Consider the following 56,282-nt stretch of genomic DNA (forward strand, 5'->3'; position numbering starts at 1 on the left):
AATCGTATCTTGGCAGAAACGGGTATATTGGCAGGAACGGCCTGACGTACAGCGCTAATAATCTGATACAGCACTTCAGGCTCATCTAACAGTACTGAGCCACCACGATGGCTATTGACCGTCTTAGCAGGGCAGCCGAAATTAATATCGATAGCTGGCGCGCCAAGCTCACAAGCATAAGCGGCATTTTCTGCCATTAGCTGGGCTTCGCTACCGAGTAGCTGGATATGAATAGGGGTACCCGATGCGGTCTTGGCATCATGGTGCAGTTCTGGCACATATTTATAAAACACATGAGCGGGCAAGACGTGCTGAGTGACTCGTATAAACTCACTGACTGACCAATCATAAGGCCGGCCTAAATCCACGGCAATTTGAGTTAAAATTTGGCGCATTAGAGGGTCAGTCAAGCCGTCCATTGGCGCGAGAAGGCGGACAGGGCTGGCAAAGAATTTGTTTTGAAAAGACATTGAGCTCATAGGGTATAGTCTAAAAAATACATGATAGCTTATCGGTATTTTTCTATGTTGGTTTGAGTTGATATTTTAAAAGGTAGTGGCTATTGGATTAAACATTATCGTGCTAAGAGTTTTAAAGTGTAGCGGAATTAAGTCCTATAGCTAGCGTAGGCTAAGTTTTTCAGTCAGCTTCAATATTTTGTAAAATTAAGATGCTGGGTTAAAAACCCAGCCTACAAACAATCAAGCTCAGTTTAAAGAATTGTGAATATATCCAACCAAACTTAAGACCCATAAATCACCTTTTTACCTGTCTGCAAACCTGATATTAACGGTTGAATATTATGGATATCTAAATTGCTTTGTGCGCGGGTACAAGCCACATAAAGCAAGCGTAACTCCTCAGGGCTAATCTTAATACCATTAGTAGTGACATCATAATAAAAGTCATCATCGAGCTGGACACGACCCCACTCTAAGCCTTTGGCTTTATGCGCGGTTGAAATCACATAGTCAGCATTTTCGATACGGGTGAGACTATTCACGGCTTGCGTCAATACTTTGGTGCCATGGTCATCGACTAGCTTGACCAAAGTCTTTAGGTCACTGCCTTCATTGGTTTCAGAGTATTCCTGTACATCTGACCAATTATAAAAGTATGCTAACTCAGGAACCCCATAAGCCGACTTACCATTCTTCAGATTTTCAGCAGCTTGGCAGAACTTAAGCATGCGCTCAGTATCCGCTTGTAATGCTACTCGATGACCTAGTTTTAATCCCGTTAATAACTGTGACATAGCTGCGGCATTCGTACGACAGAGGATGGCATCTTTTTTGCTATGTACTAGCCCTTTTTCAGTAGAGGAATTTTTATTAGGGTTGCCCACTAACGGCACGTCTTCTTGCAATGCTTTTAGCAAAGTATTAGCAATCTCAGCGATAGGATCGCCGAAACGGAAAGACTGAGTCAATAAAGTTTGCGGTAGCGGTAGTTTTTTCATCGCATTAACAGCACCACGCCACTCATAAATCTGCTGATGCGCATCACCGACATAGATAACTTGCTTCGACTGCTGGGTTAATATGCCCATCATTAGTGGATCAGCATCTTGCGCTTCATCGAACAAAATGAAGTCAGCAGGAATGCTAGGTTTAGATAGCGCCCATAATTTCAGATAAATATCATGACCGATACCCGCCGGATGGCGAGGGTCTATGGACTGCAACCAACGCTGTTCAACAGCAGGATACAGCATCTCACGCAGTTGCTCGGCATCAGAATCATCGAGCCATTTAGGAAATTCGATATGTCTTGGCGCCGGATAGCTGGCATGAGTACTACAAAAACCACTTACCGCATCACTGACAAAACGTGCCAAGCGTGCTGGTGTTAAAGTAATATATTTATTAACCCCATCCATCTGTCGACGCACTTGTACTGGCTGCAAGCCTAGATCATCCCCTAAGCGTTTGGGTGAAAATCTCGGTAGTGATAACTTAGCGGTAATATCTCGTGGCACGTGACGGTAAGCCAGCGAATGAAAAGTGCGACAATCTACATGACCGGGAAACTTGGAGCGGGCATCATTAGCGATGGCTTTATTAAAGGCTAAATATAAGCCGCGGCCACGTAAGCGCTCACCAATTAGTTTTAGGGTAGTGGTTTTACCAGCTCCGGCATACGCCACCACTTTGAATGACTTATGGTCCATCGCCATATTGAGCGCATTTAGCTGCTCATCGGTAGGACTACTCATATAAGCGGGCATAGATGCGGACATAAACAAGTTACCTGATAATAGGATAAAGATTGAACTATAAAAATGAATAAAACTACAATCAACAAAAGCAGTAGTGCTAAAAAAAGCCAAGGTATAAACGATGGCCCGTAGACGTTAGCGAATATCAAAACTCTAAGCGTTATAAAATAATGAGAGCCATAAGTATTTGAAAAATATTGAAATATTGGAATTTATAACGCAATTAATATTAACAGTATAAAGGATATTGGCATTAGATAAGTAAGGCAATAATCAACGCTTCGGTTACTAGTTTTTTACTTATCCTCAATCAAAATAACTGTCCTAAGTGCTTAGCTCGAACCTTGTTCTAAATCTGTATTAAGCTGTTTTTGGTTATCTTTCTTAATTAAAATTTTAGCCAGTAATAAGCCTAACTCAAACAATAACCACATAGGGATAGCTAACATCAACATTGATATGCCATCAGGCGGCGTGACTATTGCTGCTACACCAAAACAACCAACGATGATATAACGACGTTTATCCTCTAAGCTCTGAATGGAGACTATACCGACCAATATCAATAAAAAGGTCACTACTGGAATCTCAAAAGTCAGGCCAAATACCATAAACAACTTTAGCGCAAAGCTGAGATAGCTGTCGATATCAGTCATTGGTAGGACGTTTTGTGGAGCAAACATAATAAAGAATTTCAGTACGCCCTTGAGCACGATAAAGTAGGCAAAGGCGACCCCAGCGTAGAACAGCACTATAGAAGATAACAATACTGGAACGGCGACCTTCTTTTCTTTCTTATATAAACCAGGCGCTACAAATGACCATATTTGATACAAGATAAAAGGCATAGCAAAAAAAGCAGCGACAAAGATCGTCAATCGAATCGGTGCCATAAAGTTAGAGGTAATATCAGTAGCAATCATCGTCGAATTAGCAGGCAGCTGAGCAACTAACGGGTCTGACAAAAAGTCATACAGCTCGCGTGAAAACCCTACTAAAGCCAAAAATATTACTAACACTGCCACGCATATCTTGATCAGATGACCACGTAACTCAATGAGATGTTGGGTAATAGGCATGTCGCCTAAGCTATCTAACAACTCATCAGGCTCACTAGCGTAGCTATTTTTGTTTTCAATGCTTTCAGTAGCAATAGTGGCCTCTTCTGCCGCTGATATTTTCTGTTGGCGAGTCTTTTTGCGTTTAAATAAACTCATTAATTCGCCTGCTGTTTATCTAAAGCGCTATTATTCATTGAGCTATCTGCTTGCTTTAAGTTATCCAAGCTATCTGGTTTATCCAAGCGAACCGAGCTATTTACGCTATCTATGCTAATTACGCTATTTAAGGTAGTAGAAACTGCTGGAGCGGTATATAACAACATATCAGCCTGATAGTTGGGTAGATAAGGCGCTGCTGGCAAACGCCTTACTCGGTCATAATCGCCTAAGCGAAACCACATGTTTTCCCATGGCCGAGTAATTATCAGTGGCTTAGTAGTCTTCGCTACAGTTGCATTACTAGTGACTGTCTCACCCTCAATTGCTGGCGCTGACTTATCCCCTATTGAATCAGTTGCACTGCTCTCGTAAGCATAGGCAAACTCTGCCGGTAAATTTTTTCCAGACGGCTGTTGAGTGCTATCAGTTGCAGAAGAGGGCATTGGGCTTTGCTGCGACTTGAGACTATGATTCTGTGAGTTTTCGAACGCTTTTATGCTACCGCGCATCTCTGCCATTTCGCGGTCCATATCGGCTTTGGTCTTGCGGATGTTAGCCAGCTCATCTTGCATCTGTTGCCTAGTCTCTGCCAGATCAAGTTCGGCTTCTATTTCAGATTGGATAGTAGAGATGGTACGACGCAGTTTGGCATACCATTTCCCAGCAGTACGGGCAGCTTGTGGTAACTTCTCAGGACCCAAGACAATTAAGGCGATTACGCCAAACAAGAATAATTCAGAAAAGCCGATATCAAACATAATGGTCAAACATCACTATCTAAAACAGTTTAAAAATGACAGTGGCAAACTGCTTATGTTATACCTTGCGCTGATCATCGACAGGAGCAGGGCTAATTTCGATATCATCAACCTTAGTACCTAGCGGTCTATTTAAATCGTTATTTGCAGCATGCAAACTAGCATCATGATCAAGCACTCGATGTTTTTTGGCATTTTCAGCCTCTTCATCTTTCACTGCTTCTTTAAAGCCTTTTACCGCACCGCCTAAATCTTTGCCAGCATTTTTAAGCTTAGAAGTACCGAATATCACTACGACTACTACTAATAGAATTAACCAATGTGTAATGGAAAAACTGCCCATAACGTTGTCCTTATCTCTTGACTAGATCAGTATCTTTTTTGTCCAAAGCCATCTATCAGCACGGTTTAAATTTCACAATTAAATGCAATAGCCGTTAACTAAAAATAAAATCTTGTCAGCAGACAATACTTTAGGCAATAGCGCTATATTATAACGCTATTGCTATGGAAAAGGTAAAAACAACTTTATTTAGCCTAGTCACTTTGTTAGAGCTGTCAATAGCTAGCTATTGATAGCTCAAGATTGACGAGAGGCTTTTTCATCAATACCTGAAAGACCAAAGCGTCGTCCTAGCTCACTTAACACTACGTCTGACTCGATATCGAACCAAGCCAAAGCTACCAAAGTATGAAACCAAACGTCAGCTACTTCGTAGATAAGCTCATGCCGTGCGGCATCATATTGGTTTTTGTCAGTCAGCGCATTGCTATTGGCCAAATCTTTGGCAGCGATGATGCTTTCAATGGCTTCTTCACCTACTTTTTCTAGAATCTTATTCAGCCCGCGTGCATATAAGCTGGCGACATAAGAGCTATCAGCATCGGCTTGTTTGCGCTCGTTGAGCACTTTATCAAGCTGCTGTAGGATTGACTCACTAGTAGTATTGCTAGGTTGATTAGTGTCAGCACGATTTGCGCTATTTACTGTTGAGGTAGAGCTTAGGACTTTATTAGTGTCTTCTGTCTCAATACTATGGTCAACAAGATTTTTTTGTTCAGTAGCATTGTGTGCAGCGCCATATATGGCAGCAGGATCTTTTAAAATATCATCGACTGCTTGCCATTGAGGGCTGGCTCCAGAAGTATCTAAGCGCTGATAAAAGCAGGACTCTCGACCAGTATGGCAAGCAATACCGCCAATTTGAGTGACGCTGAGCACAATAACATCAGCATCACAATCTAGACGGATATCGTGAACTTGTTGAGTATGACCGGAGGTCTCGCCTTTATGCCAAAGTTTGGCACGCGAACGAGAAAAATATACCGCGGTCTGAGTCTGTGCCGTCAACTGCAAGGCTTCAGCATTCATCCAAGCCATCATAAGAATGCGGCCTGATTGATGATCCTGCGCAATAGCAGGAAGCAAACCGTCGTCATTGAATTTTACAGCAGTAAGCCAAGCAGGTAAGGGCTGGGTAGGGTCAGTCATAGTGGTCATCTTATAGAAATTAACTAAAAAACAAATAGGGTGCTATTTTCATATCGATGATACTGTGAATATGCCCTGAAAGCGATCTTAAATATCAAGTAATTGCTGATTTAGAGCTTGTTTGATACTGTTATTAATGGTGGTAACTTTGTTAAAACGATAGTCATAATTTACAAAGTGCTGTTGGGCTATTGCTATGGTAGAACCATCATACATTCGTGTCACTTTAGTGGTTATATTGCCACCATCACCAGTCAATAACGATACGCCCATTTCAAATAATAGCTCTTCGCGTGCTCGTACTAAGCTTACAATATTCAATTGCAGGTCATCAACAATCAAGCCCTGATAATCGGCATCAATCTCTTTGATTCCTTTAGAGTATAAAAACCGCACTCGAGTTTCAGATATTAGGGCAGTTAGCGCCTCTAAAGTCAAATGTTGACCAATATCGACCTCCGTATTACGCACCCGCATGACTGTCTCAAAAACGAATATCTGTTCATCAAGATCTAACACTTCATCTATCATCGTTTTCTCCTATAGGGTAACTGTATAGTCATTCTCATAGCCCGATAAGTAAAGATATAGCTATAAATACGGTCAGCTATGAATCCTATCAGCCATAAGCGATCAATAATTACATTAAAAATAAATACTCCTAGTGAACTAATTAAGGGTTTTACGGCCGTAAGGCAGCACTACATTAATAGGTATTGCTACTTTGCATTCTATATGGTGAATATAATGAATATAACAGTTTACTTAACCATAGCAAAGGCATGGTTGCAATAGTTTTGATGATGAACGGTAGAATTAGCTACTTTTCCGCAAATAATCCATAAATTTTTGCAGTAATAGAATAACAAATAAACTCAACTTTAGTGGGGTAATATTTATTTTATTAGAGGAGTAACGATTACTATGGGTTAGAGTGAATAAACAGCTTAGGCTCAGCTAATAATGATTAAACTAGCAGTGGCAAAATAGTAACGCTTCTGCTAAAATAGCGCCTCCCACCTCGAGGCAAATAGTTGACGTTAATAACTATAGCTATTTGACGACCAGGTTCTAACTAAGACAAAGAGGCAAATCATCATGAAAGTGAAGATGAAAACCAAACGTGGCGCCGCCAAACGCTTCAAGAAAACAGCGAACGGTTTTAAGCGCAAGCAAGCATTTAAGAGCCATATTTTGACCAAGAAATCAGCTAAGCGTATTCGCCAGTTGCGTGGTCTTAAGATGGTGGACAAGTCTGACGAAGCAGCTGTTCGTCGTATGTGCCCATACATCTAATTGACTTTGCAATCTGACAACAACGGCTATCTTAATAGTAAGCATTGTTGTTTCATTTGACTAATACCGCTAAAAATTCTTGGAGTAAATTATGGCCCGTGTAAAACGTGGTGTACAGGCGAATCGCCGTCACAAAAAAATCTTAAAACGCGCAAAAGGTTACTATGGTGCTCGTTCACGTGTTTATCGTGTAGCAGTACAAGCAGTAACTAAAGCTGGTCAATATGCATATCGTGACCGTCGCAACAAAAAGCGTACTTTCCGTCGCCTTTGGATTGCTCGTATCAATGCTGGTGCACGCTTAAACGGTTTGAGCTATAGCCGCTTTATCAATGGCATGAAAAAAGCTAACATCGCAATCGATCGTCGCGTACTTGCTGACATCGCTATGCATGATGCTGCTACTTTCACTGCTTTGGTCGAAAAAGCAAAAGCGGAACTGGCCTAAATATTAATGGTCCTATCGGTATCTAGATTAGATATTTGTATAGGCAACGTTGATATTGATTAATAGTACGATATTAATGAAAGCTACCGCTAGTCGGTAGCTTTTTTTATGCGTTTGCTGCTCAAGTAGGTTATATTGCTAAGCTATTAATGGTTAATATAAATAATAAGTTTGTTAATATAAATGCCAAGCAGCATAAAGTCTGCTGCGCCGATTAGTGACTATTTCGTCAACCCTTCAAAATTTTGTTCAACTCAGGAATAATGCGTCTTATGACTACCCCTGCTGCTACTACCGATTTGTCGGAATTACCGGTTCTATCTTCAGAGCTAAATGAGCTCAATGAAAGTCAACTGAATGAGCTTGCCAGTGCTGCCGAAATCTTTATTGCCAAAGCTACTAGTGTACCCGTGCTGCAAGAATTACGAGTTCAGCTTACTGGTAAAAAGAGCCAGCTAACCGGCTGGTCAAAGCAAATGGGTAAGCTAAGTAGTGATGACAAAAAGACTTATGGCGGATGGCTGCATCTAGTACGTAGTCGTATCCAAGAAGCATTAACTGTGCAACAGCAACAGCTAGAAATCGCCGCTCTAAATGCCAAGCTTGCTAGTGAAAGTATTGATATTACTTTACCTGCGCGTGGCAGTGAAAGAGGTCACTTGCATCCGGTGACTATGATTACCCAGCGCATGCAGCAGTTCTTTATTCAAGCGGGTTTTAATGTTGCGACAGGGCCAGAAGTTGAGAGTGACTATTACAACTTTGAGGCGCTAAATATTCCTTCGCATCATCCTGCACGTGCTATGCACGATACTTTCTATTTTGATGCGCACTATTTATTGCGTACTCATACTAGTCCAGTACAGATCCGTACTATGGAGAAGAGCGCACCGCCTATCCGTATTATCTGCCCCGGACGCGTCTACCGTAACGATTCAGACCAAACTCATTCGCCAATGTTCCATCAGTTAGAAGGGTTGATGGTCACTGAGTCCAGCTCTTTTGCAGAGTTAAAAGGCTTGATTAGTGAATTTTTACAGGCGTTTTTTGCCAAAGATCTAACGGTACGTTTTCGTCCTTCTTTTTTCCCTTTCACTGAGCCATCCGCTGAGGTCGACATCTTAGACGATAATGGCAAGTGGCTTGAAGTTATGGGCTGCGGTATGGTGCATCCACAAGTACTGACCAACTGTGGCATTGATGCTGAAAAGTACACTGGCTTTGCTTTTGGAATGGGTATTGAGCGTTTTGCGATGCTGTACTATGGCATTGATGATTTACGCTTGTTCTTCCAAAATGACGTACGCTTCTTAAAGCAATTCGGCTAAACAGTGGCTATGTAGAATAGGCTAACGACCCTAGCACTATGCGTTAGGGATAGACAAGCCGTATCAATACGCCGTTTTTTTATTTTGAAATTTTGATCTGAGATATCTATGAAAATTAGCGAACAGTGGTTACGTCAATGGGTAAACCCTACTAATACTAGCGAGCAATTGGCCGAACAACTCACTATGGCAGGACTGGAGATCGATGATCGTTATGCGGTCGCACGTCCATTTAATGGCGTAGTGGTTGGCGAAGTCATCAGTGTTGAGCCGCATCCTGATGCCGATAAGCTAAGAGTAACGCAAGTTAGTATTGGTGCTAAAGAAACGGTACAAATCGTTTGCGGTGCTCCTAATGTCCGTGTCGGTATGAAAGTCCCTGTGGCAACAGTCGGTGCTGTGCTTCCTGGCGATGGCGGTAAAGATAAACCAGGCTTTCATATCAAAGCCAGCGAACTACGTGGTGTAGCTTCTAACGGTATGCTATGCGGCGCCTCTGAGATTGACTTGACCGACGATATCGACGGTTTACTGGAACTTGCAGAAGATGCGCCTATCGGTACAGATATCCGCGATTATCTAGGGTTAGATCATCAGATATTCGACATCTCTATTACCCCCAATCGCGGTGACTGCTTTAGTGTGCGTGGTATAGCTCGTGAAATCGGTGTTATCAATGGCTTGGCAGTGCAGACCCCAGTGGTCAATCCGCCAGTGCTAGCTAGTGATAGCCAAACTACCCTTGAAGTGACAATTACTGCCCCTGCAGCTTGTCCTCGCTACTTAGTCCAGTCTATTAGTAGCATTGATCGTAGTGCTCAAACACCCAAATGGATGACTGATGCTTTAGTTCAGTCCGGTTTACGCTCGCACAATTTCTTAGTTGACGTCACTAACTATGTATTGATGGAGCTAGGTCAGCCTCTACATGCCTTTGATGCAGATACTATTGTTGGCAGTATAGTAGTACGTTTAGCTGAGCCTAAAGAGAGCCTTACTTTGCTCAATGAGCAAACTATAAGCTTAACTGGTGATGAGTTGGTTATTGCTGATGATAGTGGTATCTTAGCTCTGGCTGGTATCATGGGTGGCAAGCGCAGTAGTGTCACGGATGCTACTACTAATATCGTTCTTGAGAGTGCTTTTTTTAGTCCGCTAGCTATCGCAGCTCGTGCACGCCGCTTCGGTCTGCATACTGATGCTTCACAACGTTTTGAGCGTGGAGTAGACTTTGAGTTGCCGGCATTAGCATTAGCGCGTGCTGTTGATTTGATCACTACTATTACTAATGGCAAGGCGGGACCTATCATTACTGTTGAGCAGCAAGATCAGCTACCTGCTCGTACGGCTATCGTTTTACCCATTGCTAAAGTAAAAGACGTCCTTGGTATCGAAATTGCAGTAGATACTATGGTGCGTATTTTAACCCAGCTAGGGCTGGTAGTAGAGCAACAGCCTGATATGCTTATCTGTACACCACCATCGTATCGCTTTGACATGGTCATTAGAGAAGATCTGATCGAAGAAATAGCACGCATCTATGGCTATGATAATATTCCTAGCGTTTTGCCGCATCTACAAGTCAGTATGAACTATGATGACACTGCGGACTTGACTCACGAAATGAAACTGGCTTTGGTTGATATCGGCTATATGGAAGCCATTAGCTTTAGCTTTAGTGATGCTAAGCTAGAAGCCTTAATTAATGATGAAGCACTAGGTGAGGTACTAGCATTAGCTAACCCTATATCTAACGATCTAGCGGTTATGCGTCGTACGCTATTATCAAGTTTATTGCCTTGTGTCCAATACAACCTCAATCGTCAACAAGCGCGTATCCGTTTCTTTGAGACCGGCTTAAGCTTCGTTGGTCAAAACGTGAGCGCCTTAGTACAGACCCCTAGTATTGCCTTAGTCGCTGTCGGTAATCTATGGGATGAACAAGCTTATCAAAATCGTGCGCTAGACTTCTATGATCTTAAACACGATGTCGAGCAACTATTACCTGCGCAGCTTGCGTCAGGACGTATCCGTTATGAGCGTAGTGATTTGGACTTTCTGCATCCAGGACAAAGCGCTAAACTGTATATAGATGAGCATTATATCGGTTGGCTTGGACAGCTACATCCTAACACTGCAAAACAGCTTGATCTACCAGCTACTTGGGTTGCGCAGTTGGCTTTAGCACCATTACTGACACTGGCACGCGAACAACAACTGATCGCCACTCCAAGTAAATTTCCGCAAGTGCGCCGCGATATTGCTATCCTTGTTGACAGCGATATCAGTGTACAAACGCTACAAGCAACTATCCGTAATGCCGCTGGGCCATTATTGACCGATTTATGGTTGTTTGATGTCTATCAAGGCGACAAAGTGCCAGCGGGCCAGCGCTCTCTAGCTTTTGCTTTGACTTGGCAGGATCATAGCCAAACCTTAGCTGATGAAGTAGTTAAAACCGCTACGGATAAAGTAGTTAATGCTCTAACAGAGCAGCATAAAGCCCAATTACGTGATAGCTAATAGTAAATAATAGCGTTACTTTTTAATTTCTCAAACCCTATGACTTACAGGGTTTGGGAGATTGAATTAGTCGTCAACAGTGTTAACTAGTTATTAATAAAAGGTTTTATTGCAGACTCTATTAAAAGTTCGGTAGAAATCATTTATAATAGCTAATATTATTTGTCATAGTTATCCATAACATTAGACACTAGCCACGATATAGCAAAGGAGCACCATAGTGAGCACTTTAACTAAGTCTGATATGATCGAGCATCTAATGACTCGCCTCGATTTAACTCGTCAAGAAGGACGTTGTTTAGTAGAGAATTTCTTTGATGAGCTGTCAGAGAGTTTGATCGAAGGGAAAGAAGTAAAACTTTCAGGCTTTGGTAATTTTGAGCTTAAAGACAAAAATAGTCGTCCAGGTCGCAATCCAAAGACTGGGGAAGCAGTAGCAGTCTCTGCTCGCCGAGTAGTTACTTTTAAGACCGGTCAAAAGTTCCGTCAAAAGGTTGATGAGCGCTTATTTGATGTGTAATAGTTAGAAATGTTAGCTATAACGATTAACTAGATTATAACTACTTAGCACAGTAAGCCAATTAGTAAAGCAAGCAAATATACTGTAGATAAAGCGGCAAACTAAGCGACATATTAATGTTTCTTAGTTTGCCGCTTTATTTTTGCCATTATTAATATTATTTAGCATTACTTAGTAGGTTTAATACTATTAAACATCAATAATGCAAATAGGGACCTATCCTGCTGGCAAAACTTTATGACACTATTGAAACCGTGCTATATAGGAACTTGCAGACAGGAACTTGCAGACAGGAACTTGCAGACAGGAACTTGTAGACAGGAACTTGTAGATAGAAGCTTGCAGTGGTAGACAAACCGCTCATTGAGTTTATTAGCTGACCATGGAATTATATATTGGTATTAACCTCAGATAGGCTATGCAATAATATACAAAGCTCGATAATCAATTACTCCCTGCTATAAGTAAGCAATATAACTAAGATTTCACTACTACTTATAAAGTTACAGGTGAATGGCTTAACTGCTTAGATCACAAAATTATTCGGTTAGCATCATTTTGCTAAAATACTAGTCTGAATATCTGCGTTGGATTAAAAAAATGGATAGTAATGATGTGTATCAAAAAAGCAATTCAGGTCGAGAAGAAATTAGAAATCAAACTTTGGGTGTGTTGCCAAGAGAGGCTAGAACACTACTAATCACTATCGATGGTAAAAAAACTTATCAAAATTATCTGGACTCGCTTAATGACAATGATATGTTTGCTGAGTTTGGTGGTATAACACCGCTATTCGAATTACTTGTGGATTTTCAATGCATTGAGCTTAGCCCGCAGAGTAAGGCTAACGCTGCACAACTGCCCAGAAATGTTGTTAACCAACCGCAATCTACTACGTTTACACAGCCAGACGGTCTCTCTACTACCAGATCTGAAGTAAATACAGCGCTTAATAATAGACAGACAAGTGTTGATCATTATCAGGCTAGTCGATCTTCCGTTATAGCTTTTGACGCAGTGGCAACTCAAGTGCATGATGAAGCTGAGCTTGCTGCTGAGTTCAATAATGTTGCAAACCATAAGCTTGCTGCTAAAGAGGGCTATGTTAACAGTAAAGCTCCTAAAGTCAGCTATGAAACCATAAAGTCAGACTTGGCAACTTATATAGAAAAAAATCTGCCCGCCCAAGAGGCTTGGGGTTATCTATTAAGTCTAGAGCGATGTGAAAACGATTCGCAGTTATTGGCTCTAGTGCAACGAATTCAGCAGGCTATTAATGGCAATAATATGGCGTGGGATATGGATAATTATATGCAAGCGCTGAGAAAATAAGGGTTACAGTCTCTGTTACCGGACGTACTATAGTGCAAGTTAGTATTCTTATATTGGTTCTTATTTCAGTTTTTACTTGACCGGAGTCCGTTATGGCAATAGCTGAACCTTTAAAAAGTAGTCATGCAAAAATGATGAATGGCGAGCATATCATGGTGCGCCTAACTTATATTAGTCGTTATAACAGCTATAATTTAAAGGGCGAAGTATCTAGTATCCTTGCGCAAGCGCAACAGAATAATAGTCAAAATGGCATTACTGGCGCTTTAATATTTAATCATAATTACTTTTTGCAAAGTATTGAAGGCTCCAGACCTGTTATTAATGATCTGTTAAGAAAATTGGTCAAAGATGAGCGGCATTTTTCGTTACAGGTTATTGAATGTAGCGAGATTGAACAACGTCGCTGGGATAAATGGTCGATGAAATATCTGATTCCTAGCGTAGATAATAAAGAGCATTCGCTTAAGTTTTCAGCAGGTACTGAGTTCAATCCTTATTTAATGAGTACTAAGCAAATTATGCTGTTTATTGATGCTCTGTCGAAACAACAACAGCGACAAGAACAACAACACAAACAAGCAATAGAAAAGAAGAAATCTTGGTTTGGTAGGAGATAGTTGGCTTTTAGTAGGGTAGTTACCACCGTTAGCCCCTCTACATTGAATATTTTTTATATAAGAGATAACCGATGATCGAGAATAATACTGACGCCCATATTTTAGTTAGCATGACTTATGCCAGTCGTGCTAACTCTGATGTATCGGCTAATGATTTTAATGAGATTTTGCAACAAGCCCAACGTAACAATGCCGCCAATGGTATCACTGGTATGCTTATTTTTAATAAGGATTATTTTCTACAAACCATTGAAGGACCAAGAGCGCAGATCAATCGATTGCTGTATAGTTTGATTGCTGATCAGCGCCATCATGATCTGCAATTGATTGAGACTCGTGAATTAAAGCATAGATTATGGGCTAAATGGTCAATGAATTATGCTTCTCCAACTGAAGAAAACGCCGCCATTTATCTTAAATATTCTACTACTGTCAGCTTTAATCCCTACTTGCTAAATGCTGAATCGGCCAACGATTTGATGCGTGAACTTAGTGAGGTTTGATCGGAGCAGCTGCTAGCTTGATACTAAGAGTCTAGTGATCAATCAGGCATTATAAAGAGATATTGATGAGGGTTTTTAATAGTGCTAGATATTCCCTATAAGGCTTTATATAGCTGTAGATATGTGGACAACAATTATAGAAATACAGTCAGAACTCAAAATACTTGCGAGTAAGGATGAAATTACTAAATTTTTGCCATAAAAAAAGAGAGCTTAAGCTCTCTTTTTTTTGTACAAAATAACTATTATTTATATAATAATAATTATTTAGTAGCTGGCTCAACAACAACAACTTCGTCAGCAGCGATAACAGCTGGATCAGTTGCTACATCAGTAGTAGCAGTAGCAGTACCGTCTACTGGAACTTCAGCATCAACTTCGCTAGTTGCAGTTGCTTCAGCAGCATTGTCAACAGCTACAGCAGCGTCAGCTACAGCAGCATCAGCTACAGGAGTAGCTTCGTCAGCTTTGTTTAGCTCTTCAGTTGCATCAACAACGTCAGCTTTTGCATCAGCAATGTCTTCAGCAGCGTTTTCTTTGTTGCTATCACAAGCAGTTAAGCCCATAGTAGCGGCCATGATACCAGCTAGAGCAAGTAATTTAAGTTTCATACGATATTCTCCGGAAAATGAAATGAGCAATAGACATAACTAAAGGTTGAACTTCCAGTTTATTTTTGGAGATCAACTACTCTTGGTTACAGCTACTCAGCTTGCACGCATTCTATATCTTTTTTAAGTAAATGAAAAGAGTTTATACCATTAATTAACAATAAATATGTAAATAATATTTACAAGCTCGACTTTTATATAAGTTTAATACAAGTTAATAGCGTAATGGACGTATAATTTGCTAAATTGAAGCCAGTAAAAATAGTTAGTAGCTTAGACAAAGGTTATCGGCTCTTTGGCTATACATTAAATTAAATAGAGTTGCTATCAGTAGATTTTGATACTTTACCCACAAGAGTATGTATTGGCTTAAAGGGTTAAGTGTCGACAGCGCCTGATATATATTGTTGTGAATTGGAGAATATTATGAAATGGCAAGGTAGAAGGGGTAGCTCTAACGTCCGTACTAGTAGTGGCGGCGGCGGTAAGATAATGGGTGGCGGTATTGGCGGTATTATTATCGCTGGTATTTTATGGTTAGTGTTTGGAGTCAACCCAATGACTGCATTGCAAACTGGTCAAGTAGTAGCTGGTGGTGGCAGTAATAACTCAACTCAACCAGCTACTAGAGATGATCGAGATACCCAGTTTGTAAAAGTTGTGCTGGCGGATACTGAAGAGGTGTGGGGTCAAGTATTTAAAGAAGGTGGGCAGACTTATAAGGATCCCTCACTAGTGCTATTCAAAGGGCAGATCAATTCAGCTTGTGGTAGTGCTACTTCAGCGACGGGACCTTTTTATTGTCCTGGTGATCAGACAGTGTATCTAGATACTTCATTTTTTGTAGAAATGCGTCAAAACTTTGGTATTAGTGGTGATCAACAACAGTCAGGCGATGAAGAAAACCGTGATAAAGCTGGTGACTTTGCGCAGGCTTATGTCATTTCGCACGAAGTAGGTCATCATGTGCAGACCTTGCTGGGTATCTCCCAACAAGTCAGCGAAGCTAGTCGCCAAGTTACTCGTGCCCAAGCGAATAAACTTTCGGTATTACAAGAGCTACAAGCAGATTGCTTCGCTGGGGTATGGGCCAACCGTAATCAACAGCGTGTACAGTTCTTAGAAGCAGGCGATGTTGAGGAAGCTATCAATGCTGCCGGACAAATTGGTGATGATAGATTAGCGCGCGCTAGTGGCGGAGCAGTGGTTCCCGATAACTTCACTCATGGTACGAGTCAGCAACGTGTGCAATGGTTTACTCGTGGTTTGGAAAGCGGCAATATCCAAAGCTGTGATACTTTTAGCGGTGGATTATAGTCTCTAAGTATCGCCGTATTATCAGTAAATAGCTTAGGACTAAAGGTATAATTTTTTAGATTAAAGGACAGTTATTTAAGCCAAAAAAAGCCCACAACTTAGATTGTGGGCTTTTAACATCAATCTGACCAAAAACTATTTATTAGTTTTTAGTTTTGTCATAGATATAACCACCTGCACCACCGACAGCAGCACCCGCTAGAGCACCACGAGCGATATCTTTACTATCGCCTTTACTTTTAATAAGTGCGCCTGCAACTGCACCAGCAGTAGCTGCTTTAGTAGTGTTACTTACGCCACTGTTATAACCACCAGTAGAGTTACAACCAGTCATAATTAAAGCGGTACTAGTAATAGCGGTCATCGCGATAGTTTTAGCAAATTTCATATCATCACCTATTAAATGAAGCAAAATGATAATAAGTACTTTTAATAATTAATCAAAATAGCCATTTGGGCGCTATTTTTAGATAATTACTAGCTAGGATAACTAGCAAAGCACTTATTAACAATTTTTGATTGAGTGTATTAGTATCAATATTGATAATACCTTGTTACTAGTGTTGGAGTCGTAGTAGAAACGCTAAGCTTTGCACATGCAATGTAAGTGATGTTGCGCTTATATGTCGTGAGTAGGGCTTTGACTTAGTTTTCTTGTATTCATCATGATAATACGCTAACTAACTAGCACTGAAGTGTAAGCCAAAAAAAAGACCGCTATAAGCGATCTCCTTTTTATGACTGCAAGATAATAGCAACCCTATTAACTTTAGGTTGAATATTAATAACTCTAGCTAACAACTTCTAGTTTTGAGATTTACGTTTCATCTGGTCAAAGAACTCATCATTGGTTTTAGCTTCTTTGAGACGGTCCAATAAGAATTCAGTAGCTTGTACCCCATCCATCGGCTGTAACAATTTGCGTAGAATCCAAACTTTACGCAGCTTATCTTCATCGAGCAAGCGTTCTTCACGACGAGTACCAGACTTTTTGATATTAATAGCTGGGAAAACGCGTTTTTCTGCCAAATCACGTTCTAGAGTGATTTCTTGGTTACCAGTACCTTTGAATTCTTCAAAGATTACGCTGTCCATTTTACTACCAGTATCAATCAAAGCGGTGGCGATAATAGTCAAGCTACCCCCTTCTTCGATGTTACGAGCAGCACCGAAGAAGCGTTTTGGCCGTTCTAAAGCATTTGAATCAAGACCACCAGTCAGTACTTTACCCGATGACGGAATAACGGTGTTATAAGCACGGGCAAGACGAGTGATGGAGTCAAGTAAGATAACCACATCTTGCTTATGCTCTACTAAGCGCTTGGCTTTTTCGATAACCATATCAGCGACTTGTACATGGCGCTGTGGGGGTTCATCAAAAGTTGAGGCGACCACTTCACCACGTACAGTACGTACCATCTCTGTCACTTCTTCTGGGCGCTCATCAATCAGTAATACAATCAAATAGCATTCAGGATTGTTACGAGTGATCGCTTGAGCGATGGTTTGCAGCAGTACCGTTTTACCAGCCTTAGGTGGTGCTACGATAATTGAGCGCTGACCTTTACCAATAGGAGCAATCAGGTCAATAATACGACCCGTCAAGTCTTCGGTAGTACCATTACCTGATTCAAGCTTAAGCTGCTCAGTTGGGAACAGAGGGGTCAAGTTCTCAAAAATAAGCTTATGGCGTGAGCGATCAGGAGTATCAAAGTTGATTTCTCCCACCTTTAATAAGGCAAAATAACGCTCAGAGTCTTTTGGCGGACGGATAGTACCGGCAATACTGTCACCAGTCTTGAGACTGAAACGTCGAATCTGACTAGGACTGACATAAATGTCATCAGGACCTGCCAAATATGAGCCTTCAGAAGAACGCAAAAAGCCAAAACCATCTGGTAGTACTTCTAGTACCCCGTCGCCATAGATGGCTTCGCCGTTACGGGCATGGGTTTTTAGAATAGCAAAGATAATGTCTTGCTTACGGCTACGAGCCATATTATCAAGGCCCATTTCTTTGGCGATGGTCAATAGCTCAGCGATTGATTTTTTCTTTAATTCAGTTAAATTCATAGAGTAGTCATTAGCAATTTGTCGGGTGGGAACTGCGATTAGCAGCACAACCCACGACATTGATTTAGAACAACGTTAGTATAGTAATAGGATGTGTGCGCAAAGTTGATCTTTATACAGATCCAATTCCTATACATCAAATTATCACCTGCTGTACATTGACAGTACTGAGTGAAAATAAGAACGATAGAAAAGGCTACATAAAGGGATACGATAAGCATTTACTGCTAATAATCGTATTTAGTCATTTTATTCAATTATTGTATTCAGTAGCGATAAATGTGTTTTATAGTGATAAACACAGGGAGAACAGCGACAAGACGCTTATGAAAATACTATATTTTTCTTGTCACAAGACTATACGGTTTTCACGATACGCTTGTCAATTATTTTTACTAAAAAAGTCGTATAATTAAATAGTTTGCGATGAACGTTAGCGAAAAGCCATTATCTGGAGAAGATAATGGCTTTTCAGAACTCTATTTAACCACCGATTAATCAGTGATAAATTGGGCAAAATTAGCTAGCAATGTTTTACAAGTGCTTGTCTAGTACTTTAGCCAATTCACTTTTAGGCTGTAGGCCCATTACTGAATCAACTTTTTCGCCGTTTTTGAAGACGAATAAGGTAGGAATGTTACGAATACCAAAACGACTCGCAGCTTGTGGGTTACTATCCACGTCCACTTTAACGATTTTAACTTTACCTTGGTATTCGGCAGCTAAGTCTTCTAAGATAGGAGCAATAGCTTTACAAGGTCCACACCAAGTGGCCCAAAAATCCACTAAAACTGGTACATCAGCTTGCAATACATCTTGGTCAAAGTTGTCATCAGTGGTATTAACGATAAGGTCAGACATTATTTTCTCTCTTGTTTTGTGGTCTCTTTAGTACATCGACTCTATATCACTATAGCAGCCAATCAAAATTGCTACCAGTTATGCTATAAATATTATTAGTAGCAATCATCAAATATTAGTCAATGGCTAAAGAAGTATTATGAATGAATAACAATATGTCATTATATTAACATGTTTATCAGCAGTTACTAGCGCATGGCTGGTTGAATTACTCAACAACTAATATTAGTACAATAAATCGAAACCCAACCCTAGTTACTGTCAATAACCCATTAACTCATCTGATACCTTATAGACTTTTAGTCATAAACCTGTAAAAAAATACTTTTCAACCCAGACAATCAGTAATCAATAACCAAAAAATAAGTGGTCATTTTATGCCTTACGATAGTAATACCATCACTGCTCTAAATATCCAAGAGACTCAATACCAAGCCAGTTTCTTTGAAGACTTTGCGCAACAAGTCACAGTGTATGAAGATGAAGATATTTGGGTAGTAGATAAGCCGGCAAGCTTACTCAGTGTCGATGGCAAGACCCTCAAAGTCAGTCTGCTATCACGACTAGAGCGTGTTAATCCACAAGTGAAACTAATACATCGCTTAGATATGGACACTTCAGGTCTCCTAATATTCGGCAAAAATGCTGCGGCGCAAACTCATATTAGTAAACAGTTTATTGAGCGCTTGCCGCAAAAGACTTATGAGGCACGAGTATTTGGTGCTTGGGAAACGGTAGGGGCAACTGGCAAAATATCAGTACCAGTACGTTATGAACCTGCGACTAAGCCGCGCCATATCGTTGATCCTGACTGGCATAAAAATGCTTTAACCCACTACCAAATACTCAGTCATGAAGAGTGCGCTGGTCAAACGGTAACGCGAGTAGCCTTAAAGCCGGTCACTGGCCGTAGTCATCAGCTGCGGGTACATATGGTGCACTGCGGTCATGTGATCATCGGTGATCCTATTTATGCTGAAGATAAAGCCTTAACCATTACCGCGCGGCTAAATTTACATGCGCACCAATTGCGCCTTAAGCATCCAGTATTAGGGGCTTGGATGGATTGGGAGAGTCCTTGCCCTTTTTAACTGATGTTTTTAATTATTGAAGTAAAACAAGCAAAAATGAATAAGACTAGCAACAGGTAGCAAGGCAGTGACAAATTAGCCTGGCAATCAAATTATCAAAGAATACTATTATTAAGGGATATTATTATGATGAATGTCAGTTCTGCCAAACAAGCCGCTAAAAATGTTATTAAACGTGGTTTAAAGTCTAGCAAAGCGCAAGCAGCTATAGAAGCTGATTATGAGGTGCTAATTATCGGCGCTGGCATTGCTGGTATCGGTATGGGCTGTTATATACAACAGCAAAATACGGCGAGTTTTTTTACTCCTAAATCTAAGATGAAGCAAAAGCGTAACTGCAACCATAAGCGCCAAGGACAGTCATCAACGCAGCGATTTGTCGTATTAGAAAAACGTCAAGACTTGGGCGGTACTTGGGACTTATTTAACTATCCTGGTATTCGCTCTGATTCTGATGCGCTAACCTTTGGCTACAGCTTTCGACCTTGGCTAGATCATCGGATGCTAGCAAGTGGTGGCGATATCAAGAGCTACATTACTGATACTGCACGTGAGTTTAAGGTCATCGACCATATTCGCTATCGTCACGAAGTTGAGCAACTGTCATGGTCAAGTACGGCGCAGCAGTGGACGGCAATGGTCAAAAACCATGCTAGTGGTGAAGTGTTTACGTTAACCGCCAATTTTGTAGTCGGCGCAACGGGCTATTACGATTACCAAGCTGGCTATCGGCCTCACTTCGATAAAGAAGAAGACTTCCAAGGTCAGATTGTGCATCCGCAGCACTGGCAAGACTTAAATTATGATGATAAAAAAGTAGTCATTATCGGTAGTGGGGCAACGGCAATGACTTTGTTACCAGCACTAGCTGCTGAAGACGGCGAACAGTGCGCCCGCCATGTGACTATGTTACAACGCTCACCAACTTATGTCGCTAGTGTACCAGGCGATGATTATGCGCTCGATTGGTTGTCTGCTAAGTACTCACCGTTATCTAAGCAGCAAGCTTATACTTTGCTACGAGCACGTAACGTGCTAAGGCAACAAGGCGTCTATCAAATCGCTATGCATGCCCCAAGTGTCATGAAGGCGTTACTAACACGCTGGGCGAAGCAAGAGCTTAAGGGTAGTGAGGTTAACATTGAGCACTTTTTGCCCGATTATAATCCATGGGAAGAGCGCTTGTGTGCAGTACCTGATAGTGATTTATTTTTAGTTTTAAAAGGGACACGTGCTGAGGTGGTGACTGATCAGATTAGCCATTTCACCGCATCAGGTATTGCCCTCAACTCAGGTAAGCATTTGGATGCCGATATTATCGTTACTGCAACTGGGCTAAAACTACAGATGTTAGGCGGCGCAAAGTTATATGTCGATGGTGTAGCGGTGGATATAGGCTCGCGCATGACTTATAAAGCAGTACTAGTTGAAGATATTCCTAATATGGCAGTCATATTTGGCTATACCAATGCCTCGTGGACACTAAAAGTTGATTTAGCCTGTCACTATTTAATTAGGTTATTGAGCTATATGCATAAGCATGGCTACCATACGGTAGTGCCAAAAGCCCAGATTGAAGGGGAAAAAGCGCAAGTGCAGGAAGATACTATTATGGGCGCATTATCAGCCGGCTATGTACGTCGAGCTAAAGATGAGCTACCTAAACAAGGCGATCGCTATCCATGGAAAGTCACTAGCAATTACTTAAGTGATCGCATTGTGCTAAAGCACCGTCAAATAAAAGATAAGTGGTTAAGCTTTAGCCGTTAGTGCCGCACTTATAGCTAATAACAAGCGCTGTACTTTGCAGGTTGGCGTAAGTTAGCAGCTTACTGAGACAGTTGTTTATGGGGCTACGGCGCAGGCGGTAGAGCTGAGAGTTATTTATAGCAGTAGATGGCGATAAATAACTCTGTTTTAATCTGCCACGGTTATCTGTAAGCTTTATAAAAGCTATAAAAGAACTAATCTGGTAGCAAAAACATTAACTCAATCTTAGTCGAAGAAAAGCTTAGGCATAGTTGTCAATAAAACCGACTACTTGCTTGCTAAGAATCTGCCATAAGGTTATCTGAGCGCTTTCGCTACCCCAAGCATTATGCGGGCTAAAAATGACTCGTGGATGCTCAGTAATAGTTAACAATGGATCGTCATCAAGCATCGGCTCATTTTCAAAAACATCACTGGCATAGCCCATGATTTGCTCATTATTAATAGCATCAGCAAGCGCTTGACTGTCAACAATACCGCCGCGTGCAACGTTGACTAGTAGCGGCTGTTTGCTCATTTTTGCCAAAGTAGTTTGGTTGATAAGATGGTGAGTACGCTCGTCTAGTGGGCAATGCAAACTAATCACATCCGAGCAAGCCAACACGTCATCAAAGGCAGTATAATCGCTATTACGCGGGCTACGTCCTTGATGCTCAGCCCACAATACCGTCATACCAAAAGCTTTGGCAATGTCAGTGACACGTTTGCCGATAGTGCCAACCCCAATAATGCCTAAGGTTTTGTCCTCTAAATCTATCAGGGGGATATCTAATAGACACCAATTACCATTAGCCTGCCAACTGCCATCGACGACTTTTTGATGATAATAAATACCAGCACGCAGCGCATTCAGCATCAGCATAAAGGTATGCTCAGGCACACTCTTGACCGCGTAACCTGCGACATTATTTAGCGTAATGTTATGAGCTGTACAAGCTTGATGGTCAACGTTATTCATACCGGTAGCAGTCAACTGGATCAGTTTGAGCTTAGGCAACTGGGCGATAACTTCGGCGTTAATCTTAACCTTATTAGTGAAAATAATATCAGCGTTTTTACAACGCTCGATAATCACCGCATCCTCTTGAGGAGTGTCATTATAAGTGACGTAGTCAGTAATGCCTTGTGGCGTTGGCAAGTCAATGCCCTCAGAAAATGTGCCTCTATCTAAAAATACTGCTTGCATGAAAACTCCTTAAAAGATAATTTTTGTTAATAAGTAATTTTGGTTAATAGCTGGTTTTTACTACTGATAATTTATGGTTCATAACGGATTGATCTAGCGGTCAACCTGACTTTTAATGACGCTAAATCAGGTTTATTATTGCAGATTTGGCTATCAATGTAGCACGACTAAGCAGCAACTAGAACCGCTGACTACTATAGCTACTATATTCCTAGCTGCTAGGCTCTTGAAAAGTTAGATTAATGCACTCATCTAACCGCTAACGTTATATAATAGCTCAGCTTTGATACTGACCAAATAACGAAATTATTACTCCTGCTTATCCTTTTCTTAACTGAGTACAAAAAGACCCTGCCCTATGACTATCTCTGCCGCCTCTTTACACAGCTCCGAATTTGCCGTTGGTCAACGTTATTTATCCGATACTGAGTCCGAATTGGGCTTAGGTGTCGTTATCGATTTAGATGACCGTTGTGTGCACATTTTATTCCCCCAAAGTGAAGAGATGCGCGTCTATGCCAAGATGTCCGCGCCTTTATCACGAGTGGTGTTCAAGGTTGGCGATAGTATCAGTGATCAGCAAGGTCACAACTATACAGTCACTGGCGTTGATGAAGTGATGGGGGTGCTGAAATACAGCGTTAATAACCCTGATGGAGGGGCGGTTAGTAAAGGCATAATGGAAACCCGCCTCGCTGCTAATATTACGCTAGCTAAACCGCTTGAACGCCTATTAGCGGGTCGTATTGAACGCAGTGATTGGTATGAGCTGCGCCAAGATATTCTGCGTATGCAGTCGGCGCTGGCTGGACATCCTCTAAAAGGGTTGATGGGTGCCCGTGTCGATATTATCGAGCATCAGCTCTATATCGCTCACGAAGTCGGTAAACGTATTGCGCCACGTGTATTGCTTGCCGATGAGGTAGGCCTGGGCAAGACTATTGAAGCTGGGCTGATCATTCATCAGCAGCTACTCACTGGCAAGGCTGAGCGGGTATTAATCTTAGTGCCTGATAGCTTGCAGTACCAGTGGATGATTGAGTTACGTCGTCGCTTCAATCTAAATTTTGCTTTATTTGATCTAGTACGTACTGCCGCGATTAGAGAGCATGACCCTGAGCAAAACGTCTTCGCTACTGAGCAATGTATCATTGCTGGGATGGATTTATTACTCGATCATCCTGATTTATATGACCAAGCGATGGAAGCTGGCTTCGATCTATTAGTAGTCGATGAAGCGCATCATTTGCATTGGAATGAAGCGGAAGGTGGCAACGAAAAGTATGACTTAGTAGCCGATTTCGCTGAAGAAACTGCTGGGGTACTACTGCTAACTGCGACTCCTGAACAGCTTGGGGTGCAAAGTCATTTTGCTCGTCTGCGTTTGCTCGATGCTGATCGCTTTGATGATCTAGATGAGTTCATCGATGGTCAAGAAGCCTTTGCTCAAACGGCGGCTGTTGCGGCAACTTTAATAGAAGACAAGCCACTGACTGCCAGTCAAATTGCCGCTTTAACTAATTTGCTTAGCGTGACTGAAGATGAATTAAGCACCATCAATGAAGACGATAAGCTTCGCACTTATGCGCTAAATGAGCTGCTTGATCGTCATGGTACTGGTCGAGTATTGTTCCGTAATACTCGTGAGAGCGTTAAAGGCTTTTATGGTCGTAGCAGTACGGCGCATCCTTTACCCTTGCCGGACACTTGGGTCAATAGCTATCAGACTACAGGCAAGTTACGTGAGCAGCTATGGGGCGAAGAGAACCAACCTGATGGTGGCTGGTTAGAAGACGAACCTCGTGTACCTTGGCTAATCAATATTTTAAAGGGCGAACTAAAACACCAAAAGGTACTGCTTATTGCTCGTAGTGGTGCAACAGTTGAAAGCCTTGAGGCTGTGTTGCGCTTACATGCTGGTATTAAAACCGCTATCTTTACTGAGCAGATGACTCTGCTTGAGCGGGATCAGGCTTCTGCGTACTTTGCTGATAGTGAAGGGGCGCAGATATTACTGTGCTCGGAGATTGGATCTGAAGGGCGTAACTTTCAGTTTGCTAGTCAGCTTATTTTATGGGATTTACCAGCTAATCCAGATATCTTAGAGCAGCGTATAGGTCGCTTAGATCGTATCGGCCAGACCCAAAAAATAACTTTGCATGTGCCTTATATCCAAGGCACCGCGCAAGAGCGTCTATACCATTGGTATGATAGTGCTCTGAATATCTTTAATCAAATATCACCGACTGCGCAAAGCGTGCAAGAGCTATATATTCAAACCTTGAAACCTTTGTTAGAAGGGGCTGATAACGCTGATAATCGCCTTATTCTACAAGATTTGATTGCCGATGCTAAGCAAACACGTCTAGGATTAGAGTCACAATTGCAGTCTGGTCGTGACCGCCTATTAGAGTATAACTCTTGTCGCCCAAGAGTGGCTGGACGTATCGCTGATGCTATGCGCGACTTCGATAGTAATAACCTATTGCCAAAATTCGTTGAACGTTTCTTAGCCTCAGCTAACATTGATTATAGCGTTCAACGTGATGGCTCGTGGGTAATTTCGCCGGTCGATAGTACTGAGATTAGCGAATATATTGAAGGGCTACCGCTCGGTGAAGAAGATGGTATGACTCTGACCTTTGAGCGTGAGCTGGCGCTGGCACGTGAAGAGATCGAGTTTATTACTCATGAACATCCGCTAATGCGTGCTATTTATGAGCTGGCTAATACTAGCACCTTTGGTAATACGACGGTTGGGATGCTCAAGAGTGCCGCTATGCCACAAGGGATGGTGATGTTAGAGGTCAACTTCCGTGTCGAAGCTATTGCACCAAAAATATTGAATTTGCCAGCTACTCTGTCTGCACAAAGTATTCGAGTGTTTATCAGTGAGCAAGGTAGCGATCTGTCAGCGCGTATCAGTAGCGATATGATTATGCCGCATATTGAGCGCTTGGACAAAAACCGCGCGCGACAAGTTATCAAAGCACGTGGTGATGTGATCGAACAGCGTTATTATGAGGCGGAAGCTATTGCTAAAGCCCAACTGGCTGAGATCGGTACGCAAGCAAGTATGCGCTTTAGCCAGCAGTGGTCACGTGAGGTCAAGCGTCTCAAGCATCTACAGACGATCAATCCAAACGTGCGACCTGCGGAAATTGAGCGTTTAGAGCAGCTACAGTTACAAGGCGAGCAAGCATTAGCGACGTTATCTTTAGTGCCGGATTCAATCCGAGTACTAGTATCGGTAAAACCTTAGACTGTACAATACTAGACTGTAATTTGAGTGTTTATAACCAAGAAGAGATACTGTGATAGTATCTCTTCTTGGCGATAAAAAGCTGAGTTTTACTGCAAGCGAATGCTATTAGTCACTATTTTTACTGTTTATTAGTACTTATTAATACTCAAGCTAAATGAAGATTATGCTAAGTTACTGTAAACCCTATTGCTATGTTATCGAGCAATAATGGTCATCCAACATAAGGAAACTCAATGTCTAATAATACGCAACTGATCGCTGAGCTGCTAGCTACAGTCGCCCTCATTGAAGTCAGCCCTGATGTATTTGAAGGTAAAAGCCACGACTATGTTGGTGCTCGTATCTTCGGTGGACAAGTACTAGCTCAAGCGATAATGGCCGCTGCTCATACGCTTGATGAGGACAAACCTTGTCATTCGCTGCACGGTTATTTTTTGCGTGGGGGCGATATTGATCAGCCAGTAATTTATCAAGTACGACGTTTGCGTGATGGCCGTAGTCTATCAGCACGTCAAGTCACTGCTATTCAATACAAACAAGCTCGTGGCAAAGCGCCGGTTGAGCAAGTCATCTTTTCAATGATTGCTTCTTTTTCTTCGATGGAGGAAGGCCTAGAGTATCAAGAAAATATGCCTGTTTATCCCCCACCAGAGGATTTGCGTGCTGAGCAAGAGCTCAAAGAGGATTATGTCGGTAAAGTACCTGATGCGCTCAAGTCACGTTTTATGCGTCGTCGTCATATAGAGATAAAGCCAGTCAAACCACGTGATCCTATCCATCCTGAACCGATGAAACCTAAACAAGCCAATTGGTTACGCATCCAAGATTTGGGGGCGCAACCAGTTGCTATTCAGCAAGCGTTATTGGCGTTCTCATCAGACTTCTATTTGGTTGGTACAGGTTTGATGTCGCATGGTGTTAGCTTCATGACTAGCGGCTTACAAGCGGCGAGTATCGATCATTCGATGCATTTTCATCGTAATTTCGACCTTAATAATTGGCTGCTGTATGACATGTGGAGCGATACTACTTCTAATGCTATGGGACTAAATCATGGTCAGTTTTGGCAAGATGGCAAGCTAGTAGCCACAGTACAACAAGAAGGGCTGATGCGTTTACGGGTGCCGAAGTCTTAATTGGCTATAGACTTGCAAGATCCTATTAAAAGCAGGCAGTTTATTAGAATGTAATACAATATGATCTAAATAAAAAAGCGACTCATGATAACGGATGAGTCGCTTTTTTTTGGGTTTATCCAATTACCATTATTTTAAGAGTTTATAGTAATGTATTAGCCTTCTTCGAGTATCTTAACCATCGCTCGTGGCAACCCAAGCGTTGCTTGCGCCTCAGCGCTATTTAGCCAGTTCAGAGTAATATCAGCCGCTTGCAGTAGTTCGGTTAGCTGTTGCGCTTGTTGGTCATTTAAAGTTAGTTGCTGCGGGGTTAGATACCAATGAAAATGGGTTAATGAGTGCTTGATAGGAGCGACTAGTGCATCGTCAAACAAGTCATTCGTCTCTGCTCTAATTATTGGCTTGGCTGTCAACGGCTGCTGGCTCAACCACTCATTAATGATTTGCTCAGCGGTAGTGAATTCTGATTCGTAGGCTCGCTCATTACTGGCAACTTTCAACGACTGCTTATCTGTGACTGCAGTCACTGCTACTGCTTTATCAGTAGCCCTGCCGCTAATCTTTTCTATAAATTCCAACGGTAAGCTCCATAAGCCGCCCCAAATACCATTATCTGGGCGCTGTAGCCATAACAGCTCACTGTCTGCATTTTTGATCATTAACGCATTACTATACTTGCTGGGTTTCGGCTGTTTTTTAGCTTTTACTGGATAATCAGTTTCGCGCCCTTGCGCATGCGCTAAACAGTCATCCGCTAGCGGACATAAGGAACAAGCAGGCTGACGGCGAATACATAAAGTTGCGCCCATATCCATCATTGCTTGGGCAAATAATCCAGAGTTCTCTGTCGGTGTTAAGCGCTGCGCCAATACCCATAACTCTTTAGTGGTGGCCGACTTCATAATATCGCCATCGATAGCCGCCCAACGAGTCAAAACTCGTTTGACATTACCATCGCAAATTACTCCATAACCATGCAAGCCCATGGCTACAATCGCCCCAGCGGTTGAAGGTCCAACCCCTGATATGGCTTCCCAACCTTCTAACGTCTGCGGAAAGTCGCCAGTTTCATCAATAATCTGAACTAGCTGCTTTGCGCCTTTATGCAAGTTACGCGCTCGCGCATAGTAGCCCATGCCTGCCCAGTGTTCGGCTATCACGTCCCATTCGGCTGCTGCTAAATCTTGCACGGTTGGGAAGGAAGTCATAAATCGGGCGAAGTAAGGCAACACAGTGGTGACTTGGGTCTGCTGCAGCATGACTTCTGATAACCAAACAATATAAGGGTTGGGCGTATCAGTTTGATGCTGCTGCCACGGCAAATCATGACGGCCACTGGTGGTGAACCATGTTAATAAACGGGGGGCGAAGGTGTCGTAGGAAGTAGTGTTGTGAGTAACAGTAGCGTCTGCTGATGCAGTATTTATATTAGCGGTAGGCTGGGTCATAGGGAGCTTTAATTAGAGTTTTAAGGTAGCTAATTATACCTTATATCAAGATATTCTAGGACTTAGCTTTGTTTAAAAGTTATAAAATAATACTATAGAAATAATGACTTAACGATATCGAAGAGGGTAGGCTACCTAGGTAAATTATTAGTACACAGAACGCCCCCTACGCCCCTTTTAAACATCACCATCATCGACTCTATTCTAACTTTAAATTTTGCGTAGCGTGGGTGGTTAACCCACGAAATCATTGGGTTTTATAGCACTGTATTTCGCTATTGATTATAATTTGGCAAGAGGGTATCTAAGCTTGTAGCAACAATAATGACCAAACCCTATTTACGATTCTTGCGAGCACGTTTTTTACGTAATAGCTTTTCCTCTAACTTTGCCGCTTTTCTTTCTTCATCAGTAATACGTTGTTGCGCAACCACTGCTTCTTCGGCTTCACGCATATCTGGGGTTTCCAGACTGATTCGACCTAGCGTACCACTACGTAATTCATTAACCAAAATCTCTGACATCCGGTACGTATCTACTTGATTACCAGAACGGATGCAGCCACGATTGCGACCAGCAATTTCAAAGAACTGCCAATCGGTCTTAGGTAGCTCATCAATTTTATAGCGAACTTTTAGTAGCTCAGGATAAGCTTTTAGTAAGAATTCTGCGGTATAACCAGCCACATCATCAAAATCGAACGCCGTATCACGGATACCGCCAGTAGCGGCTAAGCGATAGCCAGAGTTAGCATTTTCAACCTTTGGCCATAGCATACCAGGGGTATCATAAAGCATGATGCCACCGTCTAGCTTGATCAGCTGCTGCGACTTCGTGACTGCTGGCTCGTTACCGGTTCTGGCAACAGCACGACCGGCTAAAGTATTAATCAAAGTTGATTTACCAACGTTAGGAATACCCAAAATCATGGCTTTGATTTGTCGGCCTGACTCAGCCTTGTTAGGCATCAGTTTTTTGCACAGCTCCACGATCCGATGCACATGATCCGCTTTGTTATCATCGAAGGCTAAAGCTTTGACCCCGTTTTCTTGCTCGAAGTAATCCATCCATGCTTGGGTCATTACCGGATCAGCAAGATCGGCTTTATTCAAGATTTTGATGACGGGTTTTTCACCACGTAACGATGCCACCATAGGGTTTTCACTGCTATAAGGAATACGAGCATCAAGAACCTCAATGATGACATCCATTTGCGGCATGATTTCTTTAACTTCATTACGGGCTTTGTTCATATGGCCTGGGAACCACTGAATACTTGCTTTCTTATCCATTTGCTTTAACTGCCTTTTTAATAAATAGTGCGCTAACCTTAGACAATGCGCCTAAAGTAACGGTGGTGCTCAGTTTACTACAGAACCAAAGCCATCACCCTAAAACTTAGCTGATGACTTTTTAAAGCGGTATTTTTTAGTAAGGTATTGTTTATTGATAAATCGTTTAAGCCTAATTTTTAAACCAGCGCTGCCGTTATAAATCCTAAGCTAACGGTTCACCCTCATCAGCGATTTTGGCTTGCTCAGGCGGTAGGGGTGCAAGATAACCAATCAGCAATATCAAGCTACCAGCAGTTAAAAAGGACAGCACTCGCCAAATGGCCTCTGTCTGTGATAGATCGACGACAACTAGTTTGAGTACCACCACCCCTAATAAGCCAATACCCATAAACCATAAAGTACGATGTAATTGGCGACTGGCAACGATAGTGGCGACCAACGCTATTGAGGTCCATAAGATGGTCAGTCCGGTTTGTACTTGCTCACTATTCCAAGCGCCGTCGTCCCATAATGGGGTGCCGATAAAGGCATGCAGGGATCTTACTAAAATACTCGATAGCAGCCAAAAGCCAATCAGGCCTAAAATAATAAGCGAAGGCTTGCTAGTGAGCATGTTGTTGGCTCTGACATTAACAGGGACATTTACGCTAGCATCGCTAGTAACTGAGTTAACATAGCTAAGCTGATTTAAGTAATAAGCGCTGAAACCATAGCCTAACACTAACGCTAGACTGAGGTCATATAGATTGACTACTGGGAAATAGGGCAGCCCCCAAATGATACCGTCATAACTCCAGTTGCTTAGAGTTGCCCATATCAAGGTTAAGGGTACAAAAACTTTAGCGCTATCTACTAAGGCTTGTTGCCAATCAAACCAGTACAGCAAGTGCTGGTTAGCGGATTGTTCAGTCGATGAATAGCGATAGCTGAACCATAATCCAGCCAGCATTAGCGCTACTGGAATGAGTATAGTAATGACGCCATTGGAGTCTGGTAAACCATAATGTAGCGCAGCGGCTAGAACTAAGATACTAGTAGCAAACCAGCTGGCAGTGTCATAACGAGATAGGCTGGAGCTGCTATACCAAGTCTTTAGCCACAGCTGTCCAACGACTAGCCAGCCAATTAATAAGCTGGCAAAAACCAGCCAAGACGCAGTGCTCCATTGATGGTTGAACTCAAATTTTTGTGGTAATTGTAGTACCAGCACTAAGCAGAATAAGCTTAACAGCGCATGGCTAAAATGACTGATCTCTTGCCATGAACGATAGCGATTGATTAACCAATAAATTAGTAGGCAGCTTAGAGTCGCTAGTGCTATTAAGCTACTAGTCGCCAATTGCCAGCTGGCAAGCCACTGCTTTAAGTCAGTAAATAATACTAGTAGCGCCCACACGGTAGCGGCAAAAGTTAGCAGACGTATAAACACGGGACTGCGCCAAACTGCATTAAAGGCCGTACTTTGACTATTAATACTTAACAGCCATTGCTGGGCAGATGCGCTACTGATGCCTAAAGAGGTGGCATAGTTTGCAATATTATCAGCGCCAGTACCAGTGTCAGTAACAATATTGCCATTAGACTCAGCAGCGTCAGATATAGTTGAATTTGCTTGAGCGTTGGCCGTTATTAATAAGCTAGGGGAGTGGCTAGCACGCAGAATAAACATTGAGGCAAGGGCACTTAGGGCGGAAATTGTCAAAGTCAAAATCGGTACTTCAGACCATAGCATATCTAACACAAATAGCATGCCGATACTGATCAGCTGCAAGGCTAAACCAAAGATAACTAGCCACGCCCGCAATGAGCGACGTCCAAACCATACTAGTGCTAATCCTTGAATCGCCCAACCGAACGCTAACCATTGATCATCAAAAGCTAACGGAATGACCAAGGCCAAAAACCCAAACCCTAAGGCCAGCATGCCTTCAGTAATTAGCGTATAACGTTGACTGCGTTGAATAAGTAACCAGCCTAACCCTAAATAAATAGCGGCCAATATAGCGCTAGTCAAAGTTAGCGCTTGCTCGATATCATTTAACAGGGCGGCAAATAAGCCAAATGCCAATACGGGCGCTGAGAATAGCAGGCCAATATCTATAGGATACAGATAGAGACTGGGCGCAGATTTTGTAGTAGCAGAAGTTGCGGCTAAGCTATTGCTGGCCTCATTATCACTATTATAAGCGATGATTTGCTGAGTATAACGAATAGCTATGAATAAATAGAGTGCTAAATGGAGCGCTACTAGCGATACTAAAGGCCAGCGTTGAGTAGCAATCAATGTGCCCAGATCTTCAGTTAAGCCCCAATAATAGGCCAAGCCAAAAGTGACGGCTACCCCTAAAGCATTCAACACTTTCCAAGTACGGTAATGAGCAATAATCGCAATACTGATGTTCAATAGCAAGTAGTAGCTAAATAAGGTCACTAAATTGCCAGTGTCGGTACCGGTTAATAATGGCGCAAAAAACCCACCAGATAGCGCTAATAAGGCTAAAGGAAAAGCGTTTTGGCGTACCGCTAAGCCAATAGTGAGCGCTGATAATAGCCCTAGAATGATAAAGCTCGGTAAGCTGGGAATGACGTTATAGACACTATAAGCAAAAAAACTAGTCAAATAAGTGATAGCTAAGCCAGTACCTTGCAAAGTGATACCGTAAGCAAAACGTTTGCTGGCAAGCTTGAGACCTAAGCCGGCAAGCCCTATGCCTATAATACCTATTGCTAATAGCTTAAAGGTAATAGGAATCTCGATATAATCACTCAATAAGCGCAGTAACAAGACTACGCCGACTAATAATACTAACACCCCGACTCGTACTACTAAATTACCACCGAAGAACCAGTTTTTAAGCGAGTTAAAGAGCGAGGTTACCATAGGTAATGACTGCTCATCTGGCTCTATTACTGGCACAGGACGCTCTATCGTCCAAGGTGCCGTAGTATCATCTACTAACTCTACCTCACTAGTAGTGGCTGCTGTTAGCACAGTTGAAGTTTGAGTTGCAGAATCATCCATGCTGCTAGCCACCAGAGTTTGCTGCTGGGCAACATTAATCGCAGTTGGTAAGGGCGGTGGCACTGAGAGTGAGGGGGTTAAAACAGGCGAGGATGGCACGGCGCTATTGGCTGCAAGTGAAGATATAGGAGTAGCGGCAGAACGTGAGGTCTCAAGCTGTTTAAGACTGTGCTCCTGCTGTTGCAAGTCGCTTTGCAGCTTTGCCATATCACTGCGCAGTTGCATGAGCTGCTTATTTATCTTGTTATAAATAATAATAGTGATAAGCAACAAAATAATAAAAGCAAACCAGCCCATTTAAAACCTCAATATATTTAGTTTACTAGGGTCACTAGTAGGTGATCTATCTTATCTTATCTTATGCAGATAATGAGCTTATTAAAAAATAAACTCAAGTCTATTACTAATGATAAGCTAATCAGTTTTTACAGGGTAGCTGAAAATATCGCTATGTTGGATTTACTTTAAAGCTACTAAATGGCTATATGAATAATTTTTTGCAGTTTTTTAGTGAGTATTGATGCAGGGGATTATCCTAACTTAACTTTCTGAGAATTAGGGCGCTCTGTTAACGTACAGTCATCTAAAGTCAAATAATTAACTATACCAGATACTATGCCAGCAATGATAAAAGCATTAACTACCGCTGTTGATATAGAGTCTTTTATTAGCTTAGTATTTAATCGAGTGTTCATCGTATAATCTAGTCATCTATACAAAAAGGTACTGAGCAAATCACAGTTTACTCAGTACCTTTTGCTACTAATTATTAAAATATTAAAATATTAAACCTATCTTAGTACACTTTATGGTGGCCTTTATTCTAAAAATTAATACTTACAACTAAAAACAGAGCATGATTAACATACTCTGTTTTAAGGTAATCAATGACTATTAGGGTAATAGATTTGGCTTAAATCCATAAATTTTAACCTAGATTAGCTTTCATAAACGCTAGCATGTTATCCCAGCTTTGCTTAGCAGCATTCTCATTGTAGCCTAGATCAGCATTGTTCTCAGCGGCACGTGCATCCGCTTGAGGATTAGTAAAGCCATGCTTAGCGTTATCATAGACATCGATAGTGTAATCAACGTCAACCGCATCCATCTCTTTTTTAAAGCTCTCTACCGCATCCATGGTCACCATAGAATCATCACCACCATGCGCTACTAAAACTTTGGCAGCGAATTTACTATCTGCTGGCTGTTTTGGAGATAAATTACCATGGAAAGTCGCTACTGCTTTTAGAGGCATACCTTCGCGTGCCATATCCAGTACTACTTTGCCACCGAAACAAAAACCTATCGCAGCTAAATTGTCACCATCAACGGCTAGCTGATCGCTAAAGTCATTGAGAATTAAACGGCAGCGTGCCATTAGCATATCTTGGTCGGCAAGTACTTGCTCCATCCACATATTGGCTTGCGCCGCATCACTAGTCAATTTACCTTCACCGTAAACATCCATAGCGACGGCGGCATAACCCGCTTTTGCTAGGCGTTCAGTGATTGATTTTGGATGCTCGACCACGCCCCACCATTCAGGAGCAACTAAAATACCAGCTACCGGCTTATCATCTGCAGCGTTTTCTGGTAAGGCTACATAACTGATTAACTGTACGCCATTCTCGGTAGTACTTATTAGCTCAAAGGTCTTAATTGACATCTTATTATCCTTTTTTATAGAGTGATTTTTGTTATTGAGTGCTTAACTTAGCAAGTGATAGCGATAGCTATTAATCTAGCTATGAGTGCTTTTGATAAGTTACTTATTATTTACTGATATTACCTTAACGCCCATGACAGCGAAAAACAGCTATAATACTGTAACTCTAGTTGTGCAAATGCTACTTATCTAAACCTACGGCCATTTTATGAGTCTAAATTTATTACAAGCTTTAAAATCCAGCTTTGAGAATGTGCAATCCCAATCAAAGCAGGATGCGGTAGCTTCAGCTGATACCGAGCTCAATACTCACAGCGACCAACCTCTACGACCACAATTTTGGTCGCAGTTTGCGTTGCAGGATCTAAACCATAGCGAATGGGAAGCCTTATGCGATGGCTGTGGCAGTTGCTGCCTGATTAAGTATATTGATGAAGATGAGAACGGCGATGTAGACGAAGAGCAAGTTGAGTATACCGACGTCGCTTGCCAGCTGATGAATTGTGAGACGGGGTTTTGTCAGCACTATGACTCCCGGCAACAGTATGTGCCAGACTGTATTCAGTTGACCGCCGCTAAACTACCCACTATGATGTGGCTGCCTAATCATTGCGCTTATAAACGTTTGTATAAAGGGCAGTCACTACCAAGCTGGCATTTATTATTAACCCAAGATGCGGTCGTTACTCAGCAGCAAATGCGTGATGCTAATGTTGGTATTGCAGGGCGCTGCATCTCTGAGGTAGGGATGAGCGATGAAGCCATGGAGACACGGGTGGTGAATTGGGTAAGGCCTTAGAGCGAGGGCAACCGCTAGTGCTATACTCTATTGCCTAAAATACTCTATTGCCTAAAATACTCTACTACCTACCTAACATACTCTATTGCTCAGAATATCTGACAAGCACTGATAGCAGCTGCTAGCCCTTTATAATTGCTATAACCCTGATAATTTCTAACACTAGCTCTTATCAAGGTTATTTATCAGCCTTCTCACTAGCAGATTGCGCTTGGGTTTCAGCTTCAGCAGTAGAGTCAGCTAGTGGTGGAATAGGAATGCCTTGGCGAATTTGCTTAGAGAACTCAGCGCTATTGTTACTAGTATCTAATCCCGCTTGATTATCAAAGCCAATCACCTTTGGATTGATATGGGTATGCTGATACCAAATATCCATTGACCAAGGCTGAGTAATTTGCGGCTCATCTGTTACCACTTCCTGTTTTAGTGAACCCTCTTTTATCTGAGAGCTTGCATCTAGCATACCGATATCATAGAGGTAGTTTGGTAGCCAACCTGAGACCCAAATACGGTAATCCCAAGGTAGCCGCTCACCACTGACGATACGTGCCATATAAAAGATAATATTAGTACAGTTGCTGGTCAAAGTATTATACCAAGCAGGCTCAGCATTGAGCTCATCAGCAGCCGTTAAGTAAGACTCGAATAAAGATTTCACTTCGCTTTGTTGCAAGTGACTGATAGGGAAGAGATAGACCTGTTCACCGCGCACATTAGTACGAGTATAAATAATATCACGCTCCTCAGAGGCGATAAGGCTCAGCTCAAAGCGCCTAAAAAATCCAGCTAAAGCCGAAAAGCTTTCTTCTTCCTCTTTACGAATCTCAAGGGAGAACGCTAGCGGTCTATCGTCTTCAAAACGGAAGCTGACTAAAGTATGAGCAATTAGTGGTCCCATCCAATAAGAATTAGCGATATCGATACCAGATAGTTTAGATATATCGACAGTGCGGGTTTCCCAGCGTTCCGTAGGCGCAATCTCATCAGGGCCATTACTCGGGTGCCAATCAAAATTGCGTACATTAGATAGAGTAATCAGATCAGGGTTATTAGGATCACGAGTATAAGAAACTGCTTGACTCACTTCAGGCTGCCAATTGCGCTCTTGCTTAGGGTTAATAGCGTTAAACCAGCCTAAGCCAAGCAGCCAAACCAGTCCATAGCTAGCCACTAAATAGTTGCTGAGCTTGCTTTTGTTGAGCCTGCTGTTGCTAGTATTATTGGTATTAATATGAGCTGTATTCAATTCACTATTTTTCGCTACCGATTGCTGCGTAAGCTTATAGGCCAGCTTAGGGTAGTACGGTAGCGTCAACCAACAGCCTAGCAAGCCGAAAACTATTAGTGCTACTAGCCAAGTGATAGGGCTGCTTATACCAAAATGATAGTAAATCGCCATTAGTAACCAAACGGCAGAGAGTATTAAGGCCACAGCAATAAAAAACCTTGCTACACCACGCCAGCTAAGCCAACCAAATCTTTTAGATTGAGGTTGATGGTTACCGTTGTTATTACGGTTAGATGAAGGATCGAGGCTAGAGCGAGATGACATAAGCCTTGAAAATAAACAGCGAAGCGACATAAGAGTGGATTACATAAATAAAGTCTTTGACTCTAGCAAAATTTATAACACACTGACAATACAATTTGCATAAATTTATCGTTGAATGTCGCTGAGCCTTGCGATAAAGTGAAACTAAAGTAACAGCAGTTGAGTTTTAAAAGCGTTGTTTTGAATAAATAGCTATACTTTAGATACAGTAGTTGATATTTTTGCAGCAAGTTTTAACCATAGTTTTTATTTATATTTTAATCCCCATTTAGATTTTTATTAGCAATGCTCTATCCACTAATTGAAGAGGTTAACCCACACCACCATGTCTGAAGACATTCCCAGCCCGAGTAGTTGGTCGATGCGCGGCTTAAAACGCTGGCTATCGACCGCCCCCGAAACCCGTGACGAACTAGTTAGTTTAGTGCAGCAATCACGGCAATTTTTAGAGCCTGATACGGTTGATATGCTTGAGGGCGTACTGGATCTGCCAGCGACGCAAGTACGTGAAATTATGACCCCGCGTCCACAGGTCATAAGTTTGCACGAGAGTACTAGCCTCGCTGAAGTGATGGACATTATTCTTGAGACGACTCATTCACGCTATCCAGTATTCGATAGCCAAGATGATGATGCGGTCATAGGTATTCTGCTCGCTAAAGACTTGATTCCGCTGTTGGTGTATATGGTGCGTGATCAACATGACAAAATTGATAGCCAACGTCTAAAAGATTTGGTACGTCAGCCACTATACATTAGTGAGTCGGCGCGTTCTGATACTCTGTTACGTTCTTTGCAGCGCACTCAAGTACATATGGCAATTGTCGTCGATGAATTTGGCAACTTTGCTGGGGTAGTCACTATGGAGGATCTACTCGAAGAGATCGTTGGTGATATCGTTGATGAGCATGATGATTTCGATGAAGACAGTGATATTAATAACATCATTGTCCATCCTGAGAAGCCTAATACTTGGCGAGTACAAGCTTCAACGGTGATTGAGGACTGCAACGATGAGCTCGGTAGTAATTTTGACGATACCGACGTTGATACTATGGGTGGTTTGGTAATGCAGGCGCTTGGTTATGTCAGTGATTTAGAAGGTGAAACTGTCGAAATAGATGATTGGAAAATCACTATCACTGATGTGGAAGGACGCTCTATTAATGATCTTGAGGTCACCAATGTCAAGGCAGATAAGCAATTACTCATAGGCAGCCATTAAAAGACGTTTGATAAATTATTATTAAAGTCTTTATAACTTAGGCTTAAATTGTAAAATAAGAACACGGCTGCGGTCGTGTTTTTTGCTATCTAAGGATTGTAAATTAAAGGTTGTAAATTAAAGGTTGTAAATTAAAGGTCGTAAACTAAGGATGGTAAAAAACTATAGCTAAGCATAATCTGCGGGCTACAAAAATAGCATGTTTAGCAAAGTTATCAAAAATCATCTTCTATATCAATCGCCGTAAAACCTAATGGCTGTACAAAGGCTAATCTGTGGATTATGTCGAGTAAGTTACCAAGGTAAGCGCCGCCCAACTAGCCAAGCAAATTTACCCCTTTATCAGCACAGGCTGGTATTATAGGCGGGTTTGATTTGGCAGGGGGAGTCGAGTGCTTATAACTTACTCTGAGTTGCTATAACCATAGGCCGCCTAAATATAAAATTTTATGCTTTTTTAAGCCTCGTTTTGAGTTTTGGATAACCAATATGCGCCCGTCTACCGTTGATTTGCAAAAGCGTCTAAATGCTAATAAGTCGAAAAAGAAACCACTTCTTCTAGTGCTTGTTGTGGCTTGGCTAGCAGGAGCAATGTTTATACTGGCCCTTGCTCCTTACGGATTCTGGCCAATAGCTTTAGTATCTCCAGCCATTTTATATGCGTTATTAATGCCTGACATGAGCGGCAAACGCGCTTTTATTATTGGTGAAGCTTATGGGATGGGGCTGTGGTGTGTTGGCGCATTTTGGCTTTATACTTCTATCCATGATTATGGTGACACTCCAGCTTGGTTGGCGCTTATTTTAATTGCGCTGATGGGTCTAGGCATGGGGCTTTTTCATGGCTTTTTAGCCTTGGTATTCAACCGCGGAGTTGGTAAGCAACCTTTCGCTTTTGCGGCTCTTTGGGTATTACAAGAGTGGCTAAAAACTTGGCTATTCACAGGGTTTCCTTGGCTATTTGTTGGTTATGCTTTTACTGAGCAGTATTGGCTGTCTTCTTTAGCACCCGTTGCTGGTGTATTCGCAGTGTCTTTTGTAGCAGTATTATTAGCTTCTAGTGTCGTCGAGCAAATGCGTAACCGCGGTGGTTATCTACTGGCCTCATTTGCTTTATTAGTCGTTAGTACCTCGTTATGGTTGGTCGATCCGCAATGGACCAAACCTAAAGGCACGCCTGATCTATCGGTATCTTTGATTCAGGGTAATATTCCGCAAGATCTAAAATGGCTGACTGAATTTCAAATCGAGACTCTAAAAATATATGCCACTCTTTCTAGCACTGAATGGGGGCGTGATATCATACTTTGGCCAGAATCCTCTATACCAATGTTTCAAACTGAGGCAGTTGGTTTTATTGGTGAAATGGTCAAGCTGGCCAAGGAAACGGATACCACTTGGGTGACTGGCATTCCTTATAAGGATGAAGCGGCGTTCAATGCAGCTTCTGATAAGTACCCGCCGTTTTATAACAGTGTGATTGCGTTAGGCGCACAAGCCGATGGTCTCTATAAAAAACAGCGTTTAGTACCTTTTGGTGAGTATATTCCATTCGAGGGCATGCTAGATATTCTGCCCGATTTGGCTGGTAGTCAAGATATCTTAAGCTACAGTCGTGGTAATGATCAGCAGTCACCATTGCGCGTACGTGGTCACAATCTTGGTGCAGCGATTTGTTATGAAGTGGCTTACCCAGATACCACCCGCAAGAATGCTATTGGCACTGACTTCTTACTGACTATCTCTAACGATGCTTGGTTTGGCACTTCAGCTGGGCCTTTGCAGCATTTACAAATGGTACAGATGCGGGCGTTAGAGAATGGTCGCTGGTTTATGCGAGCTACTAACACTGGCGTTACTGCTATCATTGATCACAAAGGTCATATCGTCAAGCGTGCACCACAGTTCGAGCGTACCGTATTACGTGGTAATATTCAGGCCCGAGTTGGTAATACGCCGTTTATGACTTGGGGCAACTATCCTATTTTGATTATTATGGCTTTGCTGTTGATACTTAGCTATTTAGGCAAGCGGACAGGAGTACGAGCACGTTTGGGTAAGTAAAAAGGTCATGGCATTGGCTAATGAGCTGAGTTTTACTAATAATTCCTTTAAATAGTTAAGGGATTTAACAAATCGGCATAAATTGCGATATAATAGCCCATATTTCAAATATTTTTCGTGCAAGGTAGATAAGATATGTCAGATGATATTGTCAATAACAATCCCAAAAAAGAGTTTCTGTTTGCTTTAGGTGGCGTCGGCTTATTTTTAGGCATCGTGTTACTCATCGGTATCTCAGCCTTTTTGCGTCCAGCTGGTGAACATATCACTGCTGAAAGTATTGCAGCGGAAGTGGCTGCAGCTGACAAAGCGGCTGCTATTGCTGCAGAACCAGCAGCGCCAGCTGCTCCAGCACCAGTGGCAACAGCGGAAGCGGCACCTGCAGATGCAGCAGCAACTACAGTGCCGGCAGATGCTACAGTTACTCCTGCGCCAGCTACTGGTGATGCGATAGTGGCTACTGGTTCAGCGACAGCTACTGCTGACGGTACAGTAGATCAAGCCGCAGTAGCTGCTGCCGATCCAACCGCTGAACAAGCGAAAGCGGATCCAAAGGCTAGTACGGTTGAAGCAGCACCTGCACCTGCTCCTGCTAAATAAGGTAATTGTCCTTGTCAGGTCTTCACTATTCTTACGCTATTCTAGAGTTTTAAAGGCCTAATAATGGTTGAATAAGACGTTTATACCTTACGCTAATAATAAAAAACTCGCTGTCAATCATTGGCAGCGGGTTTTTTATTGGGTGAATTTTTCTAACTAGTAAATATTTTCTTCTTTACTTGTAAATGTTCTAGTGAAACAATGACACGCCTAAATGACCACACATCTTAGTAATGATAGGTTTGAGCATTATTACTGTGGCACACCTAAGGAATAAGTGTATGGCAACGGAGTCACAAACGGAGTTCAGTGCTGCCGAATTGGCAGCGTTAGAAAATGGGTTTATGGGGCATCCCAAACCACTACGTCCGCTATTTTTTACCGAAATGTGGGAACGGTTTTCTTATTACAGTATTCGTCCGCTACTGGTTTTATTCATGGTAGCAAGTGTTGGTAGTGGCGGTTTTGGCTTCGATGAAGTAACTGCTTCTGCTATTTATGGTATTTTTGCCGGTTCGCTGTATTTAGCGGCGGTACCTGGTGGTTGGCTAGCAGATAACTGGTTAGGTCAGGAGCGTGCGCTGTGGTGGGGTAGTATAATTATTGCCCTAGGTCATTTGTGTATTGCGCTCTCCGCCTTTTTTGGTATGACGCTATTTTTTGTCGGCTTGATGTGTATCGTTTTGGGCTCAGGGTTATTTAAGACTTGTATCTCAGTAATGGTAGGTGCGCTATACCCCAAAGGCGATTCGCGCCGTGATGGCGGTTTTACTTTATTCTACATGGGTATCAATATCGGTGCGTTATTAGCGGCCCTTATTGTCGGTGTGTTTAAAGAAAAAGGAATGTGGCATGTGGGCTTCGGGGTCGGTGGTCTTGGCATGCTAGTGTCATTACTTATATACCGTTTTATCGCTCAAAAAAATCTAAGCCGTTATGCGCAAGCAAAAGGAATTGAGGCTGATTGGGAAAAGTCTAATGGACGCTATAACAATATAGGTCGTTGGGTATTAGTATTCCTCGCCGCCTTAGCTGCCATTGTTATCTTAGTCTCTACAGGTATTATGCCATTTGCGCCTGCAGTGGTTGCCTCATATATGACTTATATCATTGCTGCGGTAGTATTGATCTATTTTGCGGTAATGTTTATTTCGCCGCGATTAGATAAATCAGATAAGCTACGCTTGTTGATTTGCTTCATACTTATTATTGGCTCAACGCTGTTTTGGTCAAGTTTTGAGCAGCAACCTACCTCATTTAACTTGTTCGCCGATAATTACACAGACCTTAACGTTTTAGGTTTTGAAATACCTAGCATTTGGTTCCAATCGTTGAATCCTTTGTTTATTTTAATCCTAGCCCCGATTGCTAGTATTTTATGGGTGAAGCTTGGCAACAGAGGCCTTGAGCCAAACAGTATGACTAAGTTTGCGCTTGGTATGCTGTTAGCGGCAGCAGGTTTTGCGCTGATGATTTTTGCCTCCAAAAGTATTTTGACTAATGATGGTGGATTAGCATCACCTTTATGGTTAGTGGGTAGTTTGTTCTTGTTAACCCTTGGCGAATTAGCGCTTAGTCCTGTTGGATTGTCTGCTATGACTAAACTGGCTCCGAAGGGCATGCAAGGTCAAATGATGGGCCTTTTCTTTGCTTCTGTAGCTATGGGTAACTTAGTAGCGGCCTTCTTTGGTGGTTATGTATCAGCGGATAAAATTGAAGGCTTACCGAGTCTATTTACTACGATGACGATTTTCTTGGTAGTGGCTGCGGTGATATTGTTGATACTAGCAAAGCCTATCAACAAAATGCTTCAAGATAGCGAAGCTGCTGAGCAGCTTGATTAAGTAAATAAGTAAATGAATGAGTAAGTAAATAAATAAAGTGCTAGTTTTGGTCAGCTAATACAGAGTAAGTGACGTATGCTAGATCGTGTTACCCTCGTCGGTAGCACGTTTTTGCTAACTAATTGTCATAGAGCTATTGAAAGCCTAGTATCTGCCCACACATCTAACAATACGCTTGTCTTCAAATAAGACGACTATCTATAGTCGCCCCACGCTAGAATATCTTCAAAAGATAAACAAGGAACATCCTAATGAGTAAGCAAAACATTCATGAGCGTATCGATAACCTGCGCCAAAATTTAGTTGCCCAAGATCTAACGGCGATTATTGTACCGTCAGCTGATCCGCATTTATCTGAATACTTACCTGAATACTGGCAAGCGCGCCTATGGTTGTCAGGATTTACCGGTTCAGTCGGTACTTTAGTAGTCACTGCGGACTTTGCAGGTTTATGGACTGACAGTCGCTATTGGGTGCATGCTGCTGAGCAATTAGAAGGTACAGGTATTAGTTTGCAAAAGATGGCACCTGGACAGCCTAATCATATTGACTGGTTAGCTGAGCATCTGCAAGAAGGCGATAGCGTAGCGGTTGATGGCAATGTATTGTCTATCGCTGAGCAGGATCGATTATTGAATGCTTTTGATGCTAATGATATTACCTTGATCACCGAGCGTGACGTCCTCACTGAGGTATGGTCAGATCGTCCAGCGTTACCAACCGCACCATTGTATGTCCATGATGAATCATTTATTTCCCAATCAGCTGCTGCAAAACTGGCTGCTGTACGCCAAGGCATGAAAGCTGCAGGGGCGACTCATCATCTATTATCGAGCTTAGATGATATCGCTTGGTTGACTAACTTGCGTGGTGCTGATGTTGATTATAATCCGGTATTTTTAGCACATATGCTGATCAGCCTTGATGGCAGTGCAACCTTGTTTATTGATAATAATAAAGTCAGTAGCGAGATTGAAAAAAGCCTAAAAGATAGTGGCTTTACTCTTGCAGATTACGATGCCGTACAAGCTGCATTAGCGACGCTGACGCCTGAAGATTTACTATTGTTAGATCCAAGTAAAGTGGCAGTCGGTACTTTATCGCAGATGGCTGATGGGGTTGGATTTATTGAGCAAATGGCCCCGAGTACTTTGTTGAAGTCGGTGAAGTCTGATGCAGATGTAAATCATGTGCGTGAAGCCATGCGTCAAGATGGCGCCGCCTTGTGCGAGTTTTTTGCCAACTTTGAACAGCGTCTGAGTAACGGTGAACGTTTGAGCGAGCTAGACGTCGATAGTATGTTGATTGAAGTACGTAGTCAGCAGCCAAACTATGTATCGCCAAGCTTTCCTACGATTGCTGGATTTAATGAAAACGGTGCTTTACCGCATTATCGTGCGACGCCAGAAAAGTTCAGCTATCTCGAAGTCAGTGATGGTGAAGGTGGGTTATTGTTAATTGACTCCGGTGCGCAATATCAGAATGGTACTACCGATATCACTCGGGTGGTCGGTATTGGCCAAGTTAGCAGCGAGCACAAACGCGACTTTAGCACGGTGCTAAAAGCTCATGTTGCTTTAGCGCGTGCCAATTTCCCTGATGGTATTGCCTCGCCATTAATCGATGCTATTTGCCGTGCGCCATTATGGCAAGCACAGATGGACTATGGTCACGGTACTGGTCATGGGGTAGGTTATTTCTTGAATGTACACGAAGGCCCACAAGTGATTGCCTATAGCGCTAGCACTCCAAAAGAGCGCGCTATGAAAGTCAATATGATCTCCAGTAATGAGCCGGGACTATACCGTGAAGGCAAGTGGGGTATTCGTATTGAAAACTTGGTAGTGAATAGACCAGTAGCCAAACCGACAGAAACGGAGTTTGGTAAATTCCTGCATTTTGAGACGGTTACTTATTGTCCAATTGATACGCGTCTAATTGAACCATCATTACTAACTCAAGTAGAGATTGATTGGCTAAACAGTTATCATAGCCAAGTTTATGCTGAGTTAAAAGACCGTGTTGATGGTGCCGCTCTTGAATGGTTGACTGAGCGTACTCAAGCGATTTAATGTCGGCCTCAGTAGATATTAGATGCAGTTCAATTATGGCTTAAGTACGGATTCAGTACCTCTTAAGCACAGTGAGCAAAATTTAGTCATAAAAAAGCGCTTAGTAAAATACTAAGCGCTTTTTGTTTGGCCGATAGTAGTTAGTAGGCTATCAGCTATTAACTATCTGCCTGATCAATGCTCATAACTGCTGGCATTAACGGTGGCTTTACCTCAGCAAATAGTCAACTAAAATATTCTATAGTAAAGCACAAGTTAGGAAACAACTAATGAGCTAAAGGCTAGTAGGTGATATAAAATAATTTGCTCTAAAAGCATCAGCCTATTACAACGTTTATTAAGGTAACAGTGACAGTTAACTAAGAAATCTTAAGGGTTTTTAGTCGAATTTATTTATCTGTAGCATTAGTAGCTGTTTGCTGTTTTTCAGCCAATTGACGACTTACCTCAGCACGCAGCCATGACTTTAAGTTTTCAGACATTTGTAGCATCTCATCAGTTAGATAATCATCAATGTGCATCTCAAGCTCATGAATCATATCTTTATGAGTAGCATTCAATTTGCTATCGGCTAAAGACAAGTCGATAGCTGAGCTTTGATTGATACTATCGCTAACCGCTTTGATACTGTTGGCCGAGACCATTTGAGCTTTATCATCATGGCGGTTATTGCTATCATCTTCACTTTCTTCACTTTCTTCATTATCAGCATTGTCTGCTACTACGCTGGCAGCTTTACTTGCCAAATCTGCTGCTATAGCCGCCTGTTGTTTCTGTCTTTTTTCTGCCATTTCTTGTTGACGTATATCTTCTTTTTCTTGTTCTTCTTGTATGGTTTTACGTTGTTCTGCTAATTTTTGCTGTGCCTCTACAGCGGCCTTTTCATCAGCTATTCTTTTTTTCTCAGCTTGTTGTAATTCATAGGCGCAGTATAGATCGTCCAAATGGGCATCAAGATCATGAATGCTAAAAACAAACTTTTCAAATGGGGTTTCACTTTGCAATAGCTCAGTGATATCGGTCAACTCTTGTACAATAGCTGCTCGCACTGGCTCTGGCGCACCAGTCCAATGTTGATAAAATTGATGTGAAAACGAATAGCTTGACATAGTTGCTTCCATAAATATGCTAAAAATTACCCCTTATCATACGCAAATATCATAAGGGGCTGCAAGAGGACAAACGTAGCAAAATCAATATAAATCTTCTGCTAATCAAACTTGCCTCTAAAATCATAATAAATAGAAGCTAAAACTATAGTCAACATGTCTGTACCGATTAAGCGTTCCAACGAGCGAATACTAATGAGCCATTAGTACCACCAAAACCAAAGCTGTTAGAGACTGCATAGTTCAGGTCAGTCACTCTGCGCGATTGATTAGCCACATAATCAAGATTGCAATTGTCCTCAACATTATCTAGATTAATAGTTGGCGGTACATGCTGATGCTGCAAAGCTAGCACGGTAAAGATAGCCTCTATACCACCAGCAGCACCCAATAAATGACCAGTCATTGATTTGGTTGAGCTGACTAAAATGCTGTCTTTAACCGCAGCAAATACGGTCTCAATCGCTATGGATTCAGCGACATCGCCCGCTGGCGTACTAGTCCCGTGAGCATTGACATAACCTACAGCATCAGCAGTGATTCCGGCATCATTTAAGGCATTTTGCATAGCTCGTGCAGCACCGCTACCATCTTCTGGTGGAGAGGTGATATGACTGGCATCATCGCTCATACCGAAACCAACCATTTCACCCAAAATCTTGGCACCACGAGCTTTAGCATGGGCGAGGCTCTCTAATACCATGACACCTGCACCATCGCCAAGTACAAAGCCATCACGATCTTTATCAAAAGGTCGCGACGCTTTGGTTGGCTCATCATTACGAGTAGATAGCGCATGCATCGCCCCAAACCCTGATATACCCAGCGGACTTGAGCCTTTTTCGCTACCACCAGCGATCATCACATCAGCATCGCCATAAGCGATCAGACGTGCTGCTAAACCGATAGCATGAGTGGCGGTAGTACAAGCCGTTGAGGTAGCAAGGTTAGGGCCTTTTAGCTGATGTTTGATAGCGACTAGCCCTGCTGCCATGTTGGCAATAGAGCCAGGTATAATAAACGGCGAGACTTTTTTAGCGCCTTTTTCACGTAAGGTTGCACAGCTGTCTTCGATAGTCTGAATACCACCAATACCTGAGCCTAAGATCACCCCAAAACGCTGTTGATCAACCCCTTTTACTGGCGCATCCTCGCTACTAATGGTATCTACATAGCCAGCATCATGTAGCGCCATAGAAGTAGCCGCTACCGCATAATGCATGAACTTGTCATAGCGGCGTGCATCTTTAGCACTCATAAACTTGCTAGGATCAAAGTCTTTGACTACCCCAGCGATTTGCGCTCGATAATCAGTAGCATCGAAGTGAGTAATAGCAGTGATTCCGCTCTCACCAGCCAGCAGCTGAGCCCATGTACTTTCAACATCTAATCCTAAAGGTGTCACTGCACCCATACCGGTAACTACTACTCGTGTTTCATCAGAGCGTTCATAATGAGGCGGCTTACGGTGCTTCTGCTGTGGCGATGTGGCTGAACTACTACTACTTTGGCTCATGTGATATATCCTATATTTGTTGCCATCCTAAAAAGATAGTTTTACAAGTTGTATATAACTAATGCCCGTTCTCGCTAGGTCATTTATAGCGTTATATTAGTATTTTAGCAACCATTATAAATCACATCAGCTTACAGCTGTAAACTTAAAACTGTTTAGTATTGCACAGTGCAAAGCTGCGATGGTTGTGAGCTCAAAATAATAATCAAATAGAATGATTTTTAAGCAAAACAAACTTGCCCTAACACCACGCCCTTATTAGCGCCAGTCACTGCGGGCAAGTTACCAGTTTCACCCATCAAGGTTTGCCTTGCTAACCAAGCAAAGGCCACTGCTTCCACCCAAGTTGGTTGGAGTCCTAAGCTGGCAGTAGTAGCAACGATGCAATGTGGTAAGTGGGCTTGCAGTCTAATCATCAGATAATCATTCAGTGCACCACCCCCGCAAACATAGACTTCGCTTCTAGCTTCAGGCGCTGGATTTACAGTACTCAGGTCCTCATTAGTAAAAGATCTAATTTGCATACTAGCAGTTATGGCTGTCAGTTCAGTTAGCGTCGCTTGTACATCAGCTGATGAGTAGCGAGTATTGGCAGCGGCTTGATCAAATTTTTGTAGCTCGTCTTGTAACCAAGCTAGATTGAAGTCCTCACGGCCAGTAGTTTTGGGATAGGCTCTAGCAAAAAACGGATGAACTAATAATTGGTTTAGCAAGGGCTCAAGGACTCGGCCTGTTTGCGCCCAAGCACCGCCATCATCGTAGTTTTTACCAGTATGTAGTGCCGCCCAAGCATCCAGCAATAAATTTGCAGGGCCAGTATCATAACCGACGACTTGACTAGGTTGCTCCATCCCTGTTGCTGGTAACACAGTAATATTAGCTATACCGCCTAAATTAAGCAGCACACGAGTGCTAGTAGCATTGCCAAACATGGCTTGATGAAAGGCTGGAACTAAAGGCGCGCCTTGTCCACCGACTGCCATATCACGACGGCGGAAGTCACTGACTACGCTAATAGCGGTACGCTCAGCGATAATATTGGCATCGACTAGTTGGATAGTAAAGCCTAACTGTGGGCGGTGACGTATAGTTTGACCATGACAGCCGATGGCTAGCACTGCTTCTGGGTCGATATTAGATTGCTGCAATAAAGTATTAACCACTTTGCTGGCGAATTCTCCATACTCACGACTGGCCCAACCAAACCAATCTAGCTCGCCACAGTCGCCATTAGGCTCATCGTTTTGCGAGATTAAATCCTTAGCGCCATTAGGCTGACATAAGGCTAATAGCACTTCACGTAAACGCGGTGAAAAATCTTCACTATAAGTCGCTACTAGCTGCATTGGTGCTACCGTATTATCCTGACTGTTATCCTGATTATCAGCCGCAAACTGGCATAACACCGCATCCATACCATCCAAGCTAGTGCCTGACATCATACCGATATATAGACCGTCATCGAAGTTGTCAAATACCGTTTGTTCAAGTGCATCAGTGAGTGTGGCGTAGTTTAAGTCATCGTGATTGGAGCTATCGTTGCTGTTCAGAGCAGCATTATTTTCTATAGACATGGTTATACTCAAGTTTTGAAGAATAGGATAAAGAGATCGTAAAATCAGAACTCAATTAAGTGTTTTTAGAGTGACTATATTTTAATAGGAGCTTTGCTCAATACCGTAGCTATAAGCAAAATTCCATTAGGTGTTTTAGGCCTTTATTTAAGGTTTATCTAATTACTACCTAATTACTATCTTATTATTATCTGCTTATGATTTATGCGTTTTTATCGTCTGTTTACTACTAGCTTATAGCGTGAATAAAGTAGAAGTGATTATTGTCTGGTGTCATCCGACTGCTTACTAATGGCAATTTATCTCAAAAAACGCTAGTATATCTGCCAAATTCTAACATTTTTTTGTACAGCTACGAGGCTATAAACCTTCGGGATGTACCAATCATTCAAAAAAGACTATAAAGAGATTATTATGACTGACCACTCATACACAGTAGAAGAACAGCTTGCCCTTATCCAACGTGGTACTCAAGAGATTTTATCTACCGATGATTTAGTGGCGAAGCTGAAGTTAAATCGTCCTTTACGTATTAAAGCCGGTTTCGATCCTACGGCACCTGATCTACATTTGGGTCACACGGTATTGATTAACAAGCTCAAGCATTTCCAAGATTTAGGTCACGAAATTTATTTCTTAATCGGCGACTATACCGCCAAGATTGGTGATCCTTCTGGTAAGAATTCTACTCGCCCACCGTTAACCGATGAACAAATCAAAGCCAATGCTAAGACTTATGCAGAGCAAGTGTTTAAGATTTTAGATAAAGAGAAAACCCGCGTGGTTTTTAACTCAGAATGGTTTAACGATATGTCAGCTGCGGATATGATTCAGCTGGCCAGCCAACAAACCGTTTCTCGCATGCTTGAGCGTGACGACTTCTCTAAACGTTATGCCTCACAAACACCTATCTCTATTCACGAGTTCCTCTATCCGCTAGTGCAAGGCTATGACTCTATCGCTCTGAAGGCTGATGTTGAGCTTGGCGGTACCGATCAGACCTTTAACTTGCTGATGGGTCGCACTTTGCAGGGCCGTTATGATCAAGAGCAACAAGTTTGTATTACTGTGCCTATCTTAGAAGGCTTAGATGGCGTTAATAAGATGTCTAAATCCTTAGGTAACTATGTGGCTATTTATGATGCTCCAGGCACTATGTACCAAAAAATCCTCTCTATGCCAGATACTCTAATCCGTCGTTACTTTGAGTTTTTAAGCTTTAAGCCAATGGAAGAAGTGGAAGCCTTGCTAGAAGAGATGGAAAAAGGTCGTAACCCACAAGAAATCAAACGTATTCTCGCTGAAGAGTTAATCGAACGTTTTCATGACGCTGATGCTGCTGCCAATGCGCACAAATCTGCAGGTAATGTACTAGCCGATGGCGAATTGCCAGTGGATTTGCCAGAAGTGACTTTAGATTTAGAAGGGCAAGAGGCGCTATTCATCACTCAGATCTTAAACCAAGCGGGTCTTACCAAAAACAGCTCAGCGGCGAAAGACATGATCAAACGTGGCGCAGTGAAAGTTGATGGCGAAGTGGTCGATGGGGGCTTTAGCTTAACCTCGGGACAGACGGCGGTTATCCAAGCTGGCAAGAAAGCTTATGCCAAGGTTACGGTAGGTTAAGGATGGTATAAGGCTTAGTAAAAATCAGGTCAGCATTGATGCTTGGCCTTTTTTTATCAATAAAAACTAATAATTTTTAAAATTAGGAACTGGTCATGTCTCAAATCATCCCGCAAGGTATCTACCAGCATTACAAAGGTAATGAATATCAAGTATTGCACACCGCAAAGCACTCAGAGACCGAAGAATCGTTAGTGGTTTATCGTTGTCTATACGGTGAGTATGGCGTTTGGGCGCGACCGCTATCGATGTTTGCTGAAACGGTAACGCATGATGGCAAGCAAGTGCCTCGATTTAAGCTGATTAAAGCTTTGGCGGACTAGTTCAAAATAGAAATGTGACTATAAATTCTGATGATTTTGTAGGCTGGGTTTTTAACCCAGCATTTTAATATTGCAAAGTCTGGAAGCGGGGTTAAAAACCCAGCCTACGCCAACTTTAACAGTTTAAAAGTCTAATCATCTAAAAACTCCTTCAAAGCCCGATAAAACCCAACGGGCGCATCCATCGGCACCGCATGACCGGATTTAGGTAATAGGTGAGTAGTGGCATTCGGGAGCATATCGGCTAAACGCTGCTGCCATTTTGGCTGGTATAACTGCGAGCGGCCACCGATCAGTAGGGTAGTTGGAATATCTACCGCTGCTAAAGTATCACGATAGTCAAAGGGCAGTTGTATATAAGCGGCTAGGCAGCGTAGCTTATGTTGCCAAGTAGCATGAGTCATCAGCGCCACTTGATGGGGAGCGCGGTGGTTAAGTGTCTTCACTACTAATTGCGAATGACGGCGTCCAACAGATAGCAATGAAAACGCTTGCTCCATCTCTAATAAGCCACTCTTTAAAGCGAAGGGTAAGTGACGAAAGTCATCAGTAGCTAGATAAGGCGCAGTGTCATTAACTACCTTATCAAACTTAGCAAATAACTCTGCTTGCCGCACCCAGAATAGTCCACCTTGCCAGTCTGCTTGATTATGGATAATAGGTGCTTGGTCAATATTAAGGTAACGGCTGACTTTACTAGTACCAAAGCGCCTAAAGTAAGCCCACATCACTAGGGCACCCATTGAAATACCTGCCACAGATACAGTGGCAGCATTATTTTCTATAGTGATATATTTTAATACTTGCTCGGTATCTTCAGCGTATTGCTCTATAAAGTCAAAGTTTGGCAACGTCAGCGCTGTTGCTAAGCCAAAGCCGCGAAAGTGTGGCAAATAAAAACGATAGTGGTTGGTTAAGGGCAGAATAAAAGGCAAAAATTGCCGGGTATCCATACCAAAGGCATGCAGCATCAATACGGGCGTGCCATTGCCAATCACTGAAATCGGTAATGGCGTGCCGTCCACGGCGAGGACATGAATAGTTTGCAATTGATATTGCTTGGCAAGGATAGTAGGCATATTTTCCATTAACTTCGAGGGGATCTCAGCGCTATAGCTGTAGTAAATAGCTTGTGCTTGCTCTGGGTCATTGATACACAGCTGGCTCATTATTTTATTATTGATGGCTTGTTATAGTAAAAGGGTTAATAATCAAGATTTAGCAAACCTTGCCAAACGGTTATTCGCATCGCGGTTATTTTTATCTGACTTTAACTTAAAGCAGATTTATAAAATGCTCTATCCGTTAACACAGAACACTAGTGGTCATTATTTTTTAATAAATAAAAGGATATCGAGTGATGAGCAAAGCGACGCTACCAAAGCTTGATAACAGTCTTTATCCGCAAGTCTGGGAGCAGCAGACATTCGATAATGCGCAGTCCTTATTAATGGCCATGCTATTAGGTAAGGTTAGCCCAGATCCTTATCTATTTACTAAGCAGCTACAGGCTAACGATACTTATCAAGAATGGATTACGGCTTCAATATTTGGACGCTATATTCAACACAGTTTTGCTGCACTCTATGGGCAGTCTGAAGACAGCTTTAATAGGGATATACCCGTATTGTTTCGCAATGAATTAATGCGTCATACGCAGTATTTACCTTTAGAGCAGATAGTATTTATGGCAGGTAATATGCCGAAAAAAGCTCGGCAAGAAAGGTTTTTTACTACTACGCTTAATCCAGCTACAGTAATAGTGGGTGCGCAAAAGCTAAAGCATGATGCTGGCAAGTCGCTAGTAATAAACCGGCAAGCAGTTATTAATCAGATACGAGTGGCTAGTAAGCGAGTATTAGGTTTTCCACTACGCCATAACAAGCGCACCAGCGAACGTATACGTAATGAGGTGTTGATTTTAGGTTTTGATGATTTACGATTAGTAGATGAGCACCATATCAGTCATGATATTATGCATCACAAAGTCGAACAAGAGACAGCGAGCACAGCAATATTAGCCAATACTGATGTGCTGCTGCGTTGTTATGAGCTGCGTTAACTAGCTATCATTTTTGGCAATAGTTAAGCCGTTATAAGTTTGTGCCACTGGCATCACTTCCAAGCGATTGACGTTGATATGAGCCGGAGATTCGATTAGCCATAACAAGATATCGCCGATATCATCGCCAGTCATATTTTTAAAGCCGCTATAAACTTTAGCTGCCTTGTCATCGTCACCATGATAACGCACATTTGAGAATTCTGTACCAGCGATATTACCTGGCTCAAGATTAGTGACTCGCACTTGGGTACCCAATAGATCGGCTCGTAAGTTTAGACTGAACTGCTTTACAAAGGCTTTGGTTGCCCCGTAGACGTTCCCACCGTAATAAGGCCAATTGCCAGCTATAGAGCCAACGTTAATGATATAGCCACTATTGCGTTCAACCATCGCTGGCAACACAGCATGAGTAACTGCCATTAGACCTTTGACATTAGTATCGACCATTCGTGTCCAATCAGCCAGATCGCTGTTATGAGCAGGCTCAGTACCAAGTGCTAGTCCAGCATTATTAACCAGCACGTCAATTTGCTTAAAGTCGGCAGGCAAGTCAGCTAGTATTTTCGGGATAGCCGCAATATCAGTAACATCCATAACCACTGGTAAAAATAACTCACCCAAATCTTCTGCTAGCGCATTTAGTCTATCTAAGCGTCGAGCACAGCCGATCACTTTATGACCTTTGGCAACTAATAGCTTGGCTAAGGCTTCACCAAATCCTGCACTTGCACCAGTAATCAAAACATTCATATGTCATCCTTAATTTAGCAGTTTTGCGTTTATTAAATTAGTTTTTATGGAGTTTACCTTGATTGATTGTGCTGCTATCAACTCAGTTTTTATGCTTTAACGTATAACTTAGCATGTAATTTAGCGAAGTTTGGTTGTTAATATATCCTAAATGCCTACTGTCAATAGCTATCCGTCCTATTGAGGACTGACCCTAGCACTACTATTCACCGCCAATCTGTCTAGTACCAAAAATCTTATCACCAGCATCACCAAGTCCTGGGATAATATATCCACGTTCATCCAAATGACCGTCTAATGCGGCAGTATAAATAGTCACGTCAGGATGTGCTTCATTGACTAAGCGTACTCCTTCAGGAGCGGCTACTAGTACTAAAGCTTTGATATTCTTACAACCGTGTTTTTTTAGCATCTCAATAGTAGCAATCATTGAACCGCCAGTCGCTAGCATAGGATCAATAATCAATGCTGGGCGTTTGTCCATATGGCTAACGAATTTTTCAAAGAAAGGCACTGGTTGTAGGGTTTCTTCATCACGCTGTAGACCGACAACTGATATCTTTGCCGTTGGTATCAAGTCGAGCACCCCTTCTAACATGCCAAGACCGGCACGTAATATAGGTACTACAGTTACGGTCTTGCCGATAATCTGCTCACCGTCAATCTCACCACACCAGCCCTGGATAGGAAAAGTCTCAATCTCGAAGTCACGGCTTGCTTCATAAGCCATCAGGCGAGCAAGCTCTTTGGTCAAAGTACGGAACTTATAAGTACTACAGTCCTTTTCACGCATCAAGCTCAGTTTATGGCGTACTAAGGGATGATTGATTACCGTAATATGTAATTTACTATTGGCACCGTTATTTAGGTCACTCATGGATAACTCTCTAGTTTTTGATCGTATGCTATGATAGCAAAAAAACCACTTTTCTGATGGAGAATATCATGACCAAATCATCATTGAATAATAACAATGGCAGTAATAATTCTGCTAGTGATGCTACTACTGATTTGAACTTATCAGCAGCACAAATAGAAGACCATCCTTTTGCACCAGTGCTACCGCCCGATGCTACAGTTATGATGATGGGTACCTTTCCACCCACTAGCGATAAATGGGCTATGAGCTTTCATTATCCTAATTTTTATAATGACATGTGGCGAATTTATGGCAAAGTGTTCTTTGACGATGTTAACTACTTTAGAGTAGGGGATGAGAAGCGCTTTGATCCTGAACGTATCCGGGCTTTTCTATTTAAGCGTGGTATAGCTTCTTGCCCTACAGTCAAACAAGCCATCCGCGAAACTGGCAACGCCTCTGACAAGAACTTAACGGTAGTCACTACTGTTAATCTAGATGAGATATTGCTACAAGTGCCAAAGGTGAGTGCATTATTTACTACTGGTGGTAGGGCCACAGAAGTATTATTGAACTTATTACCGTCACCACCGATCAAGTCCAAATATCCCAAGACTAACCAGAGCATTGATTATCCTTACCAATGGCATGATAAAAACGGAGTCACAGACCATGTTAGTGATTTGACTTTATATAGACTGCCTTCTACTTCACGTGCTTATCCGCTAGCTTTAGACAAAAAAGCAGCCGCTTATAGAACGTTTTTTGAAAAGATAGGTAAGCTATAAATAATAAACAAACCCCGGTCCAAACTCTAAACCCATGATAAGCATCAACTAATAAGAGAATCCTTAGGCGAAGGCAAATTAAATCTTAGACTAAGCTTGACCGAGCCTTTAATATGCGTATAATGCGTCCCTGTCGGAACAGAAGAGCGGCTTTATGGGAGTGGTTTACCGCTTAGAATAAAGTTAGCTAAATAACTTCTTGACACTCAGATTAAAGCGTCTATAATACGCACCTCAGCAAGACAAGCGGGAGTAATTAGGAAGTGATAAGTCACTTAATAATTAGCACGTCAATCTACTGAAACGAATTAGAATAAAGGGTTGACAGACTATATAAACATGATATGATAGTCAGCTCGCTAAACAAGATAAGCAAATGTCTTTGATTGGTTAGTGTAATAATCCTCTACTGGACGACAGCAGAGCGATACTATTTAAAAGCATAACTAAAGAACAACTTGTGTGGATTTTTGTTGATTCAGAATGTTAAAAAATAAAGTTGACTATCTTTTCTTTT

46 protein-coding genes (1 of these 46 only partly in view) are annotated in these 56,282 nt (G+C 42.1%); 23 read left to right on the top strand and 23 right to left on the bottom strand.

Annotation, left to right across the window (positions count from 1 at the left end):
- From JMY09_RS07225 to JMY09_RS07255, 7 genes are all read right to left on the bottom strand, one after another.
- Window positions 1-470, bottom strand: the start of a protein-coding gene (locus tag JMY09_RS07225; protein WP_201622925.1) for a tRNA dihydrouridine synthase. Its footprint begins 535 nt before the window's first position; only the first 470 of its 1,005 coding nucleotides appear in the window; it begins with the start codon at window positions 468-470; the stop codon falls past the left edge of the window.
- A 272-nt stretch (window positions 471-742) separates the two neighbouring features.
- The gene (locus JMY09_RS07230; RefSeq protein ID WP_201622926.1) at window positions 743-2,239 is read right to left on the bottom strand and encodes a UvrD-helicase domain-containing protein; all 1,497 of its coding nucleotides are present in this window, start codon (window positions 2,237-2,239) and stop codon (window positions 743-745) included.
- A gap of 311 nt (window positions 2,240-2,550) precedes the next feature.
- Window positions 2,551-3,297, bottom strand: coding sequence for a twin-arginine translocase subunit TatC (tatC, locus tag JMY09_RS07235; protein WP_379606621.1), 747 nt, complete (start codon window positions 3,295-3,297; stop codon window positions 2,551-2,553).
- A 137-nt stretch (window positions 3,298-3,434) separates the two neighbouring features.
- Complete coding sequence (gene tatB / locus JMY09_RS07240; protein ID WP_201622972.1) at window positions 3,435-4,196, bottom strand: Sec-independent protein translocase protein TatB; 762 nt, start codon at window positions 4,194-4,196, stop codon at window positions 3,435-3,437.
- A 58-nt stretch (window positions 4,197-4,254) separates the two neighbouring features.
- Window positions 4,255-4,539: a Sec-independent protein translocase subunit TatA gene (tatA, locus tag JMY09_RS07245; protein WP_201622928.1), complete on the bottom strand. Its 285-nt coding sequence runs from the start codon at window positions 4,537-4,539 to the stop codon at window positions 4,255-4,257.
- 237 nt (window positions 4,540-4,776) lie between these two features.
- A complete protein-coding gene (gene hisI / locus JMY09_RS07250; RefSeq protein WP_201622929.1) occupies window positions 4,777-5,688 on the bottom strand; it encodes a phosphoribosyl-AMP cyclohydrolase in 912 nt (303 codons plus the stop codon).
- 87 nt (window positions 5,689-5,775) lie between these two features.
- Window positions 5,776-6,219, bottom strand: a complete 444-nt coding sequence (locus JMY09_RS07255; RefSeq protein WP_201622930.1) for an acyl-CoA thioesterase family protein — start codon at window positions 6,217-6,219, stop codon at window positions 5,776-5,778.
- 567 nt (window positions 6,220-6,786) lie between these two features.
- Here JMY09_RS07255 and rpmI point away from each other — a divergent pair.
- From rpmI to JMY09_RS07295, 8 genes are all read left to right on the top strand, one after another.
- A complete protein-coding gene (rpmI, locus tag JMY09_RS07260; protein ID WP_201622931.1) occupies window positions 6,787-6,984 on the top strand; it encodes a 50S ribosomal protein L35 in 198 nt (65 codons plus the stop codon).
- A gap of 91 nt (window positions 6,985-7,075) precedes the next feature.
- Window positions 7,076-7,432 (top strand): 50S ribosomal protein L20, encoded by a 357-nt coding sequence (gene rplT, locus JMY09_RS07265; RefSeq protein WP_011281252.1) that lies wholly within the window; start codon window positions 7,076-7,078, stop codon window positions 7,430-7,432.
- Window positions 7,433-7,704: 272 nt separating this feature from the next.
- Window positions 7,705-8,760: a phenylalanine--tRNA ligase subunit alpha gene (pheS, locus tag JMY09_RS07270; protein ID WP_201622932.1), complete on the top strand. Its 1,056-nt coding sequence runs from the start codon at window positions 7,705-7,707 to the stop codon at window positions 8,758-8,760.
- Between the two features lie 108 nt (window positions 8,761-8,868).
- Complete coding sequence (gene pheT / locus JMY09_RS07275) at window positions 8,869-11,283, top strand: phenylalanine--tRNA ligase subunit beta (protein ID WP_201622933.1); 2,415 nt, start codon at window positions 8,869-8,871, stop codon at window positions 11,281-11,283.
- A gap of 220 nt (window positions 11,284-11,503) precedes the next feature.
- Window positions 11,504-11,803, top strand: coding sequence for an integration host factor subunit alpha (locus JMY09_RS07280; RefSeq protein WP_201622934.1), 300 nt, complete (start codon window positions 11,504-11,506; stop codon window positions 11,801-11,803).
- A gap of 600 nt (window positions 11,804-12,403) precedes the next feature.
- Window positions 12,404-13,135: a hypothetical protein gene (locus JMY09_RS07285; RefSeq protein ID WP_201622935.1), complete on the top strand. Its 732-nt coding sequence runs from the start codon at window positions 12,404-12,406 to the stop codon at window positions 13,133-13,135.
- 92 nt (window positions 13,136-13,227) lie between these two features.
- A complete protein-coding gene (locus JMY09_RS07290) occupies window positions 13,228-13,755 on the top strand; it encodes a BLUF domain-containing protein (protein ID WP_201622936.1) in 528 nt (175 codons plus the stop codon).
- 71 nt (window positions 13,756-13,826) lie between these two features.
- On the top strand, window positions 13,827-14,258 hold the full coding sequence (locus JMY09_RS07295; RefSeq protein ID WP_201622937.1) for a BLUF domain-containing protein: 432 nt from the start codon (window positions 13,827-13,829) through the stop codon (window positions 14,256-14,258).
- A 263-nt stretch (window positions 14,259-14,521) separates the two neighbouring features.
- Here JMY09_RS07295 and JMY09_RS07300 read toward each other — a convergent pair whose 3' ends face one another.
- On the bottom strand, window positions 14,522-14,869 hold the full coding sequence (locus JMY09_RS07300; protein WP_201622938.1) for a hypothetical protein: 348 nt from the start codon (window positions 14,867-14,869) through the stop codon (window positions 14,522-14,524).
- A 426-nt stretch (window positions 14,870-15,295) separates the two neighbouring features.
- On the opposite strand from JMY09_RS07300, the gene ypfJ reads away from it, so the two are divergent.
- Window positions 15,296-16,186, top strand: coding sequence for a KPN_02809 family neutral zinc metallopeptidase (gene ypfJ, locus JMY09_RS07305; protein WP_201622939.1), 891 nt, complete (start codon window positions 15,296-15,298; stop codon window positions 16,184-16,186).
- Between the two features lie 142 nt (window positions 16,187-16,328).
- On the opposite strand, the gene JMY09_RS07310 is transcribed toward ypfJ, so the two are convergent.
- From JMY09_RS07310 to trxA, 3 genes are all read right to left on the bottom strand, one after another.
- Window positions 16,329-16,574, bottom strand: coding sequence for a glycine zipper 2TM domain-containing protein (locus tag JMY09_RS07310; protein ID WP_201622940.1), 246 nt, complete (start codon window positions 16,572-16,574; stop codon window positions 16,329-16,331).
- Window positions 16,575-16,990: 416 nt separating this feature from the next.
- Window positions 16,991-18,259, bottom strand: a complete 1,269-nt coding sequence (gene rho / locus JMY09_RS07315) for a transcription termination factor Rho (RefSeq protein WP_201622941.1) — start codon at window positions 18,257-18,259, stop codon at window positions 16,991-16,993.
- A gap of 534 nt (window positions 18,260-18,793) precedes the next feature.
- The gene (gene trxA / locus JMY09_RS07320) at window positions 18,794-19,120 is read right to left on the bottom strand and encodes a thioredoxin (protein ID WP_201622942.1); all 327 of its coding nucleotides are present in this window, start codon (window positions 19,118-19,120) and stop codon (window positions 18,794-18,796) included.
- 377 nt (window positions 19,121-19,497) lie between these two features.
- Here trxA and JMY09_RS07325 point away from each other — a divergent pair, with 377 nt between their 5' ends.
- On the top strand, window positions 19,498-20,211 hold the full coding sequence (locus JMY09_RS07325) for an RluA family pseudouridine synthase (RefSeq protein WP_201622943.1): 714 nt from the start codon (window positions 19,498-19,500) through the stop codon (window positions 20,209-20,211).
- Window positions 20,212-20,418: 207 nt separating this feature from the next.
- Window positions 20,419-21,981, top strand: a complete 1,563-nt coding sequence (locus JMY09_RS07330) for a flavin-containing monooxygenase (protein WP_379606620.1) — start codon at window positions 20,419-20,421, stop codon at window positions 21,979-21,981.
- 241 nt (window positions 21,982-22,222) lie between these two features.
- On the opposite strand, the gene JMY09_RS07335 is transcribed toward JMY09_RS07330, so the two are convergent.
- A complete protein-coding gene (locus JMY09_RS07335; RefSeq protein ID WP_201622945.1) occupies window positions 22,223-23,167 on the bottom strand; it encodes a D-2-hydroxyacid dehydrogenase in 945 nt (314 codons plus the stop codon).
- A gap of 358 nt (window positions 23,168-23,525) precedes the next feature.
- Between JMY09_RS07335 and rapA the strand changes: the two genes are divergently transcribed.
- Together rapA and JMY09_RS07345 are read left to right on the top strand one after the other, a co-directional pair.
- Window positions 23,526-26,429, top strand: coding sequence for an RNA polymerase-associated protein RapA (gene rapA, locus JMY09_RS07340; protein WP_201622946.1), 2,904 nt, complete (start codon window positions 23,526-23,528; stop codon window positions 26,427-26,429).
- Between the two features lie 236 nt (window positions 26,430-26,665).
- Window positions 26,666-27,568 carry an acyl-CoA thioesterase gene (locus tag JMY09_RS07345; RefSeq protein ID WP_201622947.1) on the top strand — a complete coding sequence of 301 codons (903 nt, stop codon included), beginning with the start codon at window positions 26,666-26,668 and terminating at the stop codon, window positions 27,566-27,568.
- Window positions 27,569-27,723: 155 nt separating this feature from the next.
- Here the strand turns inward: JMY09_RS07345 and mutY are convergent, their stop codons facing one another.
- From mutY to JMY09_RS07365, 4 genes are all read right to left on the bottom strand, one after another.
- A complete protein-coding gene (gene mutY / locus JMY09_RS07350; protein WP_201622948.1) occupies window positions 27,724-29,016 on the bottom strand; it encodes an A/G-specific adenine glycosylase in 1,293 nt (430 codons plus the stop codon).
- A gap of 335 nt (window positions 29,017-29,351) precedes the next feature.
- Window positions 29,352-30,308, bottom strand: coding sequence for a ribosome biogenesis GTPase YlqF (gene ylqF / locus JMY09_RS07355; protein ID WP_201622949.1), 957 nt, complete (start codon window positions 30,306-30,308; stop codon window positions 29,352-29,354).
- A gap of 205 nt (window positions 30,309-30,513) precedes the next feature.
- A complete protein-coding gene (locus JMY09_RS07360) occupies window positions 30,514-33,558 on the bottom strand; it encodes a DUF2339 domain-containing protein (protein ID WP_227677220.1) in 3,045 nt (1,014 codons plus the stop codon).
- A 703-nt stretch (window positions 33,559-34,261) separates the two neighbouring features.
- On the bottom strand, window positions 34,262-34,999 hold the full coding sequence (locus JMY09_RS07365; protein WP_201622951.1) for a dienelactone hydrolase family protein: 738 nt from the start codon (window positions 34,997-34,999) through the stop codon (window positions 34,262-34,264).
- 208 nt (window positions 35,000-35,207) lie between these two features.
- On the opposite strand from JMY09_RS07365, the gene JMY09_RS07370 reads away from it, so the two are divergent.
- On the top strand, window positions 35,208-35,798 hold the full coding sequence (locus tag JMY09_RS07370) for a YcgN family cysteine cluster protein (protein WP_201622952.1): 591 nt from the start codon (window positions 35,208-35,210) through the stop codon (window positions 35,796-35,798).
- 178 nt (window positions 35,799-35,976) lie between these two features.
- Here JMY09_RS07370 and JMY09_RS07375 read toward each other — a convergent pair whose 3' ends face one another.
- Window positions 35,977-37,350 (bottom strand): Lnb N-terminal periplasmic domain-containing protein, encoded by a 1,374-nt coding sequence (locus JMY09_RS07375; RefSeq protein WP_227677221.1) that lies wholly within the window; start codon window positions 37,348-37,350, stop codon window positions 35,977-35,979.
- A 325-nt stretch (window positions 37,351-37,675) separates the two neighbouring features.
- Between JMY09_RS07375 and JMY09_RS07380 the strand changes: the two genes are divergently transcribed.
- The 5 genes from JMY09_RS07380 (at window position 37,676) to JMY09_RS07400 (ending at window position 45,155) form a co-directional block, all read left to right on the top strand.
- Window positions 37,676-38,575, top strand: a complete 900-nt coding sequence (locus JMY09_RS07380; protein ID WP_201622954.1) for a CBS domain-containing protein — start codon at window positions 37,676-37,678, stop codon at window positions 38,573-38,575.
- Window positions 38,576-39,064: 489 nt separating this feature from the next.
- The gene (lnt, locus tag JMY09_RS07385; protein WP_201622955.1) at window positions 39,065-40,639 is read left to right on the top strand and encodes an apolipoprotein N-acyltransferase; all 1,575 of its coding nucleotides are present in this window, start codon (window positions 39,065-39,067) and stop codon (window positions 40,637-40,639) included.
- 135 nt (window positions 40,640-40,774) lie between these two features.
- Complete coding sequence (locus JMY09_RS07390; protein ID WP_201622956.1) at window positions 40,775-41,239, top strand: hypothetical protein; 465 nt, start codon at window positions 40,775-40,777, stop codon at window positions 41,237-41,239.
- A gap of 281 nt (window positions 41,240-41,520) precedes the next feature.
- Window positions 41,521-43,083, top strand: coding sequence for a peptide MFS transporter (locus JMY09_RS07395; RefSeq protein WP_201622957.1), 1,563 nt, complete (start codon window positions 41,521-41,523; stop codon window positions 43,081-43,083).
- Between the two features lie 251 nt (window positions 43,084-43,334).
- The gene (locus JMY09_RS07400; protein ID WP_201622958.1) at window positions 43,335-45,155 is read left to right on the top strand and encodes an aminopeptidase P family protein; all 1,821 of its coding nucleotides are present in this window, start codon (window positions 43,335-43,337) and stop codon (window positions 45,153-45,155) included.
- 389 nt (window positions 45,156-45,544) lie between these two features.
- On the opposite strand, the gene JMY09_RS07405 is transcribed toward JMY09_RS07400, so the two are convergent.
- The 3 genes from JMY09_RS07405 to JMY09_RS07415 form a co-directional block, all read right to left on the bottom strand.
- Entirely contained in the window at window positions 45,545-46,264 is a 720-nt protein-coding gene (locus JMY09_RS07405) for a hypothetical protein (RefSeq protein WP_227677222.1), read from the bottom strand.
- A gap of 169 nt (window positions 46,265-46,433) precedes the next feature.
- Window positions 46,434-47,780, bottom strand: coding sequence for a beta-ketoacyl-ACP synthase II (gene fabF, locus JMY09_RS07410; protein WP_201622960.1), 1,347 nt, complete (start codon window positions 47,778-47,780; stop codon window positions 46,434-46,436).
- 221 nt (window positions 47,781-48,001) lie between these two features.
- Window positions 48,002-49,378: an anhydro-N-acetylmuramic acid kinase gene (locus JMY09_RS07415; protein WP_379606619.1), complete on the bottom strand. Its 1,377-nt coding sequence runs from the start codon at window positions 49,376-49,378 to the stop codon at window positions 48,002-48,004.
- A gap of 390 nt (window positions 49,379-49,768) precedes the next feature.
- Here JMY09_RS07415 and tyrS point away from each other — a divergent pair, with 390 nt between their 5' ends.
- The gene (gene tyrS / locus JMY09_RS07420) at window positions 49,769-50,980 is read left to right on the top strand and encodes a tyrosine--tRNA ligase (RefSeq protein ID WP_201622962.1); all 1,212 of its coding nucleotides are present in this window, start codon (window positions 49,769-49,771) and stop codon (window positions 50,978-50,980) included.
- Between the two features lie 95 nt (window positions 50,981-51,075).
- A complete protein-coding gene (locus JMY09_RS07425) occupies window positions 51,076-51,303 on the top strand; it encodes a DUF1653 domain-containing protein (RefSeq protein WP_201622963.1) in 228 nt (75 codons plus the stop codon).
- 131 nt (window positions 51,304-51,434) lie between these two features.
- Here JMY09_RS07425 and JMY09_RS07430 read toward each other — a convergent pair whose 3' ends face one another.
- A complete protein-coding gene (locus JMY09_RS07430; RefSeq protein ID WP_227677223.1) occupies window positions 51,435-52,472 on the bottom strand; it encodes an alpha/beta fold hydrolase in 1,038 nt (345 codons plus the stop codon).
- Window positions 52,473-52,663: 191 nt separating this feature from the next.
- On the opposite strand from JMY09_RS07430, the gene JMY09_RS07435 reads away from it, so the two are divergent.
- Entirely contained in the window at window positions 52,664-53,365 is a 702-nt protein-coding gene (locus JMY09_RS07435; RefSeq protein ID WP_201622964.1) for a hypothetical protein, read from the top strand.
- On the opposite strand, the gene JMY09_RS07440 is transcribed toward JMY09_RS07435, so the two are convergent.
- Window positions 53,366-54,118 (bottom strand): SDR family NAD(P)-dependent oxidoreductase, encoded by a 753-nt coding sequence (locus JMY09_RS07440; RefSeq protein ID WP_201622965.1) that lies wholly within the window; start codon window positions 54,116-54,118, stop codon window positions 53,366-53,368.
- 202 nt (window positions 54,119-54,320) lie between these two features.
- Complete coding sequence (upp, locus tag JMY09_RS07445; protein WP_201622966.1) at window positions 54,321-54,995, bottom strand: uracil phosphoribosyltransferase; 675 nt, start codon at window positions 54,993-54,995, stop codon at window positions 54,321-54,323.
- 68 nt (window positions 54,996-55,063) lie between these two features.
- On the opposite strand from upp, the gene JMY09_RS07450 reads away from it, so the two are divergent.
- Complete coding sequence (locus JMY09_RS07450) at window positions 55,064-55,765, top strand: DNA glycosylase (RefSeq protein ID WP_227677224.1); 702 nt, start codon at window positions 55,064-55,066, stop codon at window positions 55,763-55,765.
- The last annotated feature ends 517 nt before the right edge of the window (window positions 55,766-56,282 follow it).

Origin of the sequence: Psychrobacter urativorans (genome assembly GCF_904846695.1) — a bacterium.
Taxonomy (GTDB): domain Bacteria; phylum Pseudomonadota; class Gammaproteobacteria; order Pseudomonadales; family Moraxellaceae; genus Psychrobacter; species Psychrobacter urativorans.

Coding starts and splice junctions, on each gene's coding strand:
- JMY09_RS07290 (WP_201622936.1), top strand. CDS start 13,228: ATGGCAATAGCTGAACCTTTAAAAAGTAGTCATGCAAAAATGATGAAT.
- JMY09_RS07390 (WP_201622956.1), top strand. CDS start 40,775: ATGTCAGATGATATTGTCAATAACAATCCCAAAAAAGAGTTTCTGTTT.
- upp (WP_201622966.1), bottom strand. CDS start 54,995: ATGAGTGACCTAAATAACGGTGCCAATAGTAAATTACATATTACGGTA.
- ylqF (WP_201622949.1), bottom strand. CDS start 30,308: ATGGATAAGAAAGCAAGTATTCAGTGGTTCCCAGGCCATATGAACAAA.
- JMY09_RS07335 (WP_201622945.1), bottom strand. CDS start 23,167: ATGCAAGCAGTATTTTTAGATAGAGGCACATTTTCTGAGGGCATTGAC.
- JMY09_RS07325 (WP_201622943.1), top strand. CDS start 19,498: ATGCCTTACGATAGTAATACCATCACTGCTCTAAATATCCAAGAGACT.
- rapA (WP_201622946.1), top strand. CDS start 23,526: ATGACTATCTCTGCCGCCTCTTTACACAGCTCCGAATTTGCCGTTGGT.
- rpmI (WP_201622931.1), top strand. CDS start 6,787: ATGAAAGTGAAGATGAAAACCAAACGTGGCGCCGCCAAACGCTTCAAG.
- JMY09_RS07435 (WP_201622964.1), top strand. CDS start 52,664: ATGAGCAAAGCGACGCTACCAAAGCTTGATAACAGTCTTTATCCGCAA.
- JMY09_RS07425 (WP_201622963.1), top strand. CDS start 51,076: ATGTCTCAAATCATCCCGCAAGGTATCTACCAGCATTACAAAGGTAAT.
- JMY09_RS07295 (WP_201622937.1), top strand. CDS start 13,827: ATGATCGAGAATAATACTGACGCCCATATTTTAGTTAGCATGACTTAT.
- JMY09_RS07380 (WP_201622954.1), top strand. CDS start 37,676: ATGTCTGAAGACATTCCCAGCCCGAGTAGTTGGTCGATGCGCGGCTTA.
- JMY09_RS07440 (WP_201622965.1), bottom strand. CDS start 54,118: ATGAATGTTTTGATTACTGGTGCAAGTGCAGGATTTGGTGAAGCCTTA.
- JMY09_RS07405 (WP_227677222.1), bottom strand. CDS start 46,264: ATGTCAAGCTATTCGTTTTCACATCAATTTTATCAACATTGGACTGGT.
- JMY09_RS07255 (WP_201622930.1), bottom strand. CDS start 6,219: ATGATAGATGAAGTGTTAGATCTTGATGAACAGATATTCGTTTTTGAG.
- JMY09_RS07370 (WP_201622952.1), top strand. CDS start 35,208: ATGAGTCTAAATTTATTACAAGCTTTAAAATCCAGCTTTGAGAATGTG.
- tyrS (WP_201622962.1), top strand. CDS start 49,769: ATGACTGACCACTCATACACAGTAGAAGAACAGCTTGCCCTTATCCAA.
- JMY09_RS07395 (WP_201622957.1), top strand. CDS start 41,521: ATGGCAACGGAGTCACAAACGGAGTTCAGTGCTGCCGAATTGGCAGCG.
- JMY09_RS07310 (WP_201622940.1), bottom strand. CDS start 16,574: ATGAAATTTGCTAAAACTATCGCGATGACCGCTATTACTAGTACCGCT.
- JMY09_RS07230 (WP_201622926.1), bottom strand. CDS start 2,239: ATGTCCGCATCTATGCCCGCTTATATGAGTAGTCCTACCGATGAGCAG.
- JMY09_RS07400 (WP_201622958.1), top strand. CDS start 43,335: ATGAGTAAGCAAAACATTCATGAGCGTATCGATAACCTGCGCCAAAAT.
- pheT (WP_201622933.1), top strand. CDS start 8,869: ATGAAAATTAGCGAACAGTGGTTACGTCAATGGGTAAACCCTACTAAT.
- rho (WP_201622941.1), bottom strand. CDS start 18,259: ATGAATTTAACTGAATTAAAGAAAAAATCAATCGCTGAGCTATTGACC.
- JMY09_RS07285 (WP_201622935.1), top strand. CDS start 12,404: ATGGATAGTAATGATGTGTATCAAAAAAGCAATTCAGGTCGAGAAGAA.
- hisI (WP_201622929.1), bottom strand. CDS start 5,688: ATGACTGACCCTACCCAGCCCTTACCTGCTTGGCTTACTGCTGTAAAA.
- ypfJ (WP_201622939.1), top strand. CDS start 15,296: ATGAAATGGCAAGGTAGAAGGGGTAGCTCTAACGTCCGTACTAGTAGT.
- fabF (WP_201622960.1), bottom strand. CDS start 47,780: ATGAGCCAAAGTAGTAGTAGTTCAGCCACATCGCCACAGCAGAAGCAC.
- tatC (WP_379606621.1), bottom strand. CDS start 3,297: ATGCCTATTACCCAACATCTCATTGAGTTACGTGGTCATCTGATCAAG.
- tatB (WP_201622972.1), bottom strand. CDS start 4,196: ATGTTTGATATCGGCTTTTCTGAATTATTCTTGTTTGGCGTAATCGCC.
- JMY09_RS07345 (WP_201622947.1), top strand. CDS start 26,666: ATGTCTAATAATACGCAACTGATCGCTGAGCTGCTAGCTACAGTCGCC.
- JMY09_RS07360 (WP_227677220.1), bottom strand. CDS start 33,558: ATGCAACTGCGCAGTGATATGGCAAAGCTGCAAAGCGACTTGCAACAG.
- JMY09_RS07450 (WP_227677224.1), top strand. CDS start 55,064: ATGACCAAATCATCATTGAATAATAACAATGGCAGTAATAATTCTGCT.
- tatA (WP_201622928.1), bottom strand. CDS start 4,539: ATGGGCAGTTTTTCCATTACACATTGGTTAATTCTATTAGTAGTAGTC.
- JMY09_RS07430 (WP_227677223.1), bottom strand. CDS start 52,472: ATGAGCCAGCTGTGTATCAATGACCCAGAGCAAGCACAAGCTATTTAC.
- mutY (WP_201622948.1), bottom strand. CDS start 29,016: ATGACCCAGCCTACCGCTAATATAAATACTGCATCAGCAGACGCTACT.
- JMY09_RS07375 (WP_227677221.1), bottom strand. CDS start 37,350: ATGTCATCTCGCTCTAGCCTCGATCCTTCATCTAACCGTAATAACAAC.
- JMY09_RS07300 (WP_201622938.1), bottom strand. CDS start 14,869: ATGAAACTTAAATTACTTGCTCTAGCTGGTATCATGGCCGCTACTATG.
- lnt (WP_201622955.1), top strand. CDS start 39,065: ATGCGCCCGTCTACCGTTGATTTGCAAAAGCGTCTAAATGCTAATAAG.
- trxA (WP_201622942.1), bottom strand. CDS start 19,120: ATGTCTGACCTTATCGTTAATACCACTGATGACAACTTTGACCAAGAT.
- pheS (WP_201622932.1), top strand. CDS start 7,705: ATGACTACCCCTGCTGCTACTACCGATTTGTCGGAATTACCGGTTCTA.
- JMY09_RS07365 (WP_201622951.1), bottom strand. CDS start 34,999: ATGTCAATTAAGACCTTTGAGCTAATAAGTACTACCGAGAATGGCGTA.
- rplT (WP_011281252.1), top strand. CDS start 7,076: ATGGCCCGTGTAAAACGTGGTGTACAGGCGAATCGCCGTCACAAAAAA.